Annotated in this window: 51 protein-coding genes (1 of these 51 running past the window's edge); 15 read left to right on the top strand and 36 right to left on the bottom strand. The window is 55.5% G+C overall.

Annotated elements, in window-relative coordinates:
* Nucleotides 1–132, bottom strand: partial view of a redox-sensitive transcriptional activator SoxR gene (gene soxR / locus ACOTXD_RS20215; protein WP_061856764.1) — the 5' end (the start) only. Its footprint begins 327 nt before the window's first position; only the first 132 of its 459 coding nucleotides appear in the window; it begins with the start codon at nt 130–132; its stop codon lies off the left edge, out of view.
* A gap of 98 nt (nt 133–230) precedes the next feature.
* Here soxR and soxS point away from each other — a divergent pair, with 98 nt between their 5' ends.
* On the top strand, nt 231–557 hold the full coding sequence (gene soxS, locus ACOTXD_RS20210; protein ID WP_003860277.1) for a superoxide response transcriptional regulator SoxS: 327 nt from the start codon (nt 231–233) through the stop codon (nt 555–557).
* Between the two features lie 6 nt (nt 558–563).
* Here soxS and ACOTXD_RS20205 read toward each other — a convergent pair whose 3' ends face one another.
* Both ACOTXD_RS20205 and ACOTXD_RS20200 read right to left on the bottom strand, forming a co-directional pair.
* Nucleotides 564–2,129, bottom strand: coding sequence for an EAL domain-containing protein (locus ACOTXD_RS20205; RefSeq protein WP_421766480.1), 1,566 nt, complete (start codon nt 2,127–2,129; stop codon nt 564–566).
* A 265-nt stretch (nt 2,130–2,394) separates the two neighbouring features.
* Nucleotides 2,395–3,795, bottom strand: coding sequence for a sensor domain-containing diguanylate cyclase (locus ACOTXD_RS20200; RefSeq protein ID WP_061856765.1), 1,401 nt, complete (start codon nt 3,793–3,795; stop codon nt 2,395–2,397).
* Nucleotides 3,796–4,238: 443 nt separating this feature from the next.
* Between ACOTXD_RS20200 and ACOTXD_RS20195 the strand changes: the two genes are divergently transcribed.
* Nucleotides 4,239–4,520 (top strand): YjcB family protein, encoded by a 282-nt coding sequence (locus ACOTXD_RS20195; protein ID WP_003860282.1) that lies wholly within the window; start codon nt 4,239–4,241, stop codon nt 4,518–4,520.
* A gap of 61 nt (nt 4,521–4,581) precedes the next feature.
* On the opposite strand, the gene ssb1 is transcribed toward ACOTXD_RS20195, so the two are convergent.
* Nucleotides 4,582–5,106 (bottom strand): single-stranded DNA-binding protein SSB1, encoded by a 525-nt coding sequence (gene ssb1, locus ACOTXD_RS20190; RefSeq protein WP_003860284.1) that lies wholly within the window; start codon nt 5,104–5,106, stop codon nt 4,582–4,584.
* Between the two features lie 251 nt (nt 5,107–5,357).
* Here ssb1 and uvrA point away from each other — a divergent pair, with 251 nt between their 5' ends.
* The gene (uvrA, locus tag ACOTXD_RS20185; RefSeq protein ID WP_003860287.1) at nt 5,358–8,180 is read left to right on the top strand and encodes an excinuclease ABC subunit UvrA; all 2,823 of its coding nucleotides are present in this window, start codon (nt 5,358–5,360) and stop codon (nt 8,178–8,180) included.
* Nucleotides 8,181–8,183: 3 nt separating this feature from the next.
* Here the strand turns inward: uvrA and ACOTXD_RS20180 are convergent, their stop codons facing one another.
* The 6 genes from ACOTXD_RS20180 to dnaB form a co-directional block, all read right to left on the bottom strand.
* On the bottom strand, nt 8,184–8,537 hold the full coding sequence (locus ACOTXD_RS20180) for an MmcQ/YjbR family DNA-binding protein (protein WP_003860288.1): 354 nt from the start codon (nt 8,535–8,537) through the stop codon (nt 8,184–8,186).
* A 2-nt stretch (nt 8,538–8,539) separates the two neighbouring features.
* Nucleotides 8,540–8,956 carry a secondary thiamine-phosphate synthase enzyme YjbQ gene (locus ACOTXD_RS20175; RefSeq protein ID WP_022650227.1) on the bottom strand — a complete coding sequence of 139 codons (417 nt, stop codon included), beginning with the start codon at nt 8,954–8,956 and terminating at the stop codon, nt 8,540–8,542.
* A 112-nt stretch (nt 8,957–9,068) separates the two neighbouring features.
* Complete coding sequence (aphA, locus tag ACOTXD_RS20170) at nt 9,069–9,782, bottom strand: acid phosphatase AphA (RefSeq protein WP_003860292.1); 714 nt, start codon at nt 9,780–9,782, stop codon at nt 9,069–9,071.
* A 259-nt stretch (nt 9,783–10,041) separates the two neighbouring features.
* Nucleotides 10,042–11,235, bottom strand: coding sequence for an aromatic amino acid transaminase (gene tyrB, locus ACOTXD_RS20165; protein ID WP_061856766.1), 1,194 nt, complete (start codon nt 11,233–11,235; stop codon nt 10,042–10,044).
* Between the two features lie 109 nt (nt 11,236–11,344).
* Nucleotides 11,345–12,424, bottom strand: a complete 1,080-nt coding sequence (gene alr / locus ACOTXD_RS20160; RefSeq protein ID WP_023324011.1) for an alanine racemase — start codon at nt 12,422–12,424, stop codon at nt 11,345–11,347.
* A gap of 16 nt (nt 12,425–12,440) precedes the next feature.
* A complete protein-coding gene (gene dnaB, locus ACOTXD_RS20155) occupies nt 12,441–13,853 on the bottom strand; it encodes a replicative DNA helicase (RefSeq protein WP_003860298.1) in 1,413 nt (470 codons plus the stop codon).
* A 60-nt stretch (nt 13,854–13,913) separates the two neighbouring features.
* Between dnaB and ACOTXD_RS20150 the strand changes: the two genes are divergently transcribed.
* On the top strand, nt 13,914–14,897 hold the full coding sequence (locus tag ACOTXD_RS20150) for a quinone oxidoreductase (RefSeq protein ID WP_003860300.1): 984 nt from the start codon (nt 13,914–13,916) through the stop codon (nt 14,895–14,897).
* Between the two features lie 184 nt (nt 14,898–15,081).
* On the opposite strand, the gene pspG is transcribed toward ACOTXD_RS20150, so the two are convergent.
* The 4 genes from pspG to ACOTXD_RS20130 all read right to left on the bottom strand — a co-directional run bounded on the left by pspG (nt 15,082) and on the right by ACOTXD_RS20130 (nt 18,425).
* Nucleotides 15,082–15,324 (bottom strand): envelope stress response protein PspG, encoded by a 243-nt coding sequence (gene pspG / locus ACOTXD_RS20145; protein ID WP_003860302.1) that lies wholly within the window; start codon nt 15,322–15,324, stop codon nt 15,082–15,084.
* A gap of 136 nt (nt 15,325–15,460) precedes the next feature.
* Nucleotides 15,461–16,456, bottom strand: coding sequence for a tRNA dihydrouridine(20/20a) synthase DusA (gene dusA / locus ACOTXD_RS20140; protein ID WP_003860304.1), 996 nt, complete (start codon nt 16,454–16,456; stop codon nt 15,461–15,463).
* 82 nt (nt 16,457–16,538) lie between these two features.
* Nucleotides 16,539–17,786: a conjugal transfer protein TraF gene (traF, locus tag ACOTXD_RS20135; RefSeq protein ID WP_003860305.1), complete on the bottom strand. Its 1,248-nt coding sequence runs from the start codon at nt 17,784–17,786 to the stop codon at nt 16,539–16,541.
* Between the two features lie 168 nt (nt 17,787–17,954).
* Nucleotides 17,955–18,425: a cupin domain-containing protein gene (locus ACOTXD_RS20130; RefSeq protein WP_241237781.1), complete on the bottom strand. Its 471-nt coding sequence runs from the start codon at nt 18,423–18,425 to the stop codon at nt 17,955–17,957.
* A 135-nt stretch (nt 18,426–18,560) separates the two neighbouring features.
* Between ACOTXD_RS20130 and zur the strand changes: the two genes are divergently transcribed.
* Complete coding sequence (zur, locus tag ACOTXD_RS20125; protein ID WP_003860309.1) at nt 18,561–19,073, top strand: zinc uptake transcriptional repressor Zur; 513 nt, start codon at nt 18,561–18,563, stop codon at nt 19,071–19,073.
* A 47-nt stretch (nt 19,074–19,120) separates the two neighbouring features.
* On the opposite strand, the gene ACOTXD_RS20120 is transcribed toward zur, so the two are convergent.
* The 4 genes from ACOTXD_RS20120 to ACOTXD_RS20105 form a co-directional block, all read right to left on the bottom strand.
* On the bottom strand, nt 19,121–19,330 hold the full coding sequence (locus ACOTXD_RS20120; RefSeq protein ID WP_003860314.1) for a CsbD family protein: 210 nt from the start codon (nt 19,328–19,330) through the stop codon (nt 19,121–19,123).
* 119 nt (nt 19,331–19,449) lie between these two features.
* Complete coding sequence (dinF, locus tag ACOTXD_RS20115) at nt 19,450–20,787, bottom strand: MATE family efflux transporter DinF (RefSeq protein ID WP_045350760.1); 1,338 nt, start codon at nt 20,785–20,787, stop codon at nt 19,450–19,452.
* A gap of 63 nt (nt 20,788–20,850) precedes the next feature.
* Complete coding sequence (gene lexA / locus ACOTXD_RS20110) at nt 20,851–21,459, bottom strand: transcriptional repressor LexA (RefSeq protein ID WP_003860318.1); 609 nt, start codon at nt 21,457–21,459, stop codon at nt 20,851–20,853.
* A gap of 108 nt (nt 21,460–21,567) precedes the next feature.
* Nucleotides 21,568–21,936, bottom strand: coding sequence for a diacylglycerol kinase (locus ACOTXD_RS20105; RefSeq protein ID WP_003860321.1), 369 nt, complete (start codon nt 21,934–21,936; stop codon nt 21,568–21,570).
* 154 nt (nt 21,937–22,090) lie between these two features.
* Between ACOTXD_RS20105 and plsB the strand changes: the two genes are divergently transcribed.
* Complete coding sequence (plsB, locus tag ACOTXD_RS20100; RefSeq protein WP_003860322.1) at nt 22,091–24,511, top strand: glycerol-3-phosphate 1-O-acyltransferase PlsB; 2,421 nt, start codon at nt 22,091–22,093, stop codon at nt 24,509–24,511.
* 89 nt (nt 24,512–24,600) lie between these two features.
* Here plsB and ubiA read toward each other — a convergent pair whose 3' ends face one another.
* From ubiA to malK, 5 genes are all read right to left on the bottom strand, one after another.
* Nucleotides 24,601–25,470 carry a 4-hydroxybenzoate octaprenyltransferase gene (gene ubiA / locus ACOTXD_RS20095; RefSeq protein ID WP_023315219.1) on the bottom strand — a complete coding sequence of 290 codons (870 nt, stop codon included), beginning with the start codon at nt 25,468–25,470 and terminating at the stop codon, nt 24,601–24,603.
* Nucleotides 25,471–25,482: 12 nt separating this feature from the next.
* Nucleotides 25,483–25,980, bottom strand: coding sequence for a chorismate lyase (gene ubiC, locus ACOTXD_RS20090; protein WP_022646736.1), 498 nt, complete (start codon nt 25,978–25,980; stop codon nt 25,483–25,485).
* A 172-nt stretch (nt 25,981–26,152) separates the two neighbouring features.
* Entirely contained in the window at nt 26,153–27,091 is a 939-nt protein-coding gene (gene malM / locus ACOTXD_RS20085; protein WP_003860327.1) for a maltose operon protein MalM, read from the bottom strand.
* 114 nt (nt 27,092–27,205) lie between these two features.
* The gene (locus tag ACOTXD_RS20080) at nt 27,206–28,516 is read right to left on the bottom strand and encodes a maltoporin (RefSeq protein WP_421766482.1); all 1,311 of its coding nucleotides are present in this window, start codon (nt 28,514–28,516) and stop codon (nt 27,206–27,208) included.
* A 42-nt stretch (nt 28,517–28,558) separates the two neighbouring features.
* Nucleotides 28,559–29,668 (bottom strand): maltose/maltodextrin ABC transporter ATP-binding protein MalK, encoded by a 1,110-nt coding sequence (gene malK / locus ACOTXD_RS20075; protein ID WP_003860329.1) that lies wholly within the window; start codon nt 29,666–29,668, stop codon nt 28,559–28,561.
* 371 nt (nt 29,669–30,039) lie between these two features.
* Between malK and malE the strand changes: the two genes are divergently transcribed.
* From malE to malG, 3 genes are all read left to right on the top strand, one after another.
* A complete protein-coding gene (gene malE / locus ACOTXD_RS20070; RefSeq protein WP_003860330.1) occupies nt 30,040–31,230 on the top strand; it encodes a maltose/maltodextrin ABC transporter substrate-binding protein MalE in 1,191 nt (396 codons plus the stop codon).
* Between the two features lie 121 nt (nt 31,231–31,351).
* Complete coding sequence (gene malF, locus ACOTXD_RS20065; RefSeq protein ID WP_003860331.1) at nt 31,352–32,896, top strand: maltose ABC transporter permease MalF; 1,545 nt, start codon at nt 31,352–31,354, stop codon at nt 32,894–32,896.
* A 14-nt stretch (nt 32,897–32,910) separates the two neighbouring features.
* Entirely contained in the window at nt 32,911–33,801 is an 891-nt protein-coding gene (malG, locus tag ACOTXD_RS20060) for a maltose ABC transporter permease MalG (protein ID WP_003860332.1), read from the top strand.
* A 96-nt stretch (nt 33,802–33,897) separates the two neighbouring features.
* Here the strand turns inward: malG and psiE are convergent, their stop codons facing one another.
* The 6 genes from psiE to pgi form a co-directional block, all read right to left on the bottom strand.
* Nucleotides 33,898–34,308, bottom strand: a complete 411-nt coding sequence (psiE, locus tag ACOTXD_RS20055; RefSeq protein ID WP_000202963.1) for a phosphate-starvation-inducible protein PsiE — start codon at nt 34,306–34,308, stop codon at nt 33,898–33,900.
* Between the two features lie 162 nt (nt 34,309–34,470).
* The gene (locus tag ACOTXD_RS20050; protein WP_061856768.1) at nt 34,471–36,567 is read right to left on the bottom strand and encodes a YjbH domain-containing protein; all 2,097 of its coding nucleotides are present in this window, start codon (nt 36,565–36,567) and stop codon (nt 34,471–34,473) included.
* Nucleotides 36,567–37,304 carry a capsule biosynthesis GfcC D2 domain-containing protein gene (locus tag ACOTXD_RS20045; protein ID WP_023315215.1) on the bottom strand — a complete coding sequence of 246 codons (738 nt, stop codon included), beginning with the start codon at nt 37,302–37,304 and terminating at the stop codon, nt 36,567–36,569. Before ACOTXD_RS20045 ends, ACOTXD_RS20050 begins: the two co-directional genes overlap by 1 nt.
* Nucleotides 37,301–37,939 carry a YjbF family lipoprotein gene (locus ACOTXD_RS20040; RefSeq protein WP_003860339.1) on the bottom strand — a complete coding sequence of 213 codons (639 nt, stop codon included), beginning with the start codon at nt 37,937–37,939 and terminating at the stop codon, nt 37,301–37,303. Before ACOTXD_RS20040 ends, ACOTXD_RS20045 begins: the two co-directional genes overlap by 4 nt.
* 63 nt (nt 37,940–38,002) lie before the next feature.
* Nucleotides 38,003–38,245, bottom strand: a complete 243-nt coding sequence (yjbE, locus tag ACOTXD_RS20035) for an exopolysaccharide production protein YjbE (RefSeq protein ID WP_061856769.1) — start codon at nt 38,243–38,245, stop codon at nt 38,003–38,005.
* A gap of 366 nt (nt 38,246–38,611) precedes the next feature.
* Nucleotides 38,612–40,261, bottom strand: coding sequence for a glucose-6-phosphate isomerase (pgi, locus tag ACOTXD_RS20030; RefSeq protein WP_003860343.1), 1,650 nt, complete (start codon nt 40,259–40,261; stop codon nt 38,612–38,614).
* A 374-nt stretch (nt 40,262–40,635) separates the two neighbouring features.
* On the opposite strand from pgi, the gene lysC reads away from it, so the two are divergent.
* The 3 genes from lysC (at nt 40,636) to ACOTXD_RS20015 (ending at nt 43,346) form a co-directional block, all read left to right on the top strand.
* Entirely contained in the window at nt 40,636–41,985 is a 1,350-nt protein-coding gene (gene lysC, locus ACOTXD_RS20025) for a lysine-sensitive aspartokinase 3 (protein WP_050871353.1), read from the top strand.
* Between the two features lie 93 nt (nt 41,986–42,078).
* Nucleotides 42,079–43,023 (top strand): ketopantoate/pantoate/pantothenate transporter PanS, encoded by a 945-nt coding sequence (panS, locus tag ACOTXD_RS20020; protein WP_015570166.1) that lies wholly within the window; start codon nt 42,079–42,081, stop codon nt 43,021–43,023.
* A 50-nt stretch (nt 43,024–43,073) separates the two neighbouring features.
* Complete coding sequence (locus ACOTXD_RS20015) at nt 43,074–43,346, top strand: DUF3811 domain-containing protein (protein ID WP_003860346.1); 273 nt, start codon at nt 43,074–43,076, stop codon at nt 43,344–43,346.
* Here the strand turns inward: ACOTXD_RS20015 and rluF are convergent, their stop codons facing one another.
* Nucleotides 43,347–44,219 carry a 23S rRNA pseudouridine(2604) synthase RluF gene (gene rluF / locus ACOTXD_RS20010; protein WP_003860347.1) on the bottom strand — a complete coding sequence of 291 codons (873 nt, stop codon included), beginning with the start codon at nt 44,217–44,219 and terminating at the stop codon, nt 43,347–43,349.
* Nucleotides 44,220–44,416: 197 nt separating this feature from the next.
* Between rluF and ACOTXD_RS20005 the strand changes: the two genes are divergently transcribed.
* On the top strand, nt 44,417–44,719 hold the full coding sequence (locus tag ACOTXD_RS20005) for a type II toxin-antitoxin system RelE/ParE family toxin (RefSeq protein WP_023315213.1): 303 nt from the start codon (nt 44,417–44,419) through the stop codon (nt 44,717–44,719).
* Between the two features lie 6 nt (nt 44,720–44,725).
* On the top strand, nt 44,726–45,013 hold the full coding sequence (locus ACOTXD_RS20000) for an addiction module antidote protein (protein ID WP_022650216.1): 288 nt from the start codon (nt 44,726–44,728) through the stop codon (nt 45,011–45,013).
* Here the strand turns inward: ACOTXD_RS20000 and ACOTXD_RS19995 are convergent.
* Both ACOTXD_RS19995 and metH read right to left on the bottom strand, forming a co-directional pair.
* The gene (locus tag ACOTXD_RS19995; RefSeq protein WP_003860350.1) at nt 45,010–46,641 is read right to left on the bottom strand and encodes a Na/Pi cotransporter family protein; all 1,632 of its coding nucleotides are present in this window, start codon (nt 46,639–46,641) and stop codon (nt 45,010–45,012) included. The two genes, ACOTXD_RS20000 and ACOTXD_RS19995, sit on opposite strands and share 4 nt — an antisense overlap.
* Nucleotides 46,642–46,757: 116 nt before the next feature.
* Entirely contained in the window at nt 46,758–50,441 is a 3,684-nt protein-coding gene (gene metH, locus ACOTXD_RS19990; RefSeq protein WP_061856770.1) for a methionine synthase, read from the bottom strand.
* A 193-nt stretch (nt 50,442–50,634) separates the two neighbouring features.
* Between metH and iclR the strand changes: the two genes are divergently transcribed.
* Nucleotides 50,635–51,465 (top strand): glyoxylate bypass operon transcriptional repressor IclR, encoded by an 831-nt coding sequence (gene iclR, locus ACOTXD_RS19985; RefSeq protein WP_073970488.1) that lies wholly within the window; start codon nt 50,635–50,637, stop codon nt 51,463–51,465.
* A gap of 37 nt (nt 51,466–51,502) precedes the next feature.
* On the opposite strand, the gene aceK is transcribed toward iclR, so the two are convergent.
* The 4 genes from aceK to metA form a co-directional block, all read right to left on the bottom strand.
* Nucleotides 51,503–53,239 carry a bifunctional isocitrate dehydrogenase kinase/phosphatase gene (gene aceK, locus ACOTXD_RS19980; protein WP_061856772.1) on the bottom strand — a complete coding sequence of 579 codons (1,737 nt, stop codon included), beginning with the start codon at nt 53,237–53,239 and terminating at the stop codon, nt 51,503–51,505.
* Nucleotides 53,240–53,290: 51 nt separating this feature from the next.
* The gene (gene aceA, locus ACOTXD_RS19975; protein ID WP_003860356.1) at nt 53,291–54,595 is read right to left on the bottom strand and encodes an isocitrate lyase; all 1,305 of its coding nucleotides are present in this window, start codon (nt 54,593–54,595) and stop codon (nt 53,291–53,293) included.
* A 31-nt stretch (nt 54,596–54,626) separates the two neighbouring features.
* Nucleotides 54,627–56,228, bottom strand: coding sequence for a malate synthase A (aceB, locus tag ACOTXD_RS19970; RefSeq protein WP_061856773.1), 1,602 nt, complete (start codon nt 56,226–56,228; stop codon nt 54,627–54,629).
* A gap of 269 nt (nt 56,229–56,497) precedes the next feature.
* Complete coding sequence (gene metA / locus ACOTXD_RS19965; protein WP_003860360.1) at nt 56,498–57,427, bottom strand: homoserine O-acetyltransferase MetA; 930 nt, start codon at nt 57,425–57,427, stop codon at nt 56,498–56,500.
* Between the last annotated feature and the right edge of the window lie 244 nt (nt 57,428–57,671).

The raw sequence follows: 57,671 nt of genomic DNA, 5'->3' as shown, positions 1-57,671 counted from the left end.
TCCGGCGTTACGGATACTTTTTATTAACCCTTTGCTTTCATAGAAGTGGAGCGCCGACACCGCCACACCGCTTCGCTTAGCCACTTCACCGGGGGTTAACAGTGCTTTGATACGCGGTAATCTCTTTTCCATAAAACCTCTTTACCTCAAGTTAACTTGAGGAATTATACTCCCCCGCAGAGAAAATGACGAATCAACCAGGACAGATGTCTCCACAGAGGGGTAACCTTATGTCGCATCAGCAAATTATTCAGACGCTTATTGAATGGATTGATGAACATATCGACCAGCCGTTGAACATTGATGTGGTCGCTAAAAAGTCGGGCTATTCGAAATGGTATTTACAGAGAATGTTCCGCACCGTAATGCATCAAACGCTGGGTGATTACATTCGCCAGCGCAGGCTCCTGCTGGCGGCGCAGGCGTTACGCTCAACGCAGCGGCCCATTTTTGATATCGCAATGGATCTGGGCTATGTGTCGCAGCAGACCTTTTCCCGCGTCTTCCGCCGCGAGTTTGACCGTACGCCGAGCGACTACCGCCATCAGCTCAATTAATGCGTGTTAACGCAAGGGTTGCTGCTGCCAGGCCATAAATGCCTGGGGCGGCATCGCTTTCGCGAAGTGCCATCCCTGGCAATACTGTACGCCACGCTTCAGCAGCCAGCTCACCTGCTCCCCCGTCTCGACCCCTTCCGCAATGGTTTTCAGCCGCAGGCTTTGCGCCATCTCAATGATGTGCTCGGCAATCAGGTGGCTGGTGCTGTTGGTGGTTAAGGTATCGATAAAGGATTTGTCGATTTTCAGGATATCGACGTTCAGCGAATAGAGGTTATGCAGGTTAGAGTAGCCGGTTCCGAAATCATCAATCGCCACTTCATACCCCGCCTGACGAAACGCCTGAATGACCGGCGTGGTTTTCGACACGTCAATAAACCCCCGCTCCGTCACCTCAATTTTGATCTGCTGCGCGCGAACCGAGTAAAAGCGGGCTTTGTCGGAGATCAGGGCGATAAGACGTGAAGAGTGGAAATCTGACGCCGACAGGTTAATCGAGACATACAGATCGGGATGAGCGGCAAGAAAATGGCCCAGATCGCTGAACACCTCCTCCACGACGTAATCCGTAATGCGCTCAATCATCCCCTCTTTTTCTGCCAGGGGAATAAATTCCGCCGGGCTCATAACCTGACCGTTGAATCCAGGCCAGCGCAACAACGCCTCTGCCCCCACGCACTGGTTATTTTTAATATCAATGATGGGCTGATAATGGACGCACAGCTGGCGTTTATTCAGCGCCCGGTGCAGAAGTCGGCCAGGCGAATTGAATTCACGGTGTGTACGCGACCACACCAGCAGAATAATAATGCTGCAAATTATCCCTAGCGGTAGCGTCAGGGTAGCCTGATGATAAAGCGTTTTATAAAAACGGGCACTGGAGGTTGAAACGATGGCCGCAATGGGCCGCTGCTCTGATTTTACGATCGTATAAAAACGGTCATCTTTCTGAAAAGTCGTTTCCTGATGTCGAAGCATCGAATGCAATAAAGAAATATTACCTTTCTGGCTCACAGAAAAGAATGCATTGCTGACGGTGTCATACACTCCCCACGACAGGGAACGATCGTCTGACATCACCTCACTGTACGAAAGCGGGTTGACCACTGCGACATAATTTCCGCGCTGCATATATATCATTTTATAACCATTAAAAAATGGTGTATCGCGAAAATAATAGATAGCAACGTCGGGTTTACGTGTGTAATTGGCAGCGGGGATGATGTAAGGGTGTTCCGGCGTAAAAAGGGTCGAGCAGAGAAAGTCCTGGCCATCAGCATAAATTAAATCGGCAACAAAAAGGCGACCGCGGGAAACGTTCAACATATATTGACGATGCTCCGGCGTACACACTTTGCCCTGATATTTTTCCGCGTCTTTCCGGGCCAGGTCAACCTGTTGAATAACCCGTTCAGTTTTATTTAAAGCAAGTTCAGCAAACGTGCGCAGCTGGGCGCTGATTTCCGACACTGCACTAAGCTGGGCAAACCATAGCGCAAGCATCACCGGCAGCATAACTACCATGATAATCCCGACCACTTTGAGCATTTTGCGCCGCGCGCTACGATTCATTTCCCGCTCTGTATCCCTGCATGTTGTACGCCTGTAGCAATGAAGACCGGCTGCTTTGATAAACAGGTGATTACGTTGCATGAATCATAGGAAGTTAGCAACTGACTTTTGGTATTAAAAATCCTAAAATTCGTGATGCCGATAATATTTTCCCGTAAGCCAAACTAAAAGTATTCATTTCGTTTCTGATAAGGAAAATAATTACCCGCGACAGGTGTGGAAAATTCGCTGGCTGAAATAGCCTGCTCTTTGTTCTTATGCTGATTTATAAATAATCAGACGCCAGGACCGTTTTTCCTCTTCCCGTACGCTTGGCGTCATATAATGCCTTATCGGCACGCATCAGTATGGCAGAAGTATCTCGTTGCCCCTGACAGACTTCAACCACCCCGGCGCTGAAGGAGAGTACCAGCGTTTTATCGCCCACACGCAGCGGTTTTGAGATCAGCGCGGCACGCAGGCGAGAAGAGAGCAACGTAGCGGCCATACCATCCGTACGCACCAGCAGAAGAACAAACTCTTCGCCCCCCACCCGTCCCAGCGCTGACCCGGCCGGGCTCACCTCGCGAATACGGTCGCAAAAGTGAATCAATGCCGCATCGCCAACCTGATGTCCCCACCGATCGTTAATCTGCTTGAAATAATCGAGATCGAACATCAGGAGACAGAAGTGGCTACTGACATCCTGCGGCGAACTGGCTGCCAGCGCCATTTTGAGCTGCTGTAAGATTGTCGAGCGATTCAGACAGCCCGTCAGATCGTCCGTGGTGGCTTTGACGGTCAGCTGCTGTTCTGCTTTTTTACGTTCGGTGATATCCAGGCCAATATTGAGAATGGAGTTATCCGGCAAAAGGATGTTTGACCAGAGAATCGTTAACTGCGTCCCGTCTTTACGCACCGGGTGCCATTCGTACATATCCTTAAGTGGTGCGAAACGAACCGACTCCTGCACGCGCTGTCGCTCCTCGGGATCCGGATAAAACAGGGCCAGCGGATCGGGGTGCTCGTCGATTTCAGTCATACTCCAGCCAAAGACTTTTTCGCATTCGGCATTCCACAATACACACCGGTTATGCCTGTCAAAGGCGTTCATTAATACCGGCGCACGCTCAAATAAGGTTTTATATTGCGTGACGACGCGCTGCATTTCTTGCGCCGTTTTTTCCCGCACGATGATGTCATCAAAATAATCTTTTAGCTTCTCAACCAATACCACCACGATATTTTTCAGTATCGGCAACGAGGTAAGTTTTCCATTAAAAGCCAAAAAGAAATAACCACTGCACTGTCTGCCATGCGCTGAGAGTTTACACAGGACGCCGCTTTGCAGCCGCGCATAGCCCGGGTGCTGAGGGGAAAATACCGCCCGGCCAATATGCGCTTTCCAGTAGATAACCCGCCAGGCGCGGTGATGCCGCTGCAACAGGGTGCTGGCAAGAAAATCCGCCACGTTGAAGGCGTGACACGTCACGTCGCCGGCACAAACCACGCGCGGCCCGTCTGCGGATTCGACACTGACCCACGAGAGATTTGCCCCCAGAGCGCTGTTGATGGTTTCCAGCATTTCCACCGGCGAACACTGCGCGTTGAGTTGCGGCATCAGCTTCGCCAGGGCGTGCAGCGCCTGCATGCTGTCGTTAATAATCTCGCGTCTTTGTTCTTTCATTATCTTTTCGCAGGTCATTAATCGAGAGAGCAACCGCAATAACTCATATCTGAATAAAAGAATAAGACCACGAAATCAAAGAGCATGCTGAGTGTAAAACAAAGAATATAAAATCCAAAAAAGGCAATTAATTCAATGCGATGAATTATTTCTGCGGGTACATTTATTGTTCCACACAAGCATAATCCATAGACATACTGCTGTAAACGCTATACAGCCGAAGGTGTTTTGCAAAGGTTTTGCTATCTGAATGAATTAAAAATAAAAATTCCGACCAGACGCGGATACGAGCGACGACGATATATTTTCCCTGGTAATAAACCCACTTTTACCTCACGCGGATACTGGCTAATAAAACAGCAAATGTGATATAGTTCACACATCTTATGTAACGAGAAACATTGTTTCATTCCAGTTCGTCTGTTTTGTCGAGGATGAGTTTTATGGCAACCATTACCACCAGCATGGTGCTCCTGCGCTGGCCGTTGTTGAGCGCGGTTTTGATGTTCCTGGCCAGCACGTTAAACATTCAGTTCCGAAAGTCCGACTACGCAGGTCTTGCTGTGATTAGCACCCTGTTAGGGTTAGGCGCCGCATGCTGGTTCGCAACAGGTTTGCTCGGTATTACGCTGGTGGATATAGCCGCTGTCTGGGAAAACATTAAAGTGGTGATGGTTGAAGCCATGAGCCACACCCCACCAGACTGGCCGATGGTGATTACCTGATAGCCTGTTATAAAAAAACCCAGACATTGTCTGGGTTTTTTGTGTTTCACGCGTCTGGATATCAGAACGGGATATCGTCGTCGAAGTCCATTGGCGGTTCGTTAGACGGTGCCGGAGCAGACTGCTGCTGCGGACGGGACTGCGCGCCGCCGCTAAACTGATTGCCACCCTGCGGCTGCTGAGGCTGGCCCCAACCGCCCTGCTGCTGGCCGCCACCTGCCGGTGCGCCGCCGCCCTGACGGCCACCCAGCATCTGCATGGTGCCGCCAACATTCACCACCACTTCCGTGGTGTATTTTTCCTGACCGGATTGATCGGTCCATTTGCGGGTACGCAGTTGGCCTTCAATGTAAACCTGAGAGCCTTTACGCAGATACTCACCGGCCACTTCAGCCAATTTGCCAAACAGCACAACACGGTGCCATTCGGTCTGCTCTTTCATTTCACCGGTCGCTTTATCACGCCAGGATTCGGAAGTAGCCAGCGTAATGTTGGCAACTGCGCCACCACTCGGCATGTAGCGTACTTCCGGGTCCTGGCCCAGATTACCGACGAGAATCACCTTGTTTACGCCTCTGCTGGCCATGTTCGTGTCTCCTGAATACGTTTCTTAATAGTGTAAACGCGCGAGTGTACCATTTCCATGCGACACTTTGATAGTTGCGTAGCATGTTCCAGAGTTCTCTCGCGGACTCGACATTGTTACACAGTGAATCAGAAAATGCATTCCAATACTGTATATTCAAACAGGTCATTTTGTGTCATAATTAGCCGTTTCTGACAGCCGTTTGTCCTTCAAACAAATCAGGCAATCCGTGTTCCAACCGGGAAAGGTGAATGGATAAGATCGAAGTTCGGGGCGCCCGCACCCACAATCTCAAGAATATCAACCTCATAATCCCTCGCGACAAACTCATCGTCGTGACCGGGCTTTCGGGGTCTGGCAAATCCTCACTGGCTTTCGACACTTTGTATGCCGAAGGACAGCGTCGTTACGTTGAATCGCTCTCGGCGTACGCGCGTCAGTTCCTGTCGCTGATGGAAAAACCGGATGTCGACCACATTGAAGGGTTGTCTCCTGCTATCTCCATTGAGCAGAAATCCACGTCGCATAACCCGCGATCCACGGTCGGTACCATTACCGAAATCCATGACTACCTGCGTCTGCTGTATGCGCGCGTGGGCGAGCCGCGCTGCCCGGATCACGACGTTCCGCTGGCGGCCCAGACCGTCAGCCAGATGGTGGATAACGTGCTGTCGCAGCCGGAAGGCAAACGCCTGATGCTGCTGGCGCCAATCATTAAAGAGCGTAAGGGCGAACACACTAAAACGCTGGAAAATCTGGCAAGCCAGGGCTATATCCGCGCCCGTATCGACGGCGAAGTGTGTGACCTGTCCGATCCGCCAAAGCTGGAGCTGCAAAAGAAACACACCATCGAAGTGGTGATTGACCGGTTTAAGGTACGTGAAGATCTGGCGACGCGTCTGGCGGAATCCTTTGAAACGGCGCTGGAACTGTCGGGCGGCACGGCGGTGGTGTCAGACATGGACGATGCAAAAGCGGAAGAGCTGCTCTTCTCCGCCAACTTTGCCTGCCCGATTTGCGGCTACAGCATGCGCGAGCTGGAACCGCGCCTGTTCTCGTTCAACAACCCGGCGGGCGCGTGCCCGACCTGTGACGGCTTGGGCGTTCAGCAGTATTTCGACCCTGATCGCGTGATCCAGAATCCGGAGCTGTCGCTGGCGGGTGGCGCCATTCGCGGCTGGGACAAGCGTAACTTCTATTACTTCCAGATGCTGAAGTCGCTGGCGGAGCACTACAAGTTCGACGTTGAAGCCCCGTGGGCCAGCCTGAGCGCGAACGTACATAAAGTGATCCTGTTCGGTTCCGGCAAAGAGAACATTGAGTTCAAGTACATGAACGATCGCGGTGACACTTCCGTGCGTCGCCACCCGTTCGAAGGGGTGCTGCACAACATGGAGCGCCGCTACAAAGAGACCGAATCCAGCGCGGTGCGTGAGGAGCTGGCGAAGTTCATCAGCAACCGCTCCTGCGCCACCTGCGAGGGCACGCGCCTGCGTCGCGAAGCGCGTCACGTGTTTGTCGAAAACACGGCGCTGCCGACCATCTCAGACATGAGCATCGGCCACGCGATGGACTTCTTCAACAACCTGAAGCTCTCCGGCCAGCGCGCGAAAATCGCTGAAAAAGTGCTGAAAGAGATCGGCGATCGCCTCAAGTTCCTCGTGAACGTTGGCCTGAACTACCTGACGCTTTCCCGCTCGGCTGAAACGCTCTCCGGCGGTGAAGCCCAGCGTATCCGTCTGGCGAGCCAGATTGGCGCAGGCTTAGTCGGCGTGATGTACGTGCTGGATGAGCCGTCTATCGGCCTACACCAGCGCGACAACGAACGCCTGCTCGGCACGCTGGTTCACCTGCGTAACCTTGGCAACACTGTGATTGTGGTTGAGCACGACGAAGACGCCATTCGCGCCGCTGACCACGTGATCGACATCGGCCCGGGCGCTGGCGTGCACGGCGGACAGGTGGTGGCAGAAGGGACGCTGAAAGACATTATGGCGGTGCCCGAGTCGCTGACCGGCCAGTACATGAGCGGCAAGCGCAAAATTGAAGTACCAAAACAGCGCGTGGCGGCGAACCCGGAAAAAGTGCTGAAGCTAACCGGGGCGCGCGGCAACAACCTGAAGGACGTGACCCTGACGCTGCCTGTCGGGCTGTTCACCTGCATCACCGGCGTGTCCGGTTCCGGTAAATCGACGCTGATCAACGATACGCTGTTCCCGATTGCGCAGACGGCGCTGAACGGCGCGACGCTGGCTGAACCTGCACCGTACCGCGACATTCAGGGGCTGGAGCATTTCGACAAGGTTATCGATATCGATCAGAGCCCGATTGGCCGCACCCCGCGTTCCAACCCGGCGACCTATACCGGCGTCTTTACGCCCGTTCGTGAACTCTTCGCGGGTGTACCGGAAGCGCGTTCGCGCGGCTACACGCCAGGCCGTTTCAGCTTTAACGTGCGCGGCGGCCGCTGTGAAGCGTGCCAGGGCGACGGCGTAATCAAGGTTGAGATGCACTTCCTGCCGGATATCTACGTGCCGTGCGACCAGTGCAAAGGCAAGCGCTATAACCGCGAAACGCTGGAGATTAAGTACAAAGGCAAGACCATCCACGAAGTGCTGGATATGACCATCGAAGAGGCGCGCGAGTTCTTTGACGCCGTCCCTGCGCTGGCGCGTAAGCTGCAAACCCTGATGGATGTGGGTCTGACCTATATCCGTCTGGGGCAGTCAGCGACAACGCTGTCCGGCGGTGAAGCGCAGCGCGTGAAGCTGGCGCGTGAGCTGTCCAAACGCGGTACCGGTCAGACGCTGTACATTCTGGACGAGCCGACCACCGGCCTGCATTTTGCGGATATCCAGCAGCTGCTGGACGTGCTGCACCAGCTGCGCGATCAGGGCAACACCATCGTGGTGATTGAGCACAACCTGGACGTGATTAAAACCGCGGACTGGATTGTCGATCTCGGCCCGGAAGGCGGCAGCGGCGGCGGTGAAATCCTCGTCTCCGGTACGCCAGAGACCGTTGCAGAGTGCGAAGCCTCGCACACCGCGCGCTTCCTCAAACCGTTGCTGTAATCGTTACACGGAGAGCTGCTGTCGGATCGTTTCCGGCAGCAGTTCTACCGCCTGTTGATACGACGCATCTACCAGGTAGTAAATTTGCGAATCTGGCAGCGAGCCGTCGAGAAACACCGTACTCCAGTGTGCTTTATTCAGATGCTTGCTAGGCCTGACATCATCGTGCTGCTGGCGCAGTAAGTCGGCCAGTTCAGGACTGGTTTTCAGTGATGCCGCTGGCCGCGCATCCACCTCTTTCACCATCGCGAACAACACATCCCCCACTTTGATCTGCGTGGCTTTCCAGTCGCTGTGAACGCTCTGTTCTGCGCCCGGCTTGCTCATGCAGTACTGAAGTATCTCCGAAATTGTCATCTTTATTCCCCTTGTAGCGTTGCGATAATTTTACGCGAACCACCGTGAATGCGATGTTCTCCCAGCCAGATCCCCTGCCACGTTCCCAGCAGTAACCGTCCGTTGTGGACCGGCAGCATCAGCGAGACGCCCAGCAAAGAGGATTTGATGTGTGAGGGCATATCATCCGCCCCCTCGTAATCATGCTCATACGGGGCGTTATCCGGGACGGTTTTCAGAAAATGCCGCTCCATGTCAGACCGGACGGTGGGATCGCAATTTTCATTGAGCGTGAGAGAAGCAGACGTGTGCTGAAGCAGCAGATGCAGCAAACCCGTTTTGACGCGCGACAGGTCGCGGATTTGCCCGATGACTTCGTCCGTCACAAGGTGAAATCCGCGTGGTTTTGCGCTTAAGGTCAGGGTCTGTTGATACCACATGTGCTGCTCCATTATGAAAGGTGAATCTTTCTAAGTGTGCAGCAAGAAAGCGAAAGGTAAAACCCGCGCAGCGAGATTTGCTTAAAAAAGCATTCACCCCGCCGTTAATGCATCAGTATTCAGAATTAACGATCACCTCTTCACCAAATTTTCCGGCCATCGGCAGCGGTCGGTAGGTGGAGTTTGAGGCGCGTAACACCCTGATGCCTCTGGCTCCCACGTCGTGCGCCGCGGTGATGTCGTTATCTGAATCCCCGTAGAACACTTTGATATTTTTCTTTTCCAGCCACTGGGTTTTGGTGTTTTGCCCTTCCTGGTCCCCGGCAAAAATGACCGGATTCATGCTGGCCGCTGGGATCAGAAAATCATCTTGTAGCGTTTTCGAGACGGTTTCGGTTTTGGTCTGGCTACGTCCGGTCACGAAGTAAATGCTGTCGCCGCGCTTTACGTGCATGGCGATCAGCGCGCGGGCAACCTCTTTCGGGATACTGAACTCATCCCAGCCGTTGTTCATCTTTTCCCAGAATTCCGGGTTTTTCAGATAGGCTTCGCTGTCCGGAGAGTACGTTTTTTTGCCGCGCCAGAAACCGGGGCTGGAGAAGAGAACGGTATCGTCAATATCGAAGCCCACGGCCATCGGCGGGCGACCCGTCAGGCTGTTTTCAATTTGTGCCACTGAAACCCAGTGAATGGGGGCCTGTTCGGCAAGAATGGCGGCGGTGGTGCCGGTGTAAAGCGGCGTGGGTGCAGAAGCCCGCGCAACAACGGTACTATTAAGCGAGAACAATAAGCAGGCGGCGCTGAGCGCCAGTGTGATCTTGCGCATATTTTCCCCTGAATATTCAGTTTGTTATCTTTTTATTTTGAGCGGATGGTCAAAAAACTATCCGACCATAACCCCAGCGGGAGGGGAAGGAAAGGAGTTTTTACTTATGAAGCGGAATAAAAAGAAGACGATCACAAAGTGTGGATGAGTGATGTAGGCCCGGTAAGGCGCAGCCGCCACCGGGCAAGATTTTCTGCGGCCTGATGCCCTCACCCCAGCCCTCTCCCACAGGGAGAGGGAGATAATAAGTAGTGAGTACTTACATCACAGCTGCAAACGCCTGCGCCACGCGCTGGACGTTGCTGGCATTCAGACCCGCCACGCACATACGGCCGCTGGCGATCAGGTAGACACCGAACTCTTCACGCAGGCGATCGACCTGCGCTGCGCTCAGTCCGGTGTAGCTGAACATCCCGCGCTGCTTGAGAAGATAATCAAAGTTATGCCCAGGCACGGCCTCTTTCAGGACGTTAACCAGCTCCTGACGCATCGACAGGATGCGCTTACGCATCGCTTCTACTTCGGCAAGCCAGGTGGCTTTCAGCTGGTCGTCGCCCAGAACTGTCGCCACCACCTGCGCACCAAAGTTCGGCGGGCTGGAGTAGATACGGCGGACCGTCGCTTTAAGCTGGCCCAGCACGCGGCCCGCCGCTTCAGCGTCTTCACACACCACGGACAGACCGCCAACGCGCTCGCCGTACAGGGAGAAGATTTTTGAGAAGGAGTTGCTGACCAGAGCGGGAAGCCCCGCGCTGGCAATCGCGCGAATGGCGTAGGCGTCTTCCTCCATGCCCGCGCCAAAGCCCTGATAGGCGATGTCGAGGAACGGGATCAGGTTACGCGCCTTCAGTATCTCGATCACCGCATCCCACTGGGCATTGGTGAGGTCCGCACCCGTCGGGTTATGGCAGCACGGATGCAGCAATACGATACTGCGCTCCGGCAGGGTGTTCAGTTTTTCCAGCAGCGCATCAACGCGCACGCCGTTGGTTTCGCTGTCGAACCACGGATAGGTTTCAACCTTAAAGCCCGCGCCCTCGAAGATCGCAACGTGGTTTTCCCACGTCGGGTCGCTGACCCACACGCCGGAATCCGGGAAGTACTTTTTCAGGAAATCTGCGCCTACCTTCAGCGCACCCGAGCCACCCAGCGTCTGGATAGTCGCCACGCGCTTTTGCGCGAGCACCGCGTGGTCGGCACCAAACAGCAGCGGCGCGATAGTGTTGCGGTAGGTGTTTAATCCTTCCATCGGCAGATAAAGCGAAGCACCGTGCGGGGTTGCGTTAAGACGCGCTTCAGCTTCGGCAACGGCTTTCAACTGAGGAATGATGCCGTCTTCGTTGTAGTAAAGACCAATGCTGAGGTTCACTTTGTCGCTGCGAGGATCTTCTTTGAAACGCTCCATCAAGGAGAGGATAGGGTCGCCGGCGTAGGCGTCTACTTTCTGAAACACGCGATGTTCTCCGGATTATTATGAGGCAGGGAATTCAACAATAAACCGGAAGCGGAAGAAGATCGAGGGGATGTTAACAGAAGCGGGATGCACCGCATCCCGCTCATGCTTAGTCGACATATTTCATCGCGACCCTTGAGGTAAGACGCGTGATAAGTTCGTAAGCACTCACTTTTGTTATTTCAGCAATACGTTCTACCGGCAGGCCTTCGCCCCACATCACCGCATCGTCCCCCGCTTTATCCTGCGCGTCGGGCCCCAGATCAACACAAATCATGTCCATCGCCACGCGGCCGACAATCTTCACTTCACGACCGTTGACCAGCACCGGCGTGCCCGTTGGTGCGGCGCGGGGATAGCCGTCACCGTAGCCCATCGCCACCACGCCAAGACGGGTATCGCGCTCGCTGATCCAGGTGCCGCCGTAACCTACCGGCTCTCCCGCTTTGTGCTCACGCACGGCAATCAGCTTTGAAACCAGCGACATCACCGGCTTAAAGCCAAAGTCCGGCCCCCAGGGTTTGTGCTCCAGTGGCGATACGCCGTAAAGAATGATGCCCGGACGCGCCCAGTCGAAGTGCGACTGCGGCCACAGCAGAATACCGCCGGATGCCGCGATCGAGCGCATCCCCGGTTTGCCTTCGCAGAAGGTATTGAAGATATCAAGCTGCTGTTCCGTTGCGCCGCATTCAGGCTCATCGGCGCGGGCAAAGTGGCTGACGATGTTTACCGGCTGACGCACATTTTTGCACTGACACAGACGCTGATAAAACGCCTCCGCGCTTTCCGGCCGCACGCCCAGACGGTGCATGCCCGTGTCGAGCTTCATCCAGACGGTGACCGGCTCGCTCAGTTCGGCCGTTTCCAGCGCGGCCAGCTGTTCTTCGTTATGCACCGCCGTGTGCAGGTGCTGATCGGCAATGGTCGGCAGGTCCGAGGCTTCAAAAAAGCCTTCGAGGAGCAGAATCGGTTGCGTAATTCCACCTGCGCGCAGGCGGAGAGCTTCTTCGAGACGGGCGACGCCAAAAGCGTCGGCATCGGGGAGCGTTCGCGCGGTCTCAAGAAGACCGTGTCCGTAAGCGTTCGCTTTCACGACTGCAACGAGCTTACTGGCGGGCGCCAGTTCTCGCAGACGTTGCAGGTTGTGTCGCAGAGCGCGGCGGTTAATAACAACAGTTGCCGCTTGCATTTGAATTCCTTAGAAATTACTCATCATCATATTGAGGACCGGCATAGTTGTCGAAACGCGACCACTGGCCGTTAAAGGTCAGACGTACCGTACCGATGGGGCCGTTACGTTGCTTACCAATAATAATTTCGGCGATCCCTTTCAGGTCGCTGTTCTCGTGATAAACCTCATCACGGTAGATGAACATGATTAAGTCGGCATCCTGCTCGATGGAGCCGGATTCACGCAGGTCGGAGTTGACCGGGCGCTTGTCTGCACGTTGTTCCAGAGAGCGGTTAAGCTGCGACAGCGCCACCACCGGCACGTGCAGCTCTTTGGCTAACGCCTTGAGCGAGCGCGAAATCTCGGCAATCTCCAGCGTACGGTTGTCGGAAAGCGACGGAACGCGCATCAGCTGAAGGTAGTCGATCATGATGAGACCGATGCCACCGTGTTCACGGGCGATACGGCGTGCGCGGGAGCGCACTTCCGTCGGCGTCAGGCCGGAGGAGTCATCAATATAGATGTTCCGTTTTTCCAGCAAAATCCCCATGGTGCCGGAGATCCGCGCCCAGTCCTCATCGTCCAGCTGACCGGTACGGATGCGGGTCTGATCCACGCGCGACAGGGACGCCAGAGAACGCATCATGATCTGTTCAGAGGGCATCTCCAGACTGAAGATAAGCACCGGCTTATCCTGCAACATCGCCGCGTTTTCGACGAGGTTCATTGCAAATGTCGTTTTACCCATCGACGGACGTGCGGCCACGATAATCAAATCCGACGGCTGAAGACCTGCCGTTTTCTTGTTGAGATCGTCATAACCGGTGTTCACCCCCGTCACGCCATCGTGCGGCTGCTGGAAAAGCTGCTCAATACGTGCAACGGTGGCGTCGAGCACATCGGCGATGTTTTTCGGGCCTTCGTCTTTATTCGCACGGCTTTCGGCGATTTTAAAGACGCGGGATTCCGCCAGGTCGAGCAGATCTTCGCTGGTGCGCCCCTGGGGATCGAAACCGGCCTCGGCGATCTCATTCGCCACCGAGATCATCTCGCGGACAACGGCACGTTCACGAACGATATCAGCGTAAGCGCTGATGTTCGCGGCACTTGGCGTGTTTTTTGACAGTTCTGCCAGATAGGCAAATCCGCCGACGCTGTCGAGCTGTCCCAGACGCTCCAGCGATTCTGCGAGCGTAATCAGGTCGATCGGGCTGCCCGACTCCTGCAAACGCGCCATTTCCGTAAAGATGTGGCGGTGCGGGCGGGTATAGAAGTCTTCCGCGACAACGCGCTCGGCGACGTCGTCCCAGCGTTCGTTATCCAGCATTAAACCGCCCAACACCGACTGTTCCGCTTCAATCGAGTGCGGCGGGACTTTTAACCCGGCGACCTGATAATCACGCTCACGAGGTTCAGTCTGTTTGTTGAAGGGTTTGTTTCCTGCCATAGTGAATGGAGTTACCGAGATAAAGAGTGGGTCGAAAGATTACCACATTCTGGAGGAAGCATGGCAACACGTATTGAATTTCACAAGCATGGTGGCCCTGACGTACTCAAAGCGGTGGAGTTTACCCCCGCTGCGCCTGGCGAGAACGAAATCCAGGTGGAAAACAAAGCTATCGGCATTAACTACATCGATACCTATATTCGCGGCGGCCTCTATCCGCCTCCGTCGATGCCGAGCGGGCTGGGCACCGAGGCGGCCGGCATCGTCAGCAAAGTGGGCAGCGCGGTTAAGCACATTAAGGAAGGTGATCGCGTGGTGTACGCGCAGTCGGCGCTGGGCGCTTACAGCTCCATCCATAACGTTCCGGCCGAGAAAGCGGCGCTTCTGCCAAATGCGATCGGCTTCGAGCAGGCTGCCGCCTCATTCCTGAAAGGGCTGACGGTCTATTATCTGCTGCGCAAAACCTACGAAATTAAGCCTGACGAGCAATTCCTGTTTCACGCAGCCGCAGGTGGCGTGGGGCTGATTGCCTGCCAGTGGGCGAAAGCCCTGGGCGCGAAGCTGATCGGCACCACAGGCAGCGCGCAAAAAGCGCAGCGTGCGCTGGACGCGGGCGCATGGCAGGTGATCAACTACCGGGAAGAGAGCATCGTTGAGCGGCTAAAAGAGATCACTGGCGGCAAAAAGGTCCGCGTGGTGTATGACTCGGTGGGGAAAGACACCTGGGAATCTTCGCTGGACTGCCTGCAACGTCGCGGGCTGATGGTGAGCTTCGGTAACGCCTCCGGGGCTGTCACCGGGGTGAACCTGGGCATTCTGAATCAGAAAGGATCACTGTACGTCACTCGCCCTTCCCTGCAAGGTTACATCACCAACCGGGAAGAACTCGAGGAAGCCAGCAACGAGCTGTTCTCGCTGATCGCCAGCGGGGTGATTAAAGTGGATGTGGCAGAGGCGCAGAAATATCCGCTGACCGATGCGCAACGTGCGCATGAGGTGCTGGAGAGCCGGGCAACGCAGGGGTCGAGTCTGTTAATTCCCTGAGCCATAAAAAGAAATTGGGCTTCCCGTGGGAAGCCCTTTCTTTTTTTAGTTCGGCTGTATGTAGGGTACAGCTCGATGAATTCTTTAGCGGCAGCCATAGTGACAGATTCGATAAGTAAATCCTATTCTGTTCTAAGGATTGCTGCCGGAAAAGTTGCAGGTATGTGACGTACCCCTCAATACCTTAGTAACGGAAGCGGTTATTACGCTGATAACTGGGCAGTTTTGGCGATTTAATCGCCCGTATCGCCCATACCACCGCAATCGCCAGAAGTAACCACGGCAAGAGTTTAATCGTCAGGGCAAATAAACCGCCGACAAACATCACCACCGTGGCCACAACGAGCGCGGCCAGGATACCGAGCAGCGACACGCCCGTGACCATCAGCATGATAAAGAAACCAATCACAAAAAGTAGTTCAAGCATGGTGCTCTCCCACGAGTTCCCGAATGATGCTGCGATCGTTACAAGAATCATGCCAAAAATAAGTTGTTGTTCTGAAAGCAAAACGCCCCGCAATGTGTTGCAGGGCGTGGCGTATTTGACCATCTTTTAGCGAAATTTAACGTTTATCCGCAACCAGACGCAGCGCGTGTTCCAGTACCTCAATATCCGCACCGGCTTTATGCGCGTTCTCGCTGAGATAACGACGCCACTGGCGCGCACCAGGAATGCCCTGGAACAGGCCAAGCATATGGCGGGTAATGTGGCCCAGATACGTACCATGACTCAGCTCGCGCTCAATGTACGGATACATGGCGCGCACTACGGCCACGGGATCGGTGTCAGCACCCTCAACGCCAAAGATTTCCCGGTCAACCGTCGCCAGAATGCCCGGATTCTGATACGCCTCGCGTCCGACCATCACGCCATCCATATGTTCGAGGTGCGCTTTGGCCTCGTCCAGCGACTTAATACCGCCATTGATCGACATGGTCAGGTGTGGGAAGTCGCGTTTCAGCTGGTACACGCGCGGGTAGTCCAGCGGCGGGATCTCGCGGTTTTCTTTCGGGCTGAGGCCAGAGAGCCAGGCTTTACGGGCGTGGATGATAAACATCTCGCATTCACCCTTCCCTGATACGGTGTTGATGAAATCACACAGAAACTCGTAGCTGTCCTGGTCGTCTATGCCGATACGGGTTTTGACCGTAACCGGGATAGAGACGACGTCGCGCATCGCTTTGATGCAGTCCGCCACCAGGTGTGCATTTCCCATCAGACACGCGCCGAACATACCGTTTTGCACACGGTCGGACGGGCAACCGACGTTGAGGTTAATCTCGTCATAGCCGCGTTCTTCAGCCAGCTTCGCGCACTGCGCCAGCGCAGCCGGATCGCTGCCACCCAGTTGCAGCGCAACCGGATGCTCCTCTTCGCTGTACGCCAGATAATCGCCCTTGCCATGAATAATTGCGCCGGTAGTGACCATTTCGGTGTACAGCAGCGTATGGCGGGAGAGCTGGCGCAGGAAATAGCGGCAGTGTCTGTCCGTCCAGTCGAGCATTGGCGCAATGGAGAAACGGTGTGCAGGGAAAGCGGTCTGGAATTCTGACGACATGGCGAAGTTTTAAGCATCTGGTGGAAAAGGGGCGCTACTATAGCATAAAGAAAAGCCGGAGGCGCAGCGCCTCCGGTGGACTTTAGAACGTCATGCTCAACTGTGCCCCTGCGCCCCAGGTCTCGTCTTCGCCATAAAGCCCCATCAGGTCAACGTGGACGGCGTTGAACGGCGCGAAACCGACACCGCCGGTAAAGACGTTGCTGTCGTTCCCTTTCATATCCGCACGATAACCGGCGCGTACTGCCAGCCAGCTCAGCGGCGTGACTTCGGCACCGACGCCAACGTACTGGGAGGTGTCTTCGCTTTTAAAGCCCTTGGTTTCGGTCAGATCGCCGTCTGCGGTAAGCGTGACCAGATCGTTATGCCAGGCGGCCCCGGCAGTGACGACAGGACTAATTTGATAGGTATCGCGTACCCCATCCACTTCTTTGGTGTCGATATCGCGAGAGAAGAGATTCTGACCGGTCAGGCCGACCGTCCAGTTTTCCCCAAAGTCTGCCGCAAGGCCAGCATCAACGTTAAACCCGGTGTCATCATTGCGGTAACGGCTACTGTTTATATCATCACTGTCAAAGTTGTAGATAGAAACGGTGTAGTTATAAAGCCATGTTTTTTGTAGCTTCGGGGTGATGCCGACGGAAACCGGCACACCGCTAAGATCAAACTGACGTGCGATTGCAACACCATAATCCGAAACGATTGCTGCACGGCCATACCCTTTTGATTTGAGATCATTCGGGTTAACGCCAAATACGGCAACGGGCGTAGCCTCTACTAAACGTAGCTTATCGATATCGCCCTGATCGATATAAGAGCTCACGCGTGCACGCGCATTGGCTTTCGCTACAAAAGCGACTGAAAGTACATCATTAGGAATGCTTACGGCGATCCCCCCTCCTGCTTTACCGCTGGCGGTTTTCCCTTTCAATGAATCCAGTTGATCGGCAAGATCGCCTGCCGCCGAAGAGACCTGCAAAGAGGCAGGGCTTGAAGGGTTAAAAAGATCGACAGGATTAATATTATTCAGTGTGCTGCGATAGTTATTCACATCATCACTGATGTCATCAATCTTATCCCGAAGATTGTCTTTATCTGAAATCTGCGCACCAATGGACGGCAGGATCACAGTGACACTATCGTCCGGTTTAGATTTTGCCAGCAACGCGGGGTTGATTAACGCCCCGCTGCCATAGCTCCCTGCCGCGACACCCGTTCCGCCCATTGCGTCGCTACGCGCTTCCGTCCAGGTATTGGCTGCTCCCGCCTGATTTGCCATAAAAAAGGAGACAGCGATGCTAACCATCGAAAATTTAAAATGTTTTTTCACAGTGTGCTCGTAAATAGTTTGTTATTAGTTAACCCTGTCTGTTATCACCCAAACAGGAACGAACTATTGCTGTGAATAAGTGCAAAAAGACCCGCTATTTCCTTAAGTTAAATTCCATCCCGGCCTGTTGTAATATGTGACGACCATCAATATTTATAGAAGAGGAAATTATTTTCGCCCAGGTTTTCCATCGTGCGGCCCAAAAAACTGAGGCGGATGGTCGACCCAGCGGTCTTCGCGCGTCGCGGCATACACCGGATTGAGCGGATAGTAGATACGGTTATGTTTTTTATTGGCCTCACCCACCACCAGTAAGCGCACCTCTTCATCGGTATTGTTGATAAAGGTGTGACACACGCCCGTCCCGGCTGGAAATCCCACGCTGTCTCCGGGTTCGAGCTTCCATAAATAGCCATTGATCCAGGCCTCAGGGTAACCCTCCAGAACGTAAACAAACTCCTCTTCGTCGCTTTCCGCATGCGGATAAGATGTGCGGCGTCCGGGCGGCAGCCGTTCATGGTGAATACCAATGCGGCCGAGACCCAGTTTGCGGGCCAGCGGCGCGCCAATAGAAAAACGTTCGTTGCTGTCAGGATACGTTGCGTCATCAGCGCCTTCCACGTCCCGCCAGTGCCGAATACAGTCAGGTCATTTCATTTTGCGATCTCTTGATTTGCGATGCGTCAGGTATAGCACAGCCTGGCGGATCTCGGTGTTTTTAGCAGAACATGATAAAGTGAGAGTTTTCACCCCTTACCACATCCGAGGTGCCCGATGGACAAGTCCACAAAAGAGCTGTTAGCGCAAGCTGAAAAGCTGTGCGCGCAACGCAATGTGCGCCTGACCCCGCAGCGCCTTGAAGTACTACGTCTGATGAGCCTGCAACAGGGCGCCATCAGCGCCTACGATCTGCTCGATCTGCTGCGTGAAAGCGAGCCGCAGGCAAAACCGCCGACCGTTTATCGGGCGCTGGATTTTCTGCTGGAGCAAGGGTTTGTGCATAAAGTGGAATCAACAAACAGCTATGTGCTGTGCCATCTTTTTGACCAGCCAACTCACACGTCCGCCATGTTTATCTGCGATCGCTGTGGTGTGGTGAAGGAAGAGTGTGCGGAAGGTGTGGAAGATATTATGCATACGCTGGCAGCCAGAATGGGCTTTGCGCTGCGCCATAACGTGATTGAAGCCCACGGCTTATGTTCTGCCTGCGTGGAGGTGGAGTCATGCCGTCATCAGGATGACTGTCAGCACGATCACTCTATCCTGGTGAAGAAAAAGCCGCGTTAAAGCCAAAGAAAAAGGCGGCTCAGGGCCGCCCTTGGGGATAGTACCGGTTACCAGCGGTAGTCGTTACGGGTTTCCCAGTCTTTGACTTCGTTTTCCGCCTGATCTTTTTCGTAACCGTAGCGCTCCTGGATTTTACCTACCAGCTGATCGCGCTTACCTTCAATGACGGTCATATCGTCATCTGTCAGCTTACCCCACTGTTCTTTCGCTTTACCTTTGAATTGCTTCCAGTTGCCGCCGATTTCGTCTTTATTCATAATCGTGTCCTCGTGTTAAGCGTCTATGAGTATCGCCCGCTACGTTCTTTTCTGCTGGACGTGATTATTATTGTAGTTAAGGATTCGGTAGTTGTTTTTATATTCGGAATCTTTAACCGTTACGATATATCGTGCGGGGCTGGAAACCAGGTATTGTTTCGCCAGTGACGATGCCAGATAACGGCCAGCGAAAGGCCACGCAGTGAGAGAAACACCGCCAGCGCCAGCCACAGACCATGATTGCCGAGATACGGCAGGGTCAGCAGCGTCAGGCCAAACCCCGCCGCCGCGACGGCCATGCTGTTGCGCATCTCCGCCCCTCGCGTCGCACCAATAAACATGCCGTCCAGCAAATAGCACCACACACCCACCACCGGTAATACTACCTGCCAGAGGATGTAGCGATCGGCCAGCTCACGTAGCGCGGGCAACGAGGTGAGTAGTGCGACAATATGCCCACCAAAACAGGCGTATACCAGAGCAAAGGCCAGCGCCACCAGACCCGCCTGACGACAGGCAGCACGCCAGACTTCACGTAACTGGCCGCTTTCACGCGCGCCATAGGCCTGCCCTGAATGCGCCTCGACGGCGTAAGCAAAACCATCCAGCGCGTAAGCGGTAAAGGTCAGTAACGTCATGAGCACTGCGTTGACGGCAACGATCTCAGGCCCAAGACGCGCACCAAAAACGGTTAAGGCGCCAAAGCAGAGTTGCAGCAGGAGAGAACGGAGCATGATGTCGCGATTAAGCGCCAGCAGCTTACGAATGTTGCCGCGCCAGGCCGATTTCAGCAGATCCAGGGTGATACCGCGCATCGCCAGCACGCGCCAGACCATCCCCAAACCGATCAGCAGCGTACCGTACTCGGCAATTGCCGTGGCCAGCGCCGCGCCCCGGACGTTCATGTGCAGCCCCATCACCAGCCACAGATCGAGCACAATGTTAAGCAGGTTGCCCACCACCAGCAGGATCACCGGCGCGCGGGCGTACTGCACGCCCAGCAGCCAGCCCAGCAGGACCAGGTTTGCCAGTGAAGCGGGCGCGCTGAGCCAGCGAATTTCGAGGAACCGCCGGGCCTGTTCCAGTACGGCATCGCTGCCGCCTACAATATGGAGCGCAAGATCAATCAGCGGCGTACGCAACAGAACGATTAACGCGCCAGCACCGAACGCCAGAATGAGCGGCTGAACCAGCGCACGCGCCAGACGCAGGGGATCTTTTGCACCATACGCCTGGGCCGTCAGGCCCGTCGTACTCATGCGCAGAAAAAGCAGCAGCATAAAGAGAAAGCTGGTCGCCGTTGCGCCGATCGCGACGCCGCCGAGATAAATCGGCGAATCGAGATGCCCGATAACCGCCGTATCCACCAGCCCAAGCAGAGGAACGGTAATATTGGAAAAAATCATCGGTAGCGCAAGACGCCACAACGCCTTATCGGCAGAAGTTAGCAATGCCATGGAAATTACCGGAATCAGAAAACAGGCCAGGCTGTAGAGGAACTACAGCCTGTCAGGAAGAGATTACAGCCATTCACCGTTGCGGATAACGCCGACCGCCAGTCCTTCAATAGAGAAGCTCTGCTCGCGGAGATCCACCACAATCGGGGAGAATTCATTGTTTTCAGGCAGAAGCTGCACGGTATTGCCTTGTTTCTTCAGGCGCTTAACCGTCACTTCATCATCAATGCGCGCCACCACGACTTGCCCGTTACGCACGTCCTGCGTTTTGTGTACCGCCAGCAGATCGCCATCCAGAATACCGATATCTTTCATGGACATTCCGCTAACGCGCAGCAGGAAATCGGCGCTCGGCTTGAACATGCCTGGATCAACCTGATAGTGCCCTTCGATGTGCTGCTGCGCCAGCAGAGGTTCACCTGCCGCTACGCGACCCACCAGCGGAATACCGCTCTCTTCTTCCACCAGCAGACGAATACCGCGTGAGGCGCCGGAAACAATCTCAATCACGCCCTTACGCGCCAGCGCTTTAAGGTGCTCTTCGGCAGCATTAGGAGAACGGAAGCCCAGACGCTGCGCAATTTCTGCACGCGTGGGTGGCATACCCGTCTGGCCGATATGATCCCGAATGAGATCAAACACCTCTTGCTGCCTGGTCGTTAACGCTTTCATACCGCCCCCTGGGTGTATATACAGTTATGCTGTGAGTATATACAGTCAAAGGCGATTTTGGAACCAAAAACTGCACAAAAAACCAGGGACTTAATTATTCCTCGAGGCTCATCGGAAATGCGACCAAAGCAGCGTGACCCAGGTGATCGCCGCAGTGATAATCGCCAGCAGTACGGCAGCGGAACCCATGTCTTTCGCCCGGCCAGACAATTCATGGAATTCCGACCCGATTCGGTCAACAACGGCCTCAATAGCGCTATTAAGAATTTCCACTATCATCACCAGAAAGACAGATCCGATGAGCAGTACGCGGGTGATAGCATCAACATCAAGGAAGCAGGCGATGACAACGGCAACGATTGCAGCAACCGCCTCCTGGCGGAAAGCGGCTTCATTAACCCATGCAGCGCGGAAACCTTTCCATGAATAACCGGCAGCTTTAATGATTCGAGTTAACCCAGTGGTATTATTGGCCATTAAAAGAACCTTTTATGATAAATAGCGTCTGTAACTAAAGCCGCAGCGCGTTTTGCTGCAACCTGAAGTATGACGGGTAACAACAGAAATTTTGCGCGCTTTCTGTTATCCTTGCGCCGCAATTGCATTATTAACCAGAGGCTTTACATCGTTTATGTCCGGCTGGCCACGAATTTACTACAAATTACTTAATTTACCATTAAGCGTCCTGGTAAAAAGTAAGTCTATCCCAGCAGAACCTGCGCTGGAATTAGGGCTCGATACGTCGCGCCCTATTATGTACGTTTTGCCTTATAACTCGAAGGCAGACCTGCTGACGCTTCGCGCTCAATGTCTGGCGCACGATTTACCTGACCCACTTGAACCGCTGGAAGTCGACGGTACGCTGCTGCCACGCTACGTGTTCATCCATGGCGGGCCGCGCGTGTTCACCTATTACACGCCGAAAGAAGAGTCCATTAAGCTGTTCCATGATTACCTCGATCTGCACCGCAGCAACCCCGATCTGGACGTGCAGATGGTGCCGGTGTCGGTGATGTTTGGCCGTCGTCCGGGGCGCGAAAAAGGGGAAGAGAACCCGCCGCTGCGTATGCTCAACGGCATTCAGAAGTTTTTCGCCGTCTCCTGGCTGGGACGCGACAGTTTTGTCCGCTTCTCACCTTCCGTTTCACTGCGCCGCATGGCGGATGAACACGGCACTGACAAAATCATTGCGCAAAAGCTGGCGCGCGTTGCGCGTATGCACTTTGCACGTCAGCGTCTGGCGGCCGTTGGACCACGTCTCCCGGCACGTCAGGATCTGTTCAACAAGCTGCTGGCTTCCAAAGCGATTGCCCGTGCCGTAGAAGACGAAGCGCGCAGCAAGAAAATTTCGCACGAGAAAGCGCAGCAGAACGCAATCGCGCTGATGGAAGAGATCGCCGCGAACTTCTCCTACGAGATGATTCGCCTCTCTGACCGTATCCTCGGCTTCACGTGGAACCGCCTCTATCAGGGGATTAACGTCCACAACGCCGAACGCGTGCGTCAGTTAGCGCACGACGGCCACGAGATTGTCTATGTGCCCTGCCACCGCAGCCACATGGACTACTTGTTGCTCTCTTACGTGCTCTATCACCAGGGGTTGGTGCCACCGCATATTGCTGCCGGTATCAACCTGAACTTCTGGCCAGCAGGCCCGATTTTCCGCCGTCTGGGTGCGTTCTTCATTCGTCGTACCTTTAAAGGTAACAAGCTTTACTCCACCGTCTTCAGGGAGTATCTGGGCGAGCTGTTCAGCCGCGGTTATTCTGTGGAGTACTTTGTTGAAGGCGGTCGCTCGCGTACCGGTCGTCTGCTCGATCCAAAGACCGGCACGCTGTCGATGACCATTCAGGCCATGCTGCGTGGCGGTACCCGTCCTATCACGCTGGTGCCGATTTACATCGGTTATGAACACGTGATGGAAGTGGGCACCTACGCGAAAGAGCTGCGCGGTGCGACTAAAGAGAAAGAGAGTCTGCCGCAGATGCTGCGTGGGCTGAGTAAATTGCGCAACCTCGGCCAGGGATACGTGAACTTTGGCGAGCCCCTGCCGCTAATGACATATCTGAACCATCATGTTCCGGAGTGGCGCGAGTCTATCGATCCTATCGAAGCGGTACGTCCGGCCTGGCTGACGCCAACGGTCAACGGCATTGCATCCGAGCTGATGGTACGCATCAACAATGCTGGTGCGGCAAACGCCATGAACCTGTGTTGTACTGCGCTTCTGGCCTCTCGCCAGCGTTCACTGACCCGCGAACAGCTGACCGAGCAGATTGACTGCTACCTGGATATCATGCGCAACGTGCCGTATTCCGTGGATTCGACCGTGCCGTCTGCCACCGCCAGCGAGCTGATCGATCACGCGTTGCAGATGAACAAGTTCGAAGTCGAGAAAGATACGATTGGTGACATCATCATTCTGCCGCGCGAGCAGGCCGTGCTGATGACCTACTACCGTAATAACATCACGCACATGCTGATGCTGCCGTCGCTGATGGCGGCCATTATTACCCAGCACCGCCGTATTTCGCGTCAGGAGCTGCTGCGCCATATTCAGGCCATCTACCCGATGCTGAAAGCGGAGCTGTTCCTGCGCTGGAGTAAGGATGAACTGGCGGCAGAGCTCGATAAAATGACGGCAGAGATGCATCGTCAGGGGCTGATTACCATCAGTGATGATGAACTACATATCAATCCGTCACGTTCACGTACCTTGCAGCTCCTGGCTTCCGGTGCGCGTGAGACGTTGCAGCGCTACGCCATTACCTTCTGGTTGCTGAGTGCAAATCCGTCCATCAACCGCGGTACGCTGGAAAAAGAGAGCCGGACGCTGGCCCAGCGCCTCTCCGTTCTGCATGGCATTAACGCCCCGGAATTCTTCGACAAAGCGGTATTCAGCTCCCTGGTGCTGACGCTGCGCGACGAAGGGTACATTAGCGATACGGGCGATGCCGAGCCGGAAGAGACGATGAAGGTTTACCAGATGCTGGCAGAGCTGATTACCGCGGATGTGCGTTTAACGATTGAGAGTTCGACGCAGGGCGAATGATGCTAAAGCCGGGTGACGCTAACGCTTACCCGACCTACATGTTCCGCTAAATCGTAGGCCGGGTAAGGCGAAGCCGCCACCCGGCTTTTTTATGACCAGTAACTCATCGCCAGGCCCAGAAACAGCACCAGCCCGACGTAGTTATTATTCAGAAACGCTTTAAAGCAGGCTTCACGCTCGCGCTTCGCGATCAGCTTCTGCTGATACGCAAACAGCAGCCCCGCCACCAGTACGGACCAGTAAAACTCCCAGTTCAGCCCGTTCAGGCGACCAATCGCCACCATCAGCGCCAGCACCGCCACCTGTAATATGCCGATGATCAGCTTGTCGTGACGACCAAACAGGATCGCCGTCGATTTGATGCCAATCTTGAGATCGTCATCGCGATCGACCATCGCGTATTGGGTATCGTACGCAACGGCCCAGAGAATATTCGCCAGGAACATCAGCCAGCAGCTGAGCGGAACGGACTCGCTGACCGCGGCAAACGCCATGGGAATCGACCAGCCAAATGCCGCACCCAATACCACCTGCGGCAGATGGGTGTATCGCTTCATGAACGGGTAAACCCAGGCCAGCGCCAGAGCCGCAACGGACAGTAGAATGGTCATGGTGTTAAGGGTTAACACCAGCATGAAAGAGAGAAGCACCAGCACCACAAACAGAATGCGCGCCTCTTTCCCGGTCACCTGACCGCTCGGCAGAGGACGATTCGCGGTGCGCTTAACATGTCCATCAAATTTCCGGTCAGCATAGTCGTTGACCACACAGCCCGCAGCGCGCATCAGCCAGACGCCCGCCACAAATACCGCCAGGATCCACAGCGGCGGCACGCCCGGCGTGGCAACCCACAGCGCCCATAAGGTCGGCCACAGCAGCAGCAGCGCGCCAATGGGTTTATCAGTACGCATCAGGCGGTGATAGGCCAGCAGCTTATTCTGCGTCAGACTCCACTCCATTTTCTCTCCCTCTTAGTACAACGGCGATGCAGGCAAAAAGAGTTCCGTCAGTATTAACGGCTTGCCACTCAAACGAAGGCGGGAACGGCGCCCCCACAAATCGGCATCGCAACCAATTTCAATAAAATCACGGGTCAGTTCAGACGAGGTGAACAGATAGCGCCCCAGGGGCGTTTTGCCGAGGCGTTGCAATGCCAGCTCCGGCCCGGAAAGTGTAGACTCAGGAACCACCGTCCGCCCGGCAAGCCACGGCTCGCCATCCGCACAGAGTAAAATTTCACGCAGCCAGTAGCGTTCTTCCTGCGGCAGCAGCGGCAGCTCGCTGGCAATCTCCGCAGGCGAGACAAACCCTTCCTGAATCATCGTCACCGTGACCGTTTTACCCTGTTGCTCAAAACGTTTTGTCATGGAATCTTCCAGCAGCAGCCAGTCCAGCTGTTCCGGGTCAAGCGCAGGGATGTGGTCGAAATAGCGTAGCGCACGCAGCTGCGTGAGCGCGGGGTGTGACATGCCAGACTCTCCGATACATAACGTAAAAGCATTGTATCGCAGATTGGCAAAATGAGGACGGACAAACAGAATTTAACGATCACTATCGCAACAATGGTGCAACTTAGCCAAAAAAAGTGCGCCCGTGAAGGCGCACCAAACGACTAACAAAATCAGCACTGTGGGGAGACGGTTACCCCTTGCCTTTTACACTGCTGATAAAGGTGGAACGGGCAGTGGTTGAACCTAAACGCTCGGCTTCATCAAGCAGTTTCAGCGCTTTATCGACATCGCCGTTTTTAACTGCCTGCTTGATGGCGTTGTTAAAGTACGTTTCAGTATCGTTAAGCACCGGCTCGGCTTTTTTCGCCGGGGCCGGAGCCGCGGCCGGTGTTGCGGCTGGCGCGGCATACACAGGCGCGGCAGTATTACCCACCGTTACCGGCCCCGGGCCAGATGAGCCAAACAGCGGGCCTACGAGTACGCTGGAGGCGCTGTTGGTAGAGACTTTCAGCTTGATCAGGCCGTCGGTAGTATGGCGAGCATGCGGATCCGGGATATCCGGGACAGCGTTACCGGTGCCTTTTGCGTAGGCTTTCGCCGGATCAACCAGCTTCGTTGTCTGTTGCAGATCTTTTTCAGTCGTGAACACCAGGACATAAATCTTCTGCTGACCCAGGGCTGGCGTCAGGCGCATAACGCCTTCCAGCCGATCGGCACTCATGACGCCAGGCTCCTGATAGCTGAAATAGTCGCTTGGGAAGAATGCGGATGGCGTCATGCTCTGATCGAGGATCAGCACGTTAGGCGCGAAGACGCTGGTCTGTTTATTGACTTCACTGGTTAACGTCAGGGTCAGCTCGCCGATATTCGCCGGCACGCTGAAAGCCGCAACCGGACCGCTGATACCCGGCACGTTCAGCGACTGACCGCCAGCGGCAAGCTGCGTGGTTTGCGTTTTCGACTGATCAACTGGCGTCCACACCAGTTGCTGAAGTGCCGCAGCCGGAATAGCTGGCGCAGCACTGGTATTTTGAGGAACAAAATTCACATCTGCATAGGTGAGCGCAGGCGCACAGGCCAACAGCCCCGCAGAGAGGCACAGCGCGACGAGACTTTTCTTCATTTTCATTGTTATTACCTCTGATAGCGTGAGCACTGCGGTGGCCAGGCAATAGCGCGCAGCACCCTAAGGAGAGAGGGGCTTACGCCCCTCTTTTCAGGTCATTACGTCAGGCTCGACGAATTACCACCAGATTTCCATCTGGGCGCCGAAGGTCCACTCATCGTTGTCGCCACGGCTGAAGGTTTTCGCGGAGGTGTCGCTATACGCTACGCCAGAGGTGTAACCTGCACCTGAGTCGTTGTTTGCATAGCCCCATTTCTCATCCCACTTCGCGTAGGTTGCGAAGACACGGATAGCCGGACGGGACCAGATGCTGTCGCCTGCCTGCCATTGCTGTGCCAGGGTGATTTTGTACTGGCTGTTTTTGTCGTCAGTTTTCTGAGACTTAACGTTGTCGTAGCCCACTTCCAGCAAGGTGCTCATGATCGGCGTCCATTTGAACATTGGACGAACACCCACGGTCCACCACTCGGTACCGTTGTTGTTGTCACGATCGATGTTCTGGTACATACCGACGTACATCAGGTCCCAACGGTCTGCCAGGGTGATTGCACCGTGGTCCAGCACGCGCCACATAGAGCCGTCGTTATCGATGCTGCCGCCCTGTGGAATACCTTTACCGTTAGAGGTCATGGAATCCGTACCGTATTGCAGTACGAACTTGTTGAATCCTTTCATCATGCTCTGGGTGTGTTCAGCGGTGAACAGCCAGCCATCTTTAGAGACGCCAGGTTGCAGATAGTAGTCGTCAGGAATGTTGGTATGACCGTAGTCAACGCCCAGCTCCAGCGTACCGCCCGGGTTGGTTTCCAGACCGGCTAAACGGACGTCGAAGACATCGTTTGGTACCACGTTGTCATAAATACGGTCGCCGTTCGCATCACGATCGGCGAAGGTTGCAGAACCGCCGGACTCAGAAGAACGGGTCGCTGCCAGAGAGAGTTTACCAAAGCCCAGATCGATGTTTTCAATACCGGCACCAGGACCAGAGATATCCCAGTAGTAGAAGTCGATCATGTGTACGTCATGACGCTGATAGAAGCGCTTACCGGCCCAGATGGTAGAGCCTGGCAGCCATTCAATCAGGTTTTTACCCTGCACGTTAGCTTCACGGAAGGCCGGGCTGGTGGATTCCCAGTCATTCTGTTGAGAAACGGAGTACGCTACGTTGGTGTCGAAATAGAAGCTCTTGTCGCCTTCTTTCCACACTTCCTGGCCCAGTTTCAGTTCGGCGTAGGTTTCACATTCGTTACCGAGACGGTATTTACTTTGTGCGCCTGTTGCCTGGAAACATTGTTGTTCACCGCCACTTCCGGTCCAGCCAATGCCGGAACGAGCATAACCTTTAAAGTCTACGGCGCCCGCCTGGGCAGACAGGATGCCTGCCGCAATGGCGACAGCCAGAGGGACTTTGCGCAGAGTAATCATTATTCTATCTCCTGAGATCATTGCTTTTCTTTGTAATTGGAATGCTTAAACGCCTGGCTCTTTGTGCAACCGACGACATGCAGTGCCATCCTCACGGAACAGATGGCAACGCTCTGGCGGCAAACCGATAGCGAATGTGGCACCCTCTTCTACCAACACCACGTCATTCTGGCGGTAGACCAGGTTCTGACGGATGGCGGGGATCTGGATATGAATCTGTGTTTCGTGACCAAGCTGTTCGACGACCTGAACTTCACCTTCCAGCGTCACATCCGCAATGTGGCTTGGCAGTAGATGCTCAGGACGGATACCGAGGGACATATTGGCCCCCACCTGTACGTTGGCGCTGTCGACCGGCAGCCAGACTTGCTGACGGTTTGGCAGCTCCACCTGTACCTGTTCGATTGCCGTCGCGGTCACTTTTACGGGCAGGAAGTTCATCTTTGGCGAGCCAATAAAGCCCGCAACAAAGCGGTCTGCCGGGTAGTGATACAGCTCCAGCGGTTTGCCCACCTGCGCCACGCGACCGGCATCCAGCACCACGATTTTGTCGGCCAGCGTCATCGCTTCGACCTGATCGTGGGTGACGTAAATCATCGTGCGTCCAAGGCGTTTGTGCAGACGGGAGATTTCGATACGCATCTGGACGCGCAGGGCGGCATCCAGGTTAGAGAGAGGTTCATCGAGCAGGAACACGCGCGGCTCGGCCACCAGCGTACGGCCGATCGCCACACGCTGACGCTGACCGCCGGAGAGCGCCTTCGGTTTACGCTCCAGCAGATGTGCCAGCTGAAGCACTTCCGCCACCTGGGTGACGCGCTGGTTAATGGTCTCTTTTTTCGCGCCGGCCAGCTTCAGGCCAAAGGACATGTTCTCGGCAACGGAAAGATGCGGATAAAGCGCATAAGACTGGAACACCATGCCCACGCCGCGTTCAGCTGGCGGGATGTCGTTCATTCGGGTATCACCAATAAATAAATCGCCACTGGTGATGGTTTCAAGACCGGCAATCATACGCAGCAGAGTCGATTTACCACAGCCTGATGGACCCACGAACACCACAAATTCACCTTCGTGGATGTCCAGATTGATGTCTTTTGACACCACTACGTCGCCCCAGGCTTTCGTTACATTACGCAGCTGTACGCTCGCCATGCCCTTCTCCCTTCGTTACAACCTGTCACCGACAGAAACATTCAAGATAAGTTCACTATGCGTGTTCCATTACTTTCGTGAATCCTCCACCCCCCGGCTTTTTTATGGGGGAGGAGGCGGGAGGATGAGAGAGCAGGCTCTGCGACCGCAGCTGAGGGGCCGAGGCGAAAATCGTGAAGCGGCCTGCAAAATTCAGTGGGTTTTTATGTGCGCCAGCACTCATAACTTAAATTTATGTTACAGGGATCACACAAACAGGGGGTGGGGCGTAGGGACTGGGAGGATGGAAAGAGGATGTCAAATAAGGAGACTGAGTCACGTTGAACCACCTTATGTATCCACGAGCACATCACCAATAAAGGATGGCAGATATGAAGATCAAGACTGGCGCACGCGTTTTCGCATTGTCCGCCCTCGCAGCAATGATGATTTCCGCACCGGCTCTCGCCAAAATTGAAGAAGGTAAGCTGGTTATCTGGATTAACGGCGACAAGGGCTATAACGGTCTGGCCGAAGTGGGCAAAAAATTCGAGAAAGACACCGGTATCAAAGTCACCGTAGAGCACCCGGACAAACTGGAAGAGAAGTTCCCGCAGGTTGCGGCAACGGGCGATGGTCCGGACATTATCTTCTGGGCGCATGACCGTTTCGGGGGCTACGCGCAGTCTGGCCTGCTGGCAGAAGTTACGCCAGACAAAGCCTTCCAGGACAAACTGTTCCCGTTCACCTGGGACGCCGTTCGCTATAACGGCAAGCTGATCGCTTACCCAATAGCGGTTGAAGCCCTGTCACTGATTTACAACAAAGACCTGGTGCCAAACCCACCGAAAACCTGGGAAGAGATCCCTGCTCTGGATAAAGAGCTGAAGGCGAAGGGTAAATCCGCTCTGATGTTCAACCTGCAAGAACCGTACTTCACCTGGCCGCTGATTGCTGCCGACGGCGGCTACGCGTTCAAGTTTGAAAACGGCAAATATGACGTGAAAGACGTGGGCGTGGACAGTGCGGGCGCGAAAAAAGGTCTGACCTTCCTGGTTGACCTGATTAAGAACAAACACATGAACGCGGATACTGACTACTCCATCGCGGAAGCGGCGTTCAACAAAGGCGAAACCGCGATGACCATCAACGGTCCGTGGGCCTGGACCAACATCGACAAGAGCAAAATCAACTACGGCGTGACCCTGCTGCCAACCTTCAACGGCAAACCGTCTAAACCGTTCGTGGGCGTGCTGAGCGCAGGCATCAACGCCGCCAGCCCGAACAAAGAGCTGGCGAAAGAGTTCCTCGAAAACTACCTGCTGACCGATCAGGGTCTGGATGAAGTGAACAAGGACAAACCGCTGGGCGCCGTTGCGCTGAAATCCTTCCAGGATCAGCTGGCGAAAGATCCACGTATTGCGGCCACCATGGATAACGCCCAGAAAGGCGAAATCATGCCGAACATCCCTCAGATGGCTGCATTCTGGTACGCCACCCGTACCGCCGTCATCAACGCTGCAAGCGGTCGCCAGACTGTCGATGCCGCGCTGAAAGATGCTCAGGGTCGTATTACTAAGTAAGTCTGAAAAACGGCGGGTGGCGCATGCGCTTACCCGCCCTACGACTACGGCACGATCCGTAGGTCAGGTAAGCGCAGCGCCACCTGACGATAAGTTTCCACCGTTGTAGAGGAAGAACCCCATGGATGTCATTAAAAAGAAACACTGGTGGCAAAGCGACGCACTGAAGTGGTCAGTGATAGGTCTGCTGTGTCTGCTGGTGGGTTACCTTGTTGTTTTAATGTACGTGCAAGGGGAATACCTATTCGCCATCATGACGCTGATTTTAAGCTCGGTTGGCCTGTATATTTTCGCCAACCGTAAAGCGTATGCCTGGCGCTATGTTTACCCGGGCGTTGCCGGGATGGGGCTGTTTGTCCTCTTTCCGCTGATCTGCACCATCGCGATTGCCTTTACCAACTACAGCAGCACCAACCAGCTCGCGCAGGAGCGTGCCACCCAGGTGCTTCTGGACCGTTCTTATCAGGCGGGTAAAACCTTTAACTTCGGCCTGTATCCTGCGGGTGATGAGTGGAAGTTAGCGCTCACTGACGGTGAGAGCGGCAAAACCTATCTTTCCGACGCGTTCAAATTTGGCGGTGAGCAGAAGCTGACCTTAAAAGAGGCTGCGGCCCTGCCGGAAGGTGAACGTGCCAACCTGCGTATCATCACCCAGAATCGCCAGGCACTGACCCAGCTCACCGCCGTACTGCCAGACGAAAGCAAAGTGATCATGAGCTCGCTGCGCCAGTTCTCCGGCACCCAACCGCTCTATACCCTGGCGGATGACGGCACGCTGACCAACAACCAGAGCGGCGTGAAGTACCGCCCGAACAACGATATTGGTTTCTATCAGTCGGTGAATGCCGACGGCAGCTGGGGGGATGACAAACTCAGCCCGGGCTATACCGTCACCATCGGCTGGGACAACTTTACCCGCGTGTTTACCGACGAAGGCATCCAGAAACCGTTCTTCGCCATCTTCGTCTGGACGGTGGTCTTCTCCGTACTGACCGTGATCCTGACCGTGGCCGTGGGCATGGTGCTGGCCTGCCTCGTGCAGTGGGAGTCCCTGAAGGGCAAAGCGATTTACCGCGTGCTGCTGATTCTGCCGTACGCCGTGCCGTCGTTCATCTCGATTCTGATTTTCAAAGGGCTGTTTAACCAGAGCTTCGGTGAAATCAACATGATGCTGAGCGCGCTGTTCGGTATCAAACCGGCCTGGTTCAGCGACCCGACCACCGCCCGCTCGATGATTATCATCGTGAACACCTGGCTGGGCTATCCGTACATGATGATCCTGTGCATGGGGCTGCTGAAGGCCATCCCGGACGACCTTTACGAAGCCTCGGCGATGGACGGCGCGGGTCCGTTCCAGAACTTCTTCAAAATTACCCTGCCGCTGCTCATTAAGCCGCTGACGCCGCTGATGATCGCCAGCTTCGCCTTTAACTTTAACAACTTCGTGCTGATTCAGCTGTTGACTAACGGTGGCCCGGACCGTCTCGGCACCACCACGCCGGCAGGCTATACCGACCTGCTCGTGAGCTACACCTACCGCATCGCCTTCGAGGGCGGCGGCGGTCAGGACTTCGGCCTGGCGGCGGCGATTGCCACCCTGATCTTCCTGCTGGTGGGCGCCCTGGCGATTGTGAACCTGAAAGCCACACGTATGAAATTTGACTAAGGAGGGCACTGAACATGGCAATGGTACAACCCAAATCTCAGAAACTGCGCCTCCTCGCGACGCACTTAGGCCTGCTGATTTTCATCGCGGCGATCATGTTCCCGCTGCTGATGGTTATCGCCATATCCCTGCGTTCGGGGAACTTCGCCACCGGGAGCCTGATCCCGGACGAAATCTCCTGGGAGCACTGGAAGCTCGCGCTGGGCTTCAGCGTGGAACACGCGGATGGCCGCGTCACGCCGCCGCCGTTCCCGGTGCTGCTGTGGCTGTGGAACTCGGTGAAGGTGGCAACCATCACAGCCATCGGCATCGTGACGCTCTCCACCACCTGTGCTTACGCCTTCGCCCGTATGCGTTTTCCGGGCAAAGCGACCCTGCTGAAAGGGATGCTGATTTTCCAGATGTTCCCGGCCGTACTGTCGCTGGTGGCGTTATATGCCTTGTTTGACCGTCTGGGCCAGTACGTGCCGTTCATCGGCCTGAACACTCACGGCGGCGTGATCTTCGCCTATCTCGGCGGTATCGCCCTGCACGTGTGGACCATTAAAGGCTATTTCGAAACCATCGACGGCTCGCTGGAAGAAGCGGCGGCACTGGATGGCGCGACACCGTGGCAGGCGTTCCGCCTGGTGCTGCTGCCGTTGTCGGTGCCGATTCTGGCGGTGGTGTTTATTCTGTCGTTTATCGCGGCGATCACCGAAGTACCGGTCGCCTCTCTGTTACTGCGCGATGTAAACAGCTACACCCTGGCCGTCGGTATGCAGCAGTATCTCAACCCGCAAAACTACCTGTGGGGCGACTTTGCCGCGGCGGCCGTCCTCTCTGCCATCCCGATTACCGTGGTGTTCCTGCTGGCCCAGCGCTGGCTGGTCAACGGCCTGACGGCGGGCGGTGTGAAAGGTTAAGTTTCATTTGTTATGCCACTGCAACCCTCAACTTTAGACGTATTGTATTGAACCAACTTGTGACTGTTGTTAGGCGCTCTTCGGAGCGCCCTTTTTTTATTCGCGTTTTAGCCGCTTTGAGTTGCACAGCCAGAGGGTGATCACCAGCAGCAGGATCGCCGCCGAGTAGATCAGCACGTCGAGCGGGGATTTATGATCGACGATGATCAGCCGCACAATGGCGGTGATGCCAATGTAGACAAAATAGCGCAGCGGGAAGTGAAAGCCGGACTGAAAGTACTTCACAATCAGGGCGATAAATTCAAAGTAGAGAAAGTAGACCACCAGGCCTTCCACCAGTGCGTATTTGCTGGTTTGCTCAGGAGCAAAGAGCACATCCGCCAGATGCACCGTCTCTTTACCCAGAAAAACGACCAGGATCAGGCCAAGGCTCAGCAGACCGAGGTTCAGTACGGTCTGGAGTATCGTTGAGATAAACTCAACGCGCGGACGAGTCAGGGATGTCATACAGCACCTCATTCTCCAGGGCGAGGTTCCTGTATAACGCAAAAATGTGACGGGGATCTATATTTTTTGTTTATGTTTGGCGCATTCGCCCGGTGGCGCTGCGCTTACCGGGCCTACAAAAACCGTAGGCCGGGCAAACGCAGTGCCGCCCGGCGTGAAGCATCAGCGGAAGTTAATGTTCTTATCGCTGGTCATATCATACAGCTGGAATTTACGTCCAAGCTGCTGACCGCCGTCGCGCGTCAGCGGCGTCCAGCCCACTGCCGCACGGCTGCGGGTTGGGCCTGATGAGAACAGATCCAGCGGAATCGACACGTACACCCCTTTGGTGAAGTCCCCTTCCCCGTACTCGTCTGGCGAAACGTTGGTGATGGTGGCATAGCCGCCCACCACAACGCCGCTGTCAAAGTGTTTGGAGATATCCAGCGTGCCGCCCTTATCGCCCGCCAGATACTGGCCGACGCTGGCTTTTACCAGCACGTCCTGCGCGAACGACGGCGTCCAGTAGGCGGTCAGGTGGCCGGTTTTGACGCTGTAGTCGGTGAACTTCATCATGTCCTGCGCGCTGCGCCAGTCACGCTGTTTCACGTAGTTGGCATCAACCCCAAACGCCCAGTTGCTGTCGACAGGACGATAAAGCACTTCTGCCCCGGCGCCGCCGAACATGGTTTCCAGATAGCCACCGTAAACCTGGCCGTAGAAACCGTTGCCGAAGTACTGGAAGTAGTTGGCCTGGAGGTTATTCACGTAGATATCGTTCTGCACGTATTCACGCACGCGGGTACGCACGCGCGGCAGTTTTGAATCGTTCGGCGGGTTGGTGTAGTTAAATTTGTCGTAGTTGTTGGCAAGGTTGCCGAACAGGCTACCGGTGGTCAACAGGTGGTCGGTCACCCACAGATCCGCCGTCGCCATCGCGCCCAGCTGATACATGTAGAAGTTTTCCGGCCCACCCACGGACTGGTTCAGCACCGGATCGATATGGAAATCGAAGCGCGATTTATCGATATACCAGCCCTGCTCGGTGGTTTCCGGCACCACCGGCTCAACGCGTTTTTGCACCAGCTCGGTTTCATGCCCGAGCGGTTCGCCTTCAAGATGACGCTTAAGGCTGGCAACATCGGTTTCGGTGGTGACCTGCGGCAGATTCAGGCGGTTCTCCGTCACGCGGATCGTGCGGATCCCCTCCGGCAGATCGTTCATGACGATCCGGTTGGCGCGCTCGATCCCTTCGCGGGAGTCGCGGTATTTCACCTGCTCGCCGGTAACATACAGCGTATCGCCTTTGGTCTGGATCTTCGGATCCGCCAGGCCCGCGTTATATTTCAGCAGCGTCAGCTGGTTCGCTACCACGGAGTGCTGAATGATCGCATCCTGCGGCTCCGGCTGATATTTTGGCCGCGGGTTGTCATTATAGTGCGGCCGCATGTCGTTAAAGTTAGTGCGCAGGGTAAAGCCAAACATCAGGGTATTACCGCGCTCATAGCTGAGGTTAACGTCGGCCCAGTCGGTGATGCGGTAAATGGCGCCGACGTTAAACTTGCTCTTCTGCTCAATTTTGCCGGCAAAATCTTCGCTGTAGTTATTACCTTCGTACTCCAGCTTCAGGCGCAGCGGCTGCCATGGCGTTTGATACTCTACACCACCAAACAGCGAGGCCGGGCCGTGGAACATCTGGTCGCCGTTGATGGAGCCCGCTTTCTGGTAGCTGTTATCACGGTAGCAGTATTTATCACTGTAGGAGCAGAACGGATTTTTGACGTTGCCGCTGGTACCCAGATAGCCCCATCCCAGACCGAGTGAGAAATCAAACGGTCCCCAGGCTTTGCTGGCCACGATGTATTCCGCGTCAAACAGGCCGGTCCCGCCAATGTCTTTCGCACCAACGGAGACCTGCGGCATCCAGTAACTCTCTTCCCACAGACGCAGCTTCACGTCGAAGGCTTTGTCTTTGTAGGTCTGATCGCCGGAGAAAGCGTCTACGCTGCTGTACTGTTTTGTACGCACGTCGGTGTAGCGCAGCGTGGTCTCCAGCCAGGGGAACAGCTGCACGGACGCAGAGTAGTAACGGTACTGATCGTTATCGCGATAGTTAAGGCTGATTTCCCCCTCGCGGGCCATACGCGCGGTTGGGGTTTGCAGTAAGCCCACGCCGCCAAAATCGGACTGCGACGGGCCGATGGGTGCCGGATACGTTTCTGCATGACAGGCGGCACTCACGCACAGTGCAAGCATGCTGTAGAGATAGGTTTTTTTCATTATTCCGGTATCCGCTGTATCAGGGAGCGAAGGATATCGGCATTAAGCCCGTCATACGCTTTCGTCCAGAAATGGTCGGCAAAACCGACAAAAATGATGCTGCCCGGCATAGGTTCGATATGGCGTTTATTCCAGTAAGCCACCGGCGCTTTCTGCGTATGCCCGTCCGGATAGACCACCCAGGCATAGCTTTTATCCGCTCCGCTGAGCAGACTTTGCTCGTCGAGATAGCTCGCCACGTCCCGGCCCGGCGTAAACGGCTTTTTGCCAGGGCTGCTGAGAAGCCCCATCACGGTGACGGTGGAAGGCTGAGCCGGAAGCCACAGGGTATAGTCCCCTTCCAGCGACGGATTGCCGTTTTCCGCGACACGCACTTCGTCGGGATCGAGATTCACCTTCTGGCGCCCCGTCACCTTAACCGCCTGAAGCTGCTGACGCAGGCTAGTAATAGCCGCGGCATCGTCGGCATCTTCCTGTTGTGCCAGCCCGCTCAGTCGGGCGAGCAGCGCCTGATGTTTTTGTTCCGCTACAATCGTCGCCTGACGCTCGCTGATAACCGCCCCGGTCCACCAGCTTTTCGCCAGCCTCGGCTGCCCCACCAGATCGAGCAGATGCCCGGCATTGGTTAAGGTTTTAGGTTTTTCGCTGTCCGGGGTGTAGACCTGTACCGTTCCCGCAGACCACGCCAGCGGCGAGGCCAGGCTGGCGAGAAGCGCAATGTGGATGAACATTTTCATGATTTCGCCGCCTTGATCAGGGTGGTCTTCACCGGGAAGAAACCGGCACCGAGATACTGTAAGGACTGGCGGATTTGCCCCTCTTCGTCCACCCAGAAGCGGTTATGCCAGGTGGCCTGATCGGTTGTCACCTCTTCATCCAGCACGCGCACCTGCGTTTCGTCGCTGCCCACTTTGACACTATCCGTACCGTCCCAGCGGAAGGTGGAGCGGGCCGTGGCGTAGCGCACCTGTTTGTGCTCGGTCCAGCCCATCGTGCGCGTCCAGCTTGCGCCATCGACAATCTGATTCGGCTTGATGAGCGGATCTTCAGCCAGGTTGTTCACCTCAAGCAGGTTGTCGCCGCCGAGCAACGTTTTCACGATGCGGGAATGCTGCGTCACGATGGTGGCCTGATCCTGCGTCACCCATTTCTGCTGCCCGTTTTCATCGAAAGCGAGCACCACAAACAGTTGCGGACCATCGTTTAGCTGCATGTACTGGCTGGCATACGGCATGTTCTGAAGTTCGTCATCGGTCAGATGCACGCCCGGCGTGCCGAACATGCTGTCCCACAGTGAGTGGCCCAGCCCTTTGGTGGTAGCTGAGCACGCCTGCAACAGCAGGCAAATCAGGATGATTGCAGGTCGCTTCACGACTCTTCTCCGAAGGGGCGAAATAACCACACCGAAGTGTGGTTATGATTAAAACACCCGGTATTACTGGGTGCTGGTCGTCGTAGTGGTCGTGGTTCCGGTATTGGAGCCATCACCGCCACCGGTTGCCGCCAGCGCGACACCCACGGCTGAACTTACGGCGCTGGTGCTGGCTGCGGTAGAACTCCCCGCAGACGCAGACGTCGCTGCCGACCCTGCTGCTTCCCCGACCTGGACCGGAGCTGCATAGACAGACGTCGCCGCAAGCGCAGATATGGCAAAAATGCCATGCAGCACTTTCTTCATAACAATTTCCCTTCAATGAATGAATGGAGATTTGCCCGAAAAGAAATTCAGGCGGATTCGAGTATACACAACTAAAGCAGTGGGTTTACCGTGGGGGTAAATAGGGATGAGGTTTTCAGACTAATGGTTAAAAATGGAAGGAAAAAAGAATCAAGTAAATATATAATCAATATAAATCAAGAATTTATAATATAAGAACATTAAAGCATCACTCCGTATTTTCTTAAAATAAACCTCAGCAATTAACGGGGTTACTGTCTTTTTCGGATTAAACTCAGATTCAGAATTTGAGATAACTAACAGACATCAGGAATTATCCGATAAAAAAATGCCGGCATATCGCCGGCATTGTTCATGACATATTTATTACGCACGCCAGGCTTTATAACGGTTAATCAGACCATTGGTGGAGCTGTCGTGGCTGTCGATCGCTTTATCGTCACCCAGCTCTGGCAGAATGCGGTTTGCCAGCTGTTTGCCCAGCTCAACGCCCCACTGGTCAAAGGTGAAGATGTTCAGAATAGCGCCCTGAGTGAAGATTTTGTGCTCGTAGAGGGCAATCAGCGCCCCCAGGCTGAACGGCGTGATTTCGCGCAGCAGGATGGAGTTAGTTGGACGGTTGCCTTCGAACACTTTAAACGGCACCACGTGCTCCAGCGTTGCCGGATCTTTACCCTGATCACGGTACTCCTGCTCAACCACCTCGCGGGATTTACCGAACGCCAGCGCTTCGGTCTGGGCGAAGAAGTTAGACAGCAGCTTCGGATGGTGGTCGGACAGTGGGTTGTGCGTAATCGCCGGGGCGATGAAATCGCACGGTACCATTTTGGTGCCCTGGTGGATCAGCTGGTAGAACGCGTGCTGACCGTTGGTGCCCGGCTCGCCCCAGATGATTGGGCCAGTCTGGTAATCCACCGCGTTGCCGTTACGGTCAACGTACTTGCCGTTGGATTCCATGTTGCCCTGCTGGAAGTAGGCCGCAAAGCGGTGCATGTACTGGTCGTACGGCAGAATCGCTTCGGTTTCAGCGCCGAAGAAGTTGTTGTACCAGATCCCGATCAGCGCCAGCAGCACCGGCAGGTTTTTCTCAGGCGCGGTGGTGGAGAAGTGTTTGTCCATCGCGTGCGCGCCGGAGAGCAGCTCAACGAAGTTGTCGAAGCCGACGGACAGAATGATGGACAGGCCGATTGCAGACCACAGAGAGTAGCGGCCACCAACCCAGTCCCAGAACTCAAACATGTTCGCCGTATCAATACCGAACTCACCCACCGCTTTACCGTTGGTGGACAGCGCCGCAAAGTGTTTCGCCACGTGCTTTTCGTCGCCCGCGGTTTTCAGGAACCAGTCGCGCGCGCTGTGGGCGTTGGTCATGGTTTCCTGAGTGGTGAAGGTTTTAGACGCCACCAGGAACAGCGTGGTTTCCGGGTTCACCTTTTTCAGCACTTCAGCGATGTGGGTCCCATCGACGTTGGACACGAAGTGCATGTTGAGGTGGTTTTTGTACGGGCGCAGCGCCTCGGTCACCATGAACGGGCCGAGGTCAGAGCCGCCGATACCGATGTTTACGACGTCGGTGATCGCTTTGCCGGTGTAGCCTTTCCAGCTACCTGAGATGATCGCTTCGGAGAAGGTTTTCATCTTTTCCAGCACCGCGTTCACTTCCGGCATCACATCTTTGCCGTCAACGATAATTGGAGTATTGCTACGGTTGCGCAGCGCCACGTGCAGCACGGCACGGTCTTCGGTGCGGTTGATCTTCTCACCGGAGAACATGGATTTGATGGCATCTGCCAGTTCAGTCTCTTTCGCCAGATCTTGCAGCTTCGCCAGCGTCTCTTCGGTGATACGGTTCTTGGAGAAATCCACCAGCATCAGGTCATCGAAGGTGGCGGAAAACTTGCTGAAACGATCGGCATCTTTCGCGAACAGATCCGCGATGGTGACGTCTTTCATTTCATCAAAATGTTTCTGTAGTGCCTGCCATGCAGCGGTCTGCGTTGGGTTGATGTTTTTCATAGCAATACTCTTCTGATTTGAGAATTGTGACTGCGGTCGATTGTAGCGCCTGCAAATAAAAATTGTGATGGTTTTTATGCCATTGCCCTGGTCTGCATCAAACGCAGGTGAAAAGACCCGAAAAGTATAGCTGCTGTCGCGCCCTTCCGGCGTGGCGAAATGTTGGTCAAAAAGGGGTAAAAAGGAGCATAAAATATGGGCCTGTTATAAGTCCTGTTTCTGAGGGGTACCCCCCCATGAAAAATCCGCATAATCCCAGCATTGACAGGACCTCCCCCGCATTTTATTTATAGGGCCGTATTTTGCGCCTGCACCTGTTCTCGCTTCATTCTTGTGCCAAGGTCGCTCTATTCATTCCCTGACACGAGGTTGTTATGACGAGTTTTGTGGTCGCCAAGTTTGGCGGCACCAGTGTGGCAGACTACGATGCCATGAACCGCAGCGCCGATGTGGTGCTGGCCGATCCGAATACCCGCCTGGTGGTACTTTCCGCCTCAGCCGGCGTGACGAACCTGCTGGTTTCTCTGTCTGAAGGACTGGAAGCGACCGAGCGTTTCGTGAAGCTGGATGCACTGCGCAAAATTCAGTTCGACATTCTCGAGCGTCTGCAAAACCCGAACGTCATTCGTGAGGAAGTGGAACGCCTGCTGGAAAATATCACCACTCTGGCCGAAGCCGCGTCGCTGGCAACCTCCAGCGCACTGACCGACGAGCTGGTCAGCCACGGCGAACTGATGTCCACCCTGCTGTTCGTTGAGATCATGCGCGAGCGCAATATTCAGGCGCAGTGGTTCGACGTGCGAAAAGTGATGCGCACCAGCGACCGCTTTGGCCGCGCCGAGCCGGACGTGGAAGCGTTGGCTGAGCTGACTAACCAGCAGCTTGCCCCGCGCCTGAATGAAAGCATAGTGATCACCCAGGGCTTTATCGGCAGCGAAGCCAAAGGGCGCACAACCACGCTGGGCCGTGGCGGTAGCGACTACACCGCCGCCCTGCTGGGTGAAGCCCTGCACGCCACCCGCGTGGATATCTGGACGGACGTGCCGGGAATCTACACCACCGACCCGCGCGTGGTCTCTGCGGCAAAACGTATTGACGTGATCGCCTTTGAAGAAGCGGCTGAAATGGCGACTTTCGGCGCGAAAGTGCTGCACCCGGCCACGCTGCTGCCCGCCGTGCGCAGCGACATTCCGGTCTTCGTTGGCTCAAGTAAAGATCCAAAGGCGGGCGGGACGCTGGTCTGCAAGAAAACCGAGAACCCGCCGCTGTTCCGCGCGCTGGCCCTGCGTCGTAAGCAGACGCTGGTTACCCTGCACAGCCATAATATGCTGCATTCCCGCGGCTTCCTGGCAGAAGTGTTTGGCATCCTGGCGCGCCACAATATCTCTGTAGATTTGATTACCACTTCCGAAGTGAGTATTGCGCTGACGCTGGACACCACCGGTTCAACCTCAACGGGTGATACCCTGCTGACGCAGTCGCTGCTGATTGAGCTTTCCGAGTTGTGCCGTGTGGAAGTAGAAGAAGACCTGGCGCTGGTGGCCATCATCGGCAACAAGCTGTCGCGCGCCTGTGGCGTGGGTAAAGAGGTGTTCGGCGTGCTCGACCCGTTCAATATCCGCATGATCTGCTACGGTGCATCCAGCTACAACCTCTGCTTCCTGGTCCCTGCCGATCAGGCCGAGCAGGTCGTGCAGAAACTTCATCAGAATTTGTTTGAATAAAATTCGTTAGCACGTTAAACAATATCGATAAGCCGGGCACAGACCCGGCTTTTTTATAACAAAACAACACGACAATACTGCAAGGAATTCACTATGCTCTCCGCTATCACCCGGCTGTTCCCGTTATGGGCGCTGCTGCTCTCTGTACTCGCGTATTACACTCCTGCCACGTTCACGGGCATTGGTCCGTGGGTCACCACGCTGCTGATGCTGATTATGTTCGGCATGGGCGTGCATCTGAAAATTGACGATTTCAAACGCGTGCTGTCTCGCCCGGCGCCGGTTGCCGCAGGGATTTTCCTGCACTACCTGGTGATGCCGCTCGCGGCCTGGCTGCTGGCGATGGCCTTTAAGATGCCGCCCGACCTTTCCGCCGGGATGGTGCTGGTGGGGAGCGTTGCCAGCGGCACGGCATCTAACGTCATGATCTATCTGGCGAAAGGCGACGTGGCGCTTTCCGTCACCATCTCGTCCGTTTCCACGCTGGTGGGCGTGATTGCCACGCCTCTGTTAACCCGCCTGTATGTCGACGCGCATATCCAGGTGGACGTGATGGGCATGCTGCTCAGCATCCTGCAAATCGTGGTGATCCCGATTGCGCTGGGTCTGGTCATTCACCATCTTTTCCCACGCGTGGTGAAAGCGGTTGAGCCGTATCTGCCCGCGTTTTCGATGGTCTGCATACTTGCCATTATCAGCGCCGTGGTAGCCGGCTCCGCATCGCATATTGCTTCGGTGGGCTTTGTGGTGATCGTCGCGGTTGTGCTGCATAACACTATTGGTCTGCTGGGCGGTTACTGGGGCGGAAAGCTGTTTGGCTTTGACGAATCCACCTGCCGCACGCTGGCGATCGAAGTGGGGATGCAGAACTCCGGCCTGGCGGCGGCGCTGGGTAAAATTTACTTCTCACCGCTGGCAGCGCTACCGGGGGCGCTGTTCTCCGTCTGGCATAATCTGTCCGGTTCGCTGTTAGCAGGGTACTGGTCCGGTAAGCCGATTGATGACCAACCGAAAAAAGATGCGGTGAAACAGGGTTAATTGTCCCGGCTTGCTTTACACTGAAGCCTCCCCATCAGGAGGCTTCAGCAATGGCTACACCACGTTTGACCCAGAAAGACATGACCGAAGCCGAGCAGCGCGAACTTAAAACGCTTCTCGACCGCGCCCGCATCGCGCATGGCCGCACGCTGACGAACGCCGAAACCAATCAGGTTAAAAAAGAGTACATCGACAAGCTGATGGCGCAACGTGAAGCTGCGGCGAAAAAAGCCCGCAAGCTGAAAAAAGAGCAGGCTTATAAGCCGGATGCAGAGGCGACCTTTTCCTGGTCCGCCAATACATCAACCCGTGGAAGGCGCTAATTAGCGCCCTTTCTTTTTGCGCCCCGGCTGGGTAAAGCGTTTTCCGTTACCCGGCTTGCCCCGCCCTTTCTCTTCTGCCTGCGGTGCCTTCACCACCGGACGTTTAATCGCCTGCGTTTTCGGTTTGGCTTTGGCTTTCGGCTTCGCTTCGGACGAGGAGTTTTCGATAAGTTTGAACAGCTCGATCAGCTCGTCGTCCGTTAAGTCACGCCACTCGCCCAACGGGATCCCGGACAGGCTGACGTTCATGATGCGCGTGCGTTCCAGCTTCGTCACTTCGTAACCGAAGTACTCGCACATGCGGCGGATCTGGCGGTTCAGGCCCTGCACCAGCGTGATACGAAACGCAAACGGCGCCTCTTTTCTGACTTTACACTTCTTCGTCACGGTACCCAGAATCGGCACGCCTGCGCCCATCCCGCGAATGAACTCGTCCGTCACCGGCTTGTTCACCGTCACGATGTACTCTTTCTCGTGGTCGTTACCGGCACGCAGAATTTTGTTGACCAGATCGCCGTGGTTGGTGAGGAAAATCAGCCCCTGAGAGTCTTTATCCAGACGGCCAATCGGGAAAATGCGGCTGCTGTGGTTCACGAAATCAACAATGTTGTCCCGCTCGCCATCTTCCGTGGTGCTGACAATCCCAACCGGTTTGTTCAACGCGATAAACACCAGGTCTTCGGCATCACGCGGTTCGATGACCTGACCATTCACTTTCACCACATCGCCAGGTACCACCTGATCACCAATGGTGGCGCGTTTGCCGTTAAGAAACACGTTACCCTGTTCAATGTAACGGTCAGCCTCGCGACGTGAGCAGATCCCGCTCTCGCTAATGTATTTGTTTAATCGGGTTGATTGAGTTGGCAGCATAGTTTCTCCTGTGAAGGGCGAAATATACCTTAGGTTTGGGCTGGAAAAAAAGATTAGCCGACGGTTACTGAGACGGGTTTTTTAGTTTGCGAGACGCTTTCAGGATTTAGCGTCAGGCTATTTATCCTTGAGCTAACTCCTTTTAGCTTTACTCTCCAGAGACAATTGCTTGTAGTTTATAAATCACAGGGAGTAATATGAAGGAGATCGTTCAGACAGAATCCTTCCGACGCTGGGAGCAAAATTTAAAGGACAGGCGGGCAAAGACGATTATCGCTTCCCGCCTCTTTAGGCTGGCAAATGGCTTAGCGGGCGACATTAGACCCGTGGGGGAAGGTATCAGTGAACTGAGGATCCACTTTGGCCCGGGCTACAGAGTCTATTTTAAGGACCAGGGCAATTGCATCATCGTGCTGTTATGTGGTGGTGACAAAAGCAGCCAGGCCAGAGACATACTTATGGCAAAAATGCTGAGCAATGTATCCCAATGGCAGGAGTGAATGAGCATGCATAAATTAACACCCTACGATCCAGCCAACGCACTGGTGGATGACGAGGAAATCGCTGTGTTTATGGCTGATGCATTAGAGACGGGTGACTCAGCGTACATTGCTAAAGCGCTGGGCGTCATCGCCCGAGCGAAAGGGATGTCGACCATTTCCCAGCAAACGGGCCTGTCACGAGAACAACTGTATCGATCATTCAGTGATAAGGGGAACCCAACGCTCAAAACCACGCTGGCGGTCATGAAAGCATTGGGCCTTGGGTTAACAATCAAACCCTCTGGGGATTAATACTCATCCCGCTCGTCGTCTTCATCCGGTTGCTCCATCACGCTGTACGCCACCGCGCAGAACAACGAGTTGAGACGTTTCATATCGCCCAGCAGCCCCAGGTGGAGCGAGCTGGTTTCGATACTCTGCACGTTCTGCTGATGCAGACGCTCAACGTGGGCGTGCGAGTAGCGGCGATTAAGGATGCGGAAACGGTGCTTGTTGCGGCGCAGGCGGCGCGCGCTCGGCACGTCGCTGGAGAAGAAGACCGACATCGCCAGCTTCAGGTTGCTGACCAGCTGTTCGTGCAGCGCTTCCAGCTCCTTCAGCCCTTCCACAGAAAACGCCCGACGTGCTGCCAGGGATTTGTCCGCGATTTCACTGCCCATACGCTCGACAATATCCGAAGCCTGCTCCAGGTTAAGCGACATCTCAATGATTTCCGCCCAGCGGCGGGATTCCTCTTCCGCCAGCTCGTCCTGGGGGATCCGCGCCAGATAGAGCTTGATGGCGGTATACAGCACGTTGATATCGTCCGCCAGCCTGCGCAGCTCTTTTTCTTCGCGCGGCTCGCCGTGCATCACCTTTTGCAACCCTTCCAGCATGGTTTCCATCGCGTCACCCATGCGCAGCGTTTCGCGGGCGGCATTGGCGATGGCCAGCGCGGGCGTGTCCAGCACAGAGGTGTCCAGATGCTTCGGTTTAAGGCGCGCGTCCAGCTCCGGTTCATCACGAATTAGCCGCTCGCAGAAGCGGGCCATCGGCGCGGCAAACGGCACCATCGCCAGGCAGCGCACCAGGTTGTAGAAGACGTGGAAGTAGATCACCAGCTCCGCTTTCGGCAGAGAGAGATTGTCCATCAGGTTCGCCAGCGGGTGCACAAACGGAAGAATGATCAGGCTACCCACCAGCTTGAAGAGCAAACTCCCCAGCGCCACGCGGCGGGCGGCAGCGTTGGCGGCGCTGTTGTTGAGCATCGCCAGCAGGCCAGAGCCGAGGTTGGCACCGATCACCAGGCACAGCGCCACCGGGAAGGAAATGACCCCTGCGGCGGTTAAGGTCGCCGTCAGCAGGACCGCTGCCAGGCTGGAGTAGCTGACGATGGCAAACACCGCGCCAATCAGCGCGTCGAGCATGATGTCACCGGTCAGGGAGGCGAAGATGACCTGCACACCGTTGGCCTGGGTGATCGGCGTGACAGCCTGCACAATCAGCTCCAGCGCCAGCAGGATCAGCCCGAGGCCAATACCGACGCGGCCAAGCTGCCCGGCACGGCTTTGCTTACGGCCGAGGAAGAAAATGACGCCGATAAAAATCAGCAGCGGCGACAGCCAGGAGAGATCGAACGTCAGGATACGCGCCATCAGCGCGGTACCGACGTCGGCGCCAAGGACAATCACCAGCGCCGGGGCGAGCGCCACCAAATCCTGCGCCACGAACGAGGTGACGAGCATGGTGGTGGCGTTGCTGCTTTGCACCAGCGCCGTGACGCCAATACCCGCGCAGAAGGCGAGCGGCTTCTTCTCAACGCTGCCGCTGAGAACGGTACGTAAACGTGCGCCAAACACACGCATCACGCCGGTACGAACGATATGGGTGCCCCATACCAGCAGTGCGACTGCGGAGAGCAGGTGTAACAACGTCAACACGGTAGGCATTCCTCCTTATCGTTATTCGTTTTCCTGAGGTTCAGTATAAGGGTTTAAACGTAAGAAAGAGACAAGGCACCATAGCGGTGCCCTGTTTGTTGTAAGGAAAAGTGACGTTAGTCTGCGTCGTAGCCTAAATTCGGCGCCAGCCAGCGTTCCACCTCTGACACGCTCATGCCTTTACGCAGAGCGTAATCCTCAATCTGATCGCGCTGAAGCTGTGCCACGGCGAAGTACTTGCTGTCCGGATGGCTGAAGTACCAGCCGGAAACGGACGCGCCCGGCCACATGGCGAACGACTCGGTAAGTTTCATGCCCGTATGCGCTTCCACGTCGAGCAGTTTCCAGATAGTGCCCTTCTCGGTGTGTTCCGGGCAGGCCGGATACCCCGGCGCCGGTCGAATGCCCTGGTAATTTTCGCGGATCAACTCCTCGTTGCTGAGATTCTCATTGGCCGCGTAGCCCCAGTGCACCTTACGTACGCGCTCGTGCAGATACTCGGCAAAGGCTTCCGCCAGGCGATCGGCAATCGCTTTCACCATGATTTTGTTGTAATCATCGTGCTGCGCGTCGTACGCATCCGCCAGCGCGTCTTCTTCCAGACCGCCGGTTACGGCAAAGGCGCCGATATAGTCGGCTTTACCGGAGAGTTTCGGTGCGACGAAATCCGCCAGGCAGTAGTTGGCAAAGCCCACTTTCTCGGTTTGCTGGCGCAGATGGTGGCTCACGGCCAGCACATGGGTGCGGGTTTCATCGCGGTAGATTTCCACGTCGTCGCCCACGCGGTTCGCCGGGAACAGCCCCACCACGCCGCGCGGGTTGAGGGCTTTCTCTGCGCTCAGCCTGTCGAGCATATCGTTAGCATCTTTAAACAGGCGCTTCGCCTCTTCGCCCACCACCTCATCTTCAAGAATACGCGGGTATTTGCCGGCCAGCGACCAGGTCATGAAGAACGGCGTCCAGTCGATGTAGTTACGCAGCGTTTCGATGCTGGCCGTCACGTCCTGCACGCCCAGACGGTGTGCGACCGGCGGCGTATAGCTGGACCAGTCGAACGCCAGATCGTTTTCGCGCGCCGCCTGAAGCGAAACCGGCGGCGTGCGCGGTTTCTTACGTCCATGCTGAATGCGGACGGTTTCATACTCTTTGCGGGTGCGGGCGACAAAGTCATCGCGCTGGGTGTCGGACAGCAGCGCGGAGACCACGCCCACGGTGCGCGAGGCGTTTTGGACATACACCGTCGGCCCGCTGTAGTTCTGCTCGATTTTCACCGCCGTGTGGGCTTTCGAGGTGGTTGCCCCGCCAATCAGCAGTGGAATGGTGAAGCCCTGGCGCTCCATCTCTTTTGCCACGTTGACCATTTCGTCCAGCGACGGCGTAATCAGCCCGGAAAGACCAATCAGATCCGCATTCACCTCACGCGCGGTCCTGAGGATTTTATCCGCCGGGACCATCACGCCAAGATCGATAATTTCGTAGTTATTACACTGCAACACCACGCCAACGATGTTTTTGCCGATGTCGTGTACGTCGCCCTTCACGGTGGCGATGACCATTTTACCGTTACTGGAGCCCTTCTCTTTGCTGGCTTCGATAAAGGGTTCCAGATACGCCACCGCCTGTTTCATGACGCGGGCGGATTTCACCACCTGCGGCAGGAACATTTTGCCCTCGCCGAACAGATCGCCGACCACGTTCATGCCGTCCATCAGCGGCCCTTCGATCACTTCAATCGGACGGGCGGCCTGCTGACGCGCTTCCTCAGTATCCTCCTCGATAAACTCGGTAATGCCTTTTACAAGCGAGTATTCCAGACGCTTATTCACATCCCAGGAGCGCCATTCGGCCTGTTGAACGTTGGCTGATTCGTCAGATTTACTGCCGCGGTATTTTTCCGCCAGATCCAGCATGCGTTCGGTGGCGTCGTCACGACGATTGAGGATCACGTCTTCTACGGCGTCGCGCAGCTCGGCTGGCAGATCGTCGTAAATTGCCAGCTGGCCGGCGTTGACGATCCCCATGTCCATCCCGTTGCGGATGGCATAATAGAGGAACACGGCGTGGATCGCCTCACGCACCGGGTCGTTGCCGCGGAACGAGAACGAGACGTTTGACACGCCGCCGGAGATCAGCGCATGCGGCAGTTCGCGTTTAATGTCTTCACACGCGCCGATGAAGTCCTGGGCGTAGTTGTTGTGCTCTTCGATGCCGGTCGCGACGGCGAAGATGTTCGGGTCGAAGATGATGTCTTCCGGCGGGAAGCCCACCTCTTCGGTCAAAATTTTGTACGCGCGGCGGCAAATCTCAATCTTGCGCTCGCGGGTATCGGCCTGGCCCACTTCATCGAAGGCCATCACCACCACGGCGGCCCCGTAGCGACGCACCAGCTTCGCGTGGTGGATAAAGGTATCGACCCCCTCTTTCATCGAGATGGAGTTAACGATGCCTTTGCCCTGAATGCATTTCAGCCCTTTTTCGATGACGTCCCATTTAGAAGAGTCAATCATGATCGGCACGCGGGCGATATCCGGCTCACCGGCAATCAGGTTGAGGAAACGCACCATCGCCGCTTCGGCGTCGAGCATCCCCTCGTCCATGTTGATATCGATAATTTGCGCGCCGCTTTCCACCTGCTGGCGGGCAACGTCCAGCGCTTCGCTGTACTTCTCTTCTTTGATCAGGCGCTTGAACTTCGCAGAACCGGTAACGTTAGTACGTTCACCCACGTTCACAAACAGGCTGTCGTCGCCGATGGTCAACGGCTCCAGGCCGGACAGGCGACAGGCAACCGGCAGTTCGGGCAGCTTGCGCGGCGGCAGTCCGGCCACGGCGTTGCTCATGGCGGCGATATGCTCAGGCGTGGTGCCGCAGCAGCCGCCGACGATGTTGAGGAAACCAGATTCAGCCCATTCGCGGATTTGCGCCGCCATGGTGTCGGCATCCAGATCGTACTCACCAAACGCGTTCGGCAGACCGGCGTTCGGGTGGGCGGTGACGTAGCATTCCGCGATACGGGAAAGCTCCTGCACGTACTGGCGCAGCTCGTCCGGCCCCAGCGCGCAGTTCAGGCCGAAGGAGAGCGCTTCGGCATGGCGCAGAGAGTTATAAAACGCTTCGGTTGTCTGGCCGGAAAGCGTGCGCCCCGAGGCATCGGTGATGGTACCGGAAATCATGATCGGCAGGTCGACGCCCAGCGACTCGAACTCCTCTTTTACCGCGTAAATTGCCGCTTTGGCGTTGAGGGTGTCGAATACGGTTTCAATCAGGATCAGGTCGGAGCCGCCTTCCACCAGCGCTTTAGTGGACTCCCGATACGCGGCCACCAGCTGGTCAAACGTGATGTTCCGAAACGCCGGGTCGTTCACGTCCGGAGAAATCGACGCGGTGCGGTTGGTCGGGCCCAGCACCCCGGCTACGTAGCGCGGCTTGTCCGGCGTACGGGCCGTCCATTCGTCGGCGCAGGCGCGCGCCAGCTTCGCCGCTTCAAAGTTGATCTCCGCCGACAGGGACTCCATCTGGTAATCCGCCATGGCGATGGTTGTCGAGTTAAAGGTGTTGGTTTCAACGATATCCGCACCCGCTTCGAAGTAGGCGTTGTGGATATCCTTGATCACGGACGGCTTGCTGAGCACCAGCAGGTCGTTGTTCCCTTTCAGGTCACAAGGCCAGTCGGCAAAGCGCTCGCCGCGGAAATCGTCTTCGCTCAGGCGATAACCCTGGATCATGGTGCCCATGCCGCCGTCCAGCACCAGAATTCGTTCATTTAACTGCGCACGCAGTTGCTCTACTTTGCTGCTCACACTTGCTCCCGACAACGCTCAACAAGGCCAAAAGGCTGCGTTCCATACTGGCACAATCTCGCAGGGTGGAAAAGTCGCTCAGCGGTAACATGAGACATGTTCACTATTACTCCTCCGATCAGTCAGGATAACGGTTGCAAATTCACCAAATAAAACGAAAATGATTTCCACGATACAGAAAAAGGAGATCGTCATGGTCGCGACCGTTCCCGCTAAACGCGGCAGAAAACCTGCTGCCACCACCGCTGCCGCACAACAGGGTGGACAGGTTCAATCGCTCACGCGCGGTCTGAAGCTGCTGGAGTGGATAGCCGAGTCGCACAGCAGCGTGGCCCTGACGGAGCTGGCCCAGCAGGCTGGCCTGCCGAACTCCACGACGCACCGCCTGCTGACCACCATGCAGCAGCTGGGCTTTGTCCGCCAGGTAGGCGAGCTGGGGCACTGGGCGGTGGGCGCGCATGCGTTTATCGTGGGCAGCAGCTTCCTGCAAAGCCGCAACCTGCTGGCGATTGTCCACCCGATTCTGCGCAAGCTGATGGAGGAGTCCGGCGAGACGGTAAACCTGGCCGTACTGGATCAGAGCGATCACCAGGCGATTATTATCGACCAGGTGCAGTGTACGCAGCTGATGCGCATGTCCGCGCCGATTGGCGGCAAGCTGCCGATGCATGCCTCAGGGGCGGGTAAAGCGTTCCTCTCGCAGCTGACCGAGGAGCAGGTGACGGGGCTGCTGCACCGTAAAGGACTGCATGCCTATACCCACGCCACGCTGGTTTCGCCGGTGCATCTGAAAGAAGATTTGGCCCTGACCCGCAAGCGCGGCTATTCGTTTGACGACGAGGAGCACGCCCTCGGCCTGCGCTGTATCGCAGCCTGCATTTTTGACGAGCACCGCGAGCCGTTTGCCGCCATCTCTATCTCCGGGCCGATTTCACGTATGACCGACGATCGGGTCACCGAGCTGGGCGCGATGGTGATTAAGGCGGCGAAAGAGGTGACGCTGGCGTACGGTGGGATTCGTTAAGCATGCATTGCCGGGTGGCGGCTTCGCCTTACCCGGCCTACATGATGCCCTCTGAAAACCGGATGCAAAACCGCTGCTTACGGCGGTAAGCGTACACATCTTCCACGTGCCCGTTTTTGATCCGCGTTTGCAGTCCCCGCCAGTAGCTGGCGCGGAACAGATCAGCATGCATCTCTTCGAATAGCGGCCCGATGCGCGGATCGGCGCACAGCCAGTGTCGAAACTCTTCGGGAAACACATCGCCCGGCGAAACGCTGTACCACGGCTCGCTGGAAAGCTCATCTTCCGGGTAGCGGGGCGGTGGGATATCGCGGAAGTTCACCTCGGTCATGTAGCAAATTTCGTCGTAATCGTAGAACACCACCCGCCCGTGACGGGTGACGCCGAAGTTTTTAAACAGCATATCGCCCGGGAAGATATTGGCGGCGGCAAGCTGGCGAATCGCATTGCCGTACTCTTCAATGGCGTCTCGTAAAGCCTGGCCTTCGGACTGCTCCAGCCAGATATTTAGCGGCACCATCCGGCGTTCGATATAGAGATGGCTAATCGCAATCTTATCGCCAAGATCGGTAATTTTCGTCGGCGCTTCCTGCATTAGCAGCGACATCAGCGACGGATCGATCTGCTGCTTATCCAGCACAAAGTTTTCAAACTCCTGGGTATCGGCCATTCGCCCGACACGATCGTGCTCTTTAACCAGCTGATAGCAGGCGCGAACGTGCGCGGCGCTCATCTCCTTCTGCGGGGCGAATTTATCCTTAATCACCTTAAACACGCGGTCGAAGCCCGGCAGTGTGAAAACCAGCATCACCATGCCGCGGATCCCCGGCGCTTCGATAAACTGCTCATCAGCCGTGGTGACATAACGCAGGTATTCCCGATAACTTTCCGTTTTGGCATGCTTCTGACAGCCAATCGCCATGTACAGCTCGGCGGTGGTTTTGCCCGGCAGGATCTCGCGCAGCCACTCCACCAGGGCGGCAGGCAGTGGGGCATAGACCATGAAATAGGAACGGGCGAAGCCAAATACGATACTGGCCTCAGCGCTGGTAGTCAGGCAGGTATCGACAAACAGTTGGCCGTCGTCGGTACGGTGAATGGGCAGCAGAAACGGCACGATGGCTGTCGGCGTAACCAGTTTGCCCACCAGCCAGGCGGCCTTATTCCGGTAGAAAAGCTCGTTGGCAACCTGCAAATGGCTGCGGCTGAGCACCTCCTCGCCGAAGGTTTCATTGAGATACGCATGGATATAGCCGATATCCCGGAGTTTATTCTCCCACGGCAGGCGCAGCGGCAAATCCGTTAAGACGCGGTGCAGGAGCTTTTCCCAGCCGCGATCGGGAAAGAAATCTTTCGCCAGCGGACGCGGAATGGTACGGAAGCGGCGCTCCGGCTGGGAGCTGAAGATAAATAACCGCTCAGGAGATAATGAGCGGTGGTCAAATAACCGGCAATAGACGGAGTTGAAAAAGCTCTCCGCAATCTCGAAGCGCGGGTAGTCGGGTAACAGATGGGTGTAATGCTCTTTCACGCGCAGTAAAAAATCCGCATCCGGGCTTTTACCGTCGGTGATACAGCGCAGTTGCTCCACCACCAGACCTACATGGTGATCATAAAGATGGATACGCTGCTTCATGGCCTGCTGAACCGCATGCCAGTCGGCGTGCTCAAAACGCTGTTGCGCGCCGGAGGTGACTTCCAGAAAGCGGCCATACTGGGCATCGAAGCCCTGCAAAATAGTTTGGGCAATCAGTAATTCCAGACCACGCGACATATATTCCCCCTCACCCCAACCCTCTCCCCGAGGGGGGAGAGGGGGAAAAGATTAGAACTGTGCTTCTTCCGTTGAGCCCGTTAATGCCGTGACGGAGGAGGCCCCGCCCTGAATAATCGTGGTCACATTATCGAAGTAGCCGGTTCCCACTTCCTGCTGGTGCGAAACGAAGGTATATCCCTCTTTGCCTGCCGCAAATTCTGGCTGCTGCACCTTCTCAACATAGTGCTTCATGCCTTCGCCCTGCGCGTAGGCGTGCGCCAGGTCGAACATGTTGAACCACATGCTGTGGATACCCGCCAGGGTGATGAACTGGTACTTGTAGCCCATATCCGACAGCTGCTGCTGGAAGCTGGCGATGGTGGTATCGTCCAGATTCTTTTGCCAGTTGAAGGACGGCGAACAGTTATAGGCCAGCAGCTTGCCCGGATACTTCGCATGAATCGCATCGGCAAAACGCTTCGCCAGCGCCAGATCCGGCGTGGAGGTTTCACACCAGACCAGGTCAGCGTAAGGGGCATAGGCCAGACCGCGGCTGATGGCCTGTTCGATACCGGCATGCGTGCGATAGAACCCCTCGCTGGTGCGCTCGCCGGTAATAAATTCGCTGTCGTACGGATCGCAGTCAGAGGTGATCAGGTCCGCCGCATCAGCATCGGTACGGGCAATCACCAGCGTCGGCACGCCGAGCACGTCAGCAGCCAGACGCGCGGCAACCAGCTTTTGGATCGCTTCCTGGGTTGGTACCAGCACTTTCCCGCCCATATGCCCGCACTTCTTGACCGACGCCAGTTGATCTTCAAAGTGAACGGCCGCTGCACCGGCCTCAATCATGGATTTCATCAGCTCAAAGGCGTTCAGCACGCCGCCGAAACCGGCTTCCGCATCGGCGACGATCGGCAGGAAATAGTCTATAAAACGCGGATCGTGGGGTTCGATACCCGCGGCCCACTGGATCTGATCCGCACGGCGGAAGGTATTGTTGATCCGATCCACCACTGACGGCACCGAGTTCGCCGGATAAAGAGATTGATCCGGATACATGCTGGAGGCAAGGTTAGCATCCGCCGCGACCTGCCAGCCGGAAAGATAGATAGCTTCAATGCCGGCCTTCGCCTGCTGCAATGCCTGACCGCCAGTCAGTGCGCCGAGGCTGTTGATATAGCCTTTTTTAGCTCCCCCGTGCAGCAGATCCCACATTTTTGCCGCGCCGTTCTGCGCCAGCGTACATTCCGGGTTAACCGAGCCACGTAACTTCACCACTTCCTCTGCGCTGTACGGGCGGCGAATGCCTTCCCAGCGCGGTTGGGTCCACTCTTTTTGTAACTCTTCGATCTGTTGGGTACGGGTTTTCATGTGCAGATGCTCCATATTGTTATGTGGTGAATTACGCCAGGAAGCGGTAGCCCGGTAGGGTCAGGAAGTCGATTAAGTCATCAGAGGTGGTGATTTGCTCCATCAGACGTGCAGCATCGTCAAAACGCCCACTGCTGAAGCGGTGCTCGCCCAGTTCGTCCTGGATGACCCGCATCTCTTCGGCCAGCATCTGACGGAACAGGGCTTTGGTTACCGGTTTGCCGTTGCTGAGCGTTTTTTGATGGTGGATCCACTGCCAGATGGAGGTACGTGAAATTTCCGCCGTGGCGGCATCTTCCATCAGGCCGTAAATCGGCACGCAGCCGTTGCCGGAGATCCATGCCTCGATGTACTGCACGGCGACGCGAATATTGGCGCGCATGCCCTCTTCCGTACGCTCGCCCGCACACGGCGCGAGCAACTGTTCTTCTGCGATGGGCGCATCATCTTCACGGGTGACAAACAGCTGGTTTTTGTTGTCGCCGAGTACGCGGTTAAAGACTTCCATCGCCGTATCGGCCAGACCGGGATGGGCAATCCACGTCCCGTCGTGGCCATTACGGGCTTCCAGCTCTTTATCGGCTTTCACCTTGTTGAGCACATTGTTGTTACGCTCAGCATCTTTGCTCGGGATAAAGGCCGCCATGCCGCCCATCGCAAAGGCGCCGCGTTTGTGACAGGTCTTAATCAGCAGGCGCGAGTAGGCGCTGAGGAACGGTTTATCCATAGTCACAACCTGACGATCCGGCAATACCCGGTCGGCATGGTTTTTCAGCGTTTTGATGTAGCTGAAGATGTAATCCCAGCGGCCGCAGTTCAGGCCCACAATATGGTCACGCAGCGCATGGAGGATCTCATGCATCTGGAATACGGCAGGCAGGGTTTCAATCAGCAGCGTGGCTTTAATGGTGCCGCGCGGCAGGCTGAAGCGGTCTTCTGCGTAGCTGAAAACTTCACTCCACCACGCCGCTTCCTGCCAGGACTGGGTTTTCGGCAGATAGAAATAGGGGCCGCTGCCTTTCGCCAGCAGGTTTTTATGGTTGTGGAAGAAGTACAGCGCAAAGTCGAACAGGCTGCCCGGAATCGCTTCTCCGCGCCAGGTGACGTGCTTTTCTGGCAAATGCAGACCGCGTACGCGACAGATCAGCACCGCCGGATTCGGTTTGAGCTGGTAAATTTTACCGGCTTCGTTGGTATAGCTGATGGTGCCATTGACGGCGTCGCGCAGGTTGATCTGCCCGTCGATAACTTTCTGCCAGTCCGGTGCCAGCGAGTCTTCAAAATCGGCCATAAAGACTTTGACGTTGGCATTCATGGCGTTGATCACCATTTTGCGCTCTACCGGGCCGGTGATCTCCACACGACGATCCTGTAAATCTTCAGGGATTCCGCGGATTTTCCAATCACCATGACGAATGGAAGCAGTTTCCGAAATAAATCCTGGCAACTTGCCGTTATCGATCCCCTGCTGTTGGTGAATGCGCGCCGCCAGCAGTTTATTACGCTGTGGCGTAAAGCGAGTCACCAGTTCAGTCAGAAACTCTACCGCTTCTGCCGTCAAAACTTGCTGTTCTTGCTCACCATTCGGCTGGGTAAAGGTCAGTTCATCGACCGTTGTTGCCTGTTGAGTCATCGTTCTGCTCCTCATCAAAGATCCAAATCACGCCCCCGACGCGGGCGAAAGATCGTTGTGTAGTTTTCGCTCAGCAGAATTAAGACTATCTATAATTTTTCCAAAATCAAAAACAATTTCCATTTTAATTTTAATTGCAACGCAACTTCATGATTACTATAGAGTTAAAGTTTCCTGGTATGTTGAACAGGATTTCGGAAATAAAAAAGGCACCCGAAGGTGCCTGATCTGAATAGCTGAAACGCTTTAGGATCGTTTAATGCAGACGATTACTCCAGCGTCGGATTCATGTGGCGAAGATCGTACGGCGTAATCTGGTAGACGTAATAGTTGAGCCAGTTGGTAAACAGCAAATTTCCATGACTACGCCAGGTTGCCCGAGGCGTGTTTTGTGGATCGTTTTTCGGGAAATAGTTGTACGGGACATCCGGATTCAGACCCGCTTCAACGTCACGAAAATACTCTGCCGCGAGGGTATGCGGATCGTACTCAGGATGGCCGGTAACGAACGCGATGCGTTTGTCTTTACTGGCGAACAGGTAGGCATCGCCGTCTTCCGTTTCGGCCAGGATTTCCAGGTCGGTGTAATCTCGGATCAGCTGTGCCGGAAAATCGGCGTAGCGAGAATGCGGGGCCAGGAAAGTGTCATCGAAACCACGCGTCAGCAGCGCATGCGGGTGAAGGATGTGGTGTTCGTATACGCCAGAAAGTTTGTCGCTGCGGGTTTGCTTGGGAATACCATACAGGATATTCAATGCGGCCTGTACCGCCCAACAGACAAACAAGGTGGACGTGACGTGATCTTTTGCCCACTCCAGCACCTGCCTGATCTGTGGCCAGTAGGCAACGTCATTAAATTCCACCAGACCCAGCGGTGCGCCGGTGACGATCAATCCATCGAAGTTCTCATCGCGAATATCTTCAAAATTACAGTAGAAGTTATTCAGATGCTCAGCAGGCGTGTTGCGTGACTCACGCGCGTCAATGCGCAGCAACTGGATATCAACCTGAAGCGGAGAGTTGGAGAGCAAACGCAAGAACTGGTTCTCTGTTTCGATCTTCTTTGGCATCAAATTAAGGATCAGCACCTTCAGCGGGCGAATTTCCTGACCAGAAGCACGCGAAGTTGTCATTACGAAGACATTCTCTTCACGCAAGAAATTGACGGCTGGTAGCTCGTCCTGCACCCGAATCGGCATAACCTTAAATCCTCACAGCATACGTATAAACGTTTAGACATCCAGACAGCTAACGATACCCAGAAACGGGGTTAATGTCGAGCCTGCAAGCGTAAGGTGAGAAAGTTTCAAGGAGGGGATGGTGCGGTTTGGTGCCCTCACCCCGGCCCTCTCCCACAGGGAGAGGGAGAAAAACAAAAGCAAAAAACCCCGCACCTTACGGTACGGGGTTCTTCTTGTTTGATGCCTGGCAGTTCCCTACTCT

Source organism: Enterobacter cloacae complex sp. CDL013 (assembly GCF_049238805.1).
GTDB lineage: Bacteria > Pseudomonadota > Gammaproteobacteria > Enterobacterales > Enterobacteriaceae > Enterobacter > Enterobacter hormaechei_C.
Note: the sequence above shows the minus strand (reverse complement) of the source record. Positions and strands in the feature narration are given on the sequence as shown.

Coding starts and splice junctions, on each gene's coding strand:
- aceK (WP_061856772.1), bottom strand. CDS start 53,239: ATGTCGCGTGGTCTGGAATTACTGATTGCCCAAACTATTTTGCAGGGC.
- ACOTXD_RS20000 (WP_022650216.1), top strand. CDS start 44,726: ATGCATAAATTAACACCCTACGATCCAGCCAACGCACTGGTGGATGAC.
- ACOTXD_RS20200 (WP_061856765.1), bottom strand. CDS start 3,795: ATGAAAGAACAAAGACGCGAGATTATTAACGACAGCATGCAGGCGCTG.
- ACOTXD_RS20015 (WP_003860346.1), top strand. CDS start 43,074: ATGGCTACACCACGTTTGACCCAGAAAGACATGACCGAAGCCGAGCAG.
- ACOTXD_RS20195 (WP_003860282.1), top strand. CDS start 4,239: ATGGCAACCATTACCACCAGCATGGTGCTCCTGCGCTGGCCGTTGTTG.
- malF (WP_003860331.1), top strand. CDS start 31,352: ATGGATGTCATTAAAAAGAAACACTGGTGGCAAAGCGACGCACTGAAG.
- lexA (WP_003860318.1), bottom strand. CDS start 21,459: ATGAAAGCGTTAACGACCAGGCAGCAAGAGGTGTTTGATCTCATTCGG.
- psiE (WP_000202963.1), bottom strand. CDS start 34,308: ATGACATCCCTGACTCGTCCGCGCGTTGAGTTTATCTCAACGATACTC.
- pspG (WP_003860302.1), bottom strand. CDS start 15,324: ATGCTTGAACTACTTTTTGTGATTGGTTTCTTTATCATGCTGATGGTC.
- pgi (WP_003860343.1), bottom strand. CDS start 40,261: ATGAAAAACATCAACCCAACGCAGACCGCTGCATGGCAGGCACTACAG.
- iclR (WP_073970488.1), top strand. CDS start 50,635: ATGGTCGCGACCGTTCCCGCTAAACGCGGCAGAAAACCTGCTGCCACC.
- soxS (WP_003860277.1), top strand. CDS start 231: ATGTCGCATCAGCAAATTATTCAGACGCTTATTGAATGGATTGATGAA.
- yjbE (WP_061856769.1), bottom strand. CDS start 38,245: ATGAAGAAAGTGCTGCATGGCATTTTTGCCATATCTGCGCTTGCGGCG.
- ssb1 (WP_003860284.1), bottom strand. CDS start 5,106: ATGGCCAGCAGAGGCGTAAACAAGGTGATTCTCGTCGGTAATCTGGGC.
- ACOTXD_RS20175 (WP_022650227.1), bottom strand. CDS start 8,956: ATGTGGTATCAACAGACCCTGACCTTAAGCGCAAAACCACGCGGATTT.
- aceB (WP_061856773.1), bottom strand. CDS start 56,228: ATGACTCAACAGGCAACAACGGTCGATGAACTGACCTTTACCCAGCCG.
- dusA (WP_003860304.1), bottom strand. CDS start 16,456: ATGTCGTCAGAATTCCAGACCGCTTTCCCTGCACACCGTTTCTCCATT.
- rluF (WP_003860347.1), bottom strand. CDS start 44,219: ATGCTGCCAACTCAATCAACCCGATTAAACAAATACATTAGCGAGAGC.
- panS (WP_015570166.1), top strand. CDS start 42,079: ATGCTCTCCGCTATCACCCGGCTGTTCCCGTTATGGGCGCTGCTGCTC.
- ACOTXD_RS20005 (WP_023315213.1), top strand. CDS start 44,417: ATGAAGGAGATCGTTCAGACAGAATCCTTCCGACGCTGGGAGCAAAAT.
- malM (WP_003860327.1), bottom strand. CDS start 27,091: ATGAAAATGAAGAAAAGTCTCGTCGCGCTGTGCCTCTCTGCGGGGCTG.
- malG (WP_003860332.1), top strand. CDS start 32,911: ATGGCAATGGTACAACCCAAATCTCAGAAACTGCGCCTCCTCGCGACG.
- ACOTXD_RS20205 (WP_421766480.1), bottom strand. CDS start 2,129: ATGAATCGTAGCGCGCGGCGCAAAATGCTCAAAGTGGTCGGGATTATC.
- ubiA (WP_023315219.1), bottom strand. CDS start 25,470: ATGGAGTGGAGTCTGACGCAGAATAAGCTGCTGGCCTATCACCGCCTG.
- aphA (WP_003860292.1), bottom strand. CDS start 9,782: ATGCGCAAGATCACACTGGCGCTCAGCGCCGCCTGCTTATTGTTCTCG.
- ACOTXD_RS20180 (WP_003860288.1), bottom strand. CDS start 8,537: ATGACAATTTCGGAGATACTTCAGTACTGCATGAGCAAGCCGGGCGCA.
- lysC (WP_050871353.1), top strand. CDS start 40,636: ATGACGAGTTTTGTGGTCGCCAAGTTTGGCGGCACCAGTGTGGCAGAC.
- ACOTXD_RS20150 (WP_003860300.1), top strand. CDS start 13,914: ATGGCAACACGTATTGAATTTCACAAGCATGGTGGCCCTGACGTACTC.
- aceA (WP_003860356.1), bottom strand. CDS start 54,595: ATGAAAACCCGTACCCAACAGATCGAAGAGTTACAAAAAGAGTGGACC.
- ACOTXD_RS20045 (WP_023315215.1), bottom strand. CDS start 37,304: ATGAAAATGTTCATCCACATTGCGCTTCTCGCCAGCCTGGCCTCGCCG.
- plsB (WP_003860322.1), top strand. CDS start 22,091: ATGTCCGGCTGGCCACGAATTTACTACAAATTACTTAATTTACCATTA.
- uvrA (WP_003860287.1), top strand. CDS start 5,358: ATGGATAAGATCGAAGTTCGGGGCGCCCGCACCCACAATCTCAAGAAT.
- ubiC (WP_022646736.1), bottom strand. CDS start 25,980: ATGTCACACCCCGCGCTCACGCAGCTGCGTGCGCTACGCTATTTCGAC.
- dnaB (WP_003860298.1), bottom strand. CDS start 13,853: ATGGCAGGAAACAAACCCTTCAACAAACAGACTGAACCTCGTGAGCGT.
- malE (WP_003860330.1), top strand. CDS start 30,040: ATGAAGATCAAGACTGGCGCACGCGTTTTCGCATTGTCCGCCCTCGCA.
- zur (WP_003860309.1), top strand. CDS start 18,561: ATGGACAAGTCCACAAAAGAGCTGTTAGCGCAAGCTGAAAAGCTGTGC.
- ACOTXD_RS20105 (WP_003860321.1), bottom strand. CDS start 21,936: ATGGCCAATAATACCACTGGGTTAACTCGAATCATTAAAGCTGCCGGT.
- dinF (WP_045350760.1), bottom strand. CDS start 20,787: ATGGCATTGCTAACTTCTGCCGATAAGGCGTTGTGGCGTCTTGCGCTA.
- alr (WP_023324011.1), bottom strand. CDS start 12,424: ATGCAAGCGGCAACTGTTGTTATTAACCGCCGCGCTCTGCGACACAAC.
- metA (WP_003860360.1), bottom strand. CDS start 57,427: ATGCCGATTCGGGTGCAGGACGAGCTACCAGCCGTCAATTTCTTGCGT.
- ACOTXD_RS20120 (WP_003860314.1), bottom strand. CDS start 19,330: ATGAATAAAGACGAAATCGGCGGCAACTGGAAGCAATTCAAAGGTAAA.
- ACOTXD_RS20050 (WP_061856768.1), bottom strand. CDS start 36,567: ATGAAAAAAACCTATCTCTACAGCATGCTTGCACTGTGCGTGAGTGCC.
- malK (WP_003860329.1), bottom strand. CDS start 29,668: ATGGCGAGCGTACAGCTGCGTAATGTAACGAAAGCCTGGGGCGACGTA.